The 57,671-nt window shown below is 66.3% G+C and carries 47 protein-coding genes and 1 tRNA gene; 15 read left to right on the top strand and 33 right to left on the bottom strand.

All coding sequences use genetic code 11. The features are described 5' to 3' along the window. Positions 1-140: 140 nt before the first annotated feature. Both AC07M7_RS03780 and AC07M7_RS03775 read right to left on the bottom strand, forming a co-directional pair. Entirely contained in the window at positions 141-824 is a 684-nt protein-coding gene (locus tag AC07M7_RS03780) for a hypothetical protein (RefSeq protein WP_495206769.1), read from the bottom strand. A gap of 355 nt (positions 825-1,179) precedes the next feature. Then, entirely contained in the window at positions 1,180-4,041 is a 2,862-nt protein-coding gene (locus AC07M7_RS03775) for a hypothetical protein (protein WP_495206768.1), read from the bottom strand. 26 nt (positions 4,042-4,067) lie between these two features. Here AC07M7_RS03775 and AC07M7_RS03770 point away from each other — a divergent pair, with 26 nt between their 5' ends. After that, the gene (locus AC07M7_RS03770; protein ID WP_495206767.1) at positions 4,068-5,081 is read left to right on the top strand and encodes a tyrosine-type recombinase/integrase; all 1,014 of its coding nucleotides are present in this window, start codon (positions 4,068-4,070) and stop codon (positions 5,079-5,081) included. Positions 5,082-5,154: 73 nt separating this feature from the next. On the opposite strand, the gene AC07M7_RS03765 is transcribed toward AC07M7_RS03770, so the two are convergent. Beyond that, positions 5,155-5,230, bottom strand: a tRNA-Lys gene (locus tag AC07M7_RS03765). A gap of 178 nt (positions 5,231-5,408) precedes the next feature. On the opposite strand from AC07M7_RS03765, the gene AC07M7_RS03760 reads away from it, so the two are divergent. After that, positions 5,409-6,365, top strand: a complete 957-nt coding sequence (locus AC07M7_RS03760) for a DUF2268 domain-containing putative Zn-dependent protease (protein WP_495206766.1) — start codon at positions 5,409-5,411, stop codon at positions 6,363-6,365. A gap of 290 nt (positions 6,366-6,655) precedes the next feature. On the opposite strand, the gene queC is transcribed toward AC07M7_RS03760, so the two are convergent. The 18 genes from queC to aspS form a co-directional block, all read right to left on the bottom strand. Further along, positions 6,656-7,321, bottom strand: coding sequence for a 7-cyano-7-deazaguanine synthase QueC (queC, locus tag AC07M7_RS03755; RefSeq protein ID WP_253078807.1), 666 nt, complete (start codon positions 7,319-7,321; stop codon positions 6,656-6,658). 77 nt (positions 7,322-7,398) lie between these two features. Continuing rightward, on the bottom strand, positions 7,399-8,100 hold the full coding sequence (gene queE, locus AC07M7_RS03750; RefSeq protein ID WP_046983218.1) for a 7-carboxy-7-deazaguanine synthase QueE: 702 nt from the start codon (positions 8,098-8,100) through the stop codon (positions 7,399-7,401). Between the two features lie 205 nt (positions 8,101-8,305). Continuing rightward, on the bottom strand, positions 8,306-9,124 hold the full coding sequence (gene ybgF / locus AC07M7_RS03745; RefSeq protein ID WP_046983217.1) for a tol-pal system protein YbgF: 819 nt from the start codon (positions 9,122-9,124) through the stop codon (positions 8,306-8,308). Between the two features lie 3 nt (positions 9,125-9,127). Then, on the bottom strand, positions 9,128-9,646 hold the full coding sequence (pal, locus tag AC07M7_RS03740) for a peptidoglycan-associated lipoprotein Pal (protein WP_006386160.1): 519 nt from the start codon (positions 9,644-9,646) through the stop codon (positions 9,128-9,130). Positions 9,647-9,710: 64 nt separating this feature from the next. After that, positions 9,711-11,030 carry a Tol-Pal system beta propeller repeat protein TolB gene (tolB, locus tag AC07M7_RS03735; protein ID WP_006386162.1) on the bottom strand — a complete coding sequence of 440 codons (1,320 nt, stop codon included), beginning with the start codon at positions 11,028-11,030 and terminating at the stop codon, positions 9,711-9,713. A gap of 294 nt (positions 11,031-11,324) precedes the next feature. Continuing rightward, entirely contained in the window at positions 11,325-12,380 is a 1,056-nt protein-coding gene (gene tolA / locus AC07M7_RS03730; RefSeq protein ID WP_006386164.1) for a cell envelope integrity protein TolA, read from the bottom strand. Continuing rightward, positions 12,370-12,798, bottom strand: coding sequence for a protein TolR (gene tolR / locus AC07M7_RS03725; protein WP_006386166.1), 429 nt, complete (start codon positions 12,796-12,798; stop codon positions 12,370-12,372). The genes tolA and tolR overlap by 11 nt, the downstream gene beginning before the upstream one ends. A 24-nt stretch (positions 12,799-12,822) precedes the next feature. Beyond that, entirely contained in the window at positions 12,823-13,602 is a 780-nt protein-coding gene (gene tolQ, locus AC07M7_RS03720) for a protein TolQ (RefSeq protein WP_046983215.1), read from the bottom strand. A gap of 10 nt (positions 13,603-13,612) precedes the next feature. After that, the gene (gene ybgC / locus AC07M7_RS03715) at positions 13,613-14,044 is read right to left on the bottom strand and encodes a tol-pal system-associated acyl-CoA thioesterase (protein WP_006386170.1); all 432 of its coding nucleotides are present in this window, start codon (positions 14,042-14,044) and stop codon (positions 13,613-13,615) included. Next, on the bottom strand, positions 14,034-15,074 hold the full coding sequence (gene ruvB / locus AC07M7_RS03710) for a Holliday junction branch migration DNA helicase RuvB (protein ID WP_046983214.1): 1,041 nt from the start codon (positions 15,072-15,074) through the stop codon (positions 14,034-14,036). Before ruvB ends, ybgC begins: the two co-directional genes overlap by 11 nt. Positions 15,075-15,537: 463 nt before the next feature. Next, the gene (locus AC07M7_RS03705) at positions 15,538-17,457 is read right to left on the bottom strand and encodes a potassium transporter Kup (RefSeq protein WP_495206765.1); all 1,920 of its coding nucleotides are present in this window, start codon (positions 17,455-17,457) and stop codon (positions 15,538-15,540) included. Positions 17,458-17,506: 49 nt separating this feature from the next. Then, complete coding sequence (ruvA, locus tag AC07M7_RS03700; protein ID WP_005410756.1) at positions 17,507-18,100, bottom strand: Holliday junction branch migration protein RuvA; 594 nt, start codon at positions 18,098-18,100, stop codon at positions 17,507-17,509. Positions 18,101-18,113: 13 nt separating this feature from the next. After that, positions 18,114-18,635 carry a crossover junction endodeoxyribonuclease RuvC gene (gene ruvC / locus AC07M7_RS03695; RefSeq protein WP_006386268.1) on the bottom strand — a complete coding sequence of 174 codons (522 nt, stop codon included), beginning with the start codon at positions 18,633-18,635 and terminating at the stop codon, positions 18,114-18,116. Between the two features lie 128 nt (positions 18,636-18,763). Next, complete coding sequence (locus AC07M7_RS03690; protein ID WP_006386270.1) at positions 18,764-19,495, bottom strand: YebC/PmpR family DNA-binding transcriptional regulator; 732 nt, start codon at positions 19,493-19,495, stop codon at positions 18,764-18,766. Positions 19,496-19,656: 161 nt separating this feature from the next. Next, positions 19,657-20,289 carry an esterase/lipase family protein gene (locus AC07M7_RS03685; protein WP_012511900.1) on the bottom strand — a complete coding sequence of 211 codons (633 nt, stop codon included), beginning with the start codon at positions 20,287-20,289 and terminating at the stop codon, positions 19,657-19,659. A gap of 75 nt (positions 20,290-20,364) precedes the next feature. Continuing rightward, positions 20,365-20,886, bottom strand: a complete 522-nt coding sequence (locus tag AC07M7_RS03680; protein ID WP_495206764.1) for a GNAT family N-acetyltransferase — start codon at positions 20,884-20,886, stop codon at positions 20,365-20,367. Between the two features lie 32 nt (positions 20,887-20,918). Then, positions 20,919-21,251 (bottom strand): DNA primase, encoded by a 333-nt coding sequence (locus tag AC07M7_RS03675; RefSeq protein ID WP_253078802.1) that lies wholly within the window; start codon positions 21,249-21,251, stop codon positions 20,919-20,921. 16 nt (positions 21,252-21,267) lie between these two features. Next, positions 21,268-23,019: an aspartate--tRNA ligase gene (gene aspS / locus AC07M7_RS03670; RefSeq protein WP_495206763.1), complete on the bottom strand. Its 1,752-nt coding sequence runs from the start codon at positions 23,017-23,019 to the stop codon at positions 21,268-21,270. Positions 23,020-23,176: 157 nt separating this feature from the next. Between aspS and AC07M7_RS03665 the strand changes: the two genes are divergently transcribed. Beyond that, positions 23,177-23,923 carry a DUF3011 domain-containing protein gene (locus tag AC07M7_RS03665; protein ID WP_253078800.1) on the top strand — a complete coding sequence of 249 codons (747 nt, stop codon included), beginning with the start codon at positions 23,177-23,179 and terminating at the stop codon, positions 23,921-23,923. A gap of 95 nt (positions 23,924-24,018) precedes the next feature. Here the strand turns inward: AC07M7_RS03665 and AC07M7_RS03660 are convergent, their stop codons facing one another. The 3 genes from AC07M7_RS03660 to blaL2 all read right to left on the bottom strand — a co-directional run bounded on the left by AC07M7_RS03660 (position 24,019) and on the right by blaL2 (position 26,925). Further along, positions 24,019-24,660 (bottom strand): hypothetical protein, encoded by a 642-nt coding sequence (locus AC07M7_RS03660; RefSeq protein ID WP_253078799.1) that lies wholly within the window; start codon positions 24,658-24,660, stop codon positions 24,019-24,021. A gap of 53 nt (positions 24,661-24,713) precedes the next feature. Beyond that, positions 24,714-25,928: a cation:proton antiporter gene (locus tag AC07M7_RS03655; protein WP_495206762.1), complete on the bottom strand. Its 1,215-nt coding sequence runs from the start codon at positions 25,926-25,928 to the stop codon at positions 24,714-24,716. 85 nt (positions 25,929-26,013) lie between these two features. Then, positions 26,014-26,925: a L2 family extended-spectrum class A beta-lactamase gene (gene blaL2 / locus AC07M7_RS03650; RefSeq protein ID WP_495206761.1), complete on the bottom strand. Its 912-nt coding sequence runs from the start codon at positions 26,923-26,925 to the stop codon at positions 26,014-26,016. 178 nt (positions 26,926-27,103) lie between these two features. Between blaL2 and ampR the strand changes: the two genes are divergently transcribed. Beyond that, a complete protein-coding gene (gene ampR, locus AC07M7_RS03645) occupies positions 27,104-27,970 on the top strand; it encodes a LysR family transcriptional regulator AmpR (protein ID WP_495206760.1) in 867 nt (288 codons plus the stop codon). 75 nt (positions 27,971-28,045) lie between these two features. Here the strand turns inward: ampR and AC07M7_RS03640 are convergent, their stop codons facing one another. Further along, on the bottom strand, positions 28,046-29,911 hold the full coding sequence (locus tag AC07M7_RS03640) for an ABC-F family ATP-binding cassette domain-containing protein (RefSeq protein WP_495206759.1): 1,866 nt from the start codon (positions 29,909-29,911) through the stop codon (positions 28,046-28,048). Positions 29,912-30,247: 336 nt separating this feature from the next. On the opposite strand from AC07M7_RS03640, the gene AC07M7_RS03635 reads away from it, so the two are divergent. Both AC07M7_RS03635 and ybaL read left to right on the top strand, forming a co-directional pair. Beyond that, on the top strand, positions 30,248-32,635 hold the full coding sequence (locus AC07M7_RS03635) for a TonB-dependent receptor plug domain-containing protein (protein ID WP_495206758.1): 2,388 nt from the start codon (positions 30,248-30,250) through the stop codon (positions 32,633-32,635). A gap of 170 nt (positions 32,636-32,805) precedes the next feature. Then, complete coding sequence (gene ybaL / locus AC07M7_RS03630; protein WP_006386675.1) at positions 32,806-34,506, top strand: YbaL family putative K(+) efflux transporter; 1,701 nt, start codon at positions 32,806-32,808, stop codon at positions 34,504-34,506. Positions 34,507-34,813: 307 nt separating this feature from the next. On the opposite strand, the gene AC07M7_RS03625 is transcribed toward ybaL, so the two are convergent. Next, positions 34,814-36,100, bottom strand: coding sequence for an O-acetylhomoserine aminocarboxypropyltransferase/cysteine synthase family protein (locus AC07M7_RS03625; protein ID WP_046984073.1), 1,287 nt, complete (start codon positions 36,098-36,100; stop codon positions 34,814-34,816). 181 nt (positions 36,101-36,281) lie between these two features. On the opposite strand from AC07M7_RS03625, the gene AC07M7_RS03620 reads away from it, so the two are divergent. The 3 genes from AC07M7_RS03620 to AC07M7_RS03610 all read left to right on the top strand — a co-directional run bounded on the left by AC07M7_RS03620 (position 36,282) and on the right by AC07M7_RS03610 (position 39,246). After that, on the top strand, positions 36,282-37,019 hold the full coding sequence (locus tag AC07M7_RS03620) for a winged helix-turn-helix domain-containing protein (RefSeq protein ID WP_482998731.1): 738 nt from the start codon (positions 36,282-36,284) through the stop codon (positions 37,017-37,019). Next, a complete protein-coding gene (locus AC07M7_RS03615; protein WP_482998732.1) occupies positions 37,016-38,305 on the top strand; it encodes an ATP-binding protein in 1,290 nt (429 codons plus the stop codon). The genes AC07M7_RS03620 and AC07M7_RS03615 overlap by 4 nt, the downstream gene beginning before the upstream one ends. A 140-nt stretch (positions 38,306-38,445) precedes the next feature. Further along, positions 38,446-39,246 (top strand): MipA/OmpV family protein, encoded by an 801-nt coding sequence (locus tag AC07M7_RS03610; protein ID WP_495206757.1) that lies wholly within the window; start codon positions 38,446-38,448, stop codon positions 39,244-39,246. A gap of 72 nt (positions 39,247-39,318) precedes the next feature. On the opposite strand, the gene clpB is transcribed toward AC07M7_RS03610, so the two are convergent. Both clpB and AC07M7_RS03600 read right to left on the bottom strand, forming a co-directional pair. Next, positions 39,319-41,904 (bottom strand): ATP-dependent chaperone ClpB, encoded by a 2,586-nt coding sequence (clpB, locus tag AC07M7_RS03605; RefSeq protein WP_495206756.1) that lies wholly within the window; start codon positions 41,902-41,904, stop codon positions 39,319-39,321. Between the two features lie 106 nt (positions 41,905-42,010). Continuing rightward, a complete protein-coding gene (locus AC07M7_RS03600) occupies positions 42,011-42,145 on the bottom strand; it encodes a hypothetical protein (protein WP_495206755.1) in 135 nt (44 codons plus the stop codon). A gap of 12 nt (positions 42,146-42,157) precedes the next feature. Between AC07M7_RS03600 and AC07M7_RS03595 the strand changes: the two genes are divergently transcribed. The 4 genes from AC07M7_RS03595 (at position 42,158) to AC07M7_RS03580 (ending at position 47,644) form a co-directional block, all read left to right on the top strand. Further along, positions 42,158-42,652, top strand: coding sequence for a sigma-70 family RNA polymerase sigma factor (locus tag AC07M7_RS03595; RefSeq protein ID WP_495206754.1), 495 nt, complete (start codon positions 42,158-42,160; stop codon positions 42,650-42,652). Further along, on the top strand, positions 42,642-43,622 hold the full coding sequence (locus AC07M7_RS03590) for a FecR domain-containing protein (protein ID WP_495206753.1): 981 nt from the start codon (positions 42,642-42,644) through the stop codon (positions 43,620-43,622). The genes AC07M7_RS03595 and AC07M7_RS03590 overlap by 11 nt, the downstream gene beginning before the upstream one ends. A gap of 88 nt (positions 43,623-43,710) precedes the next feature. Further along, a complete protein-coding gene (locus tag AC07M7_RS03585) occupies positions 43,711-46,479 on the top strand; it encodes a TonB-dependent receptor (RefSeq protein ID WP_495206752.1) in 2,769 nt (922 codons plus the stop codon). A 37-nt stretch (positions 46,480-46,516) separates the two neighbouring features. Beyond that, positions 46,517-47,644: a cytochrome-c peroxidase gene (locus tag AC07M7_RS03580; protein WP_495206751.1), complete on the top strand. Its 1,128-nt coding sequence runs from the start codon at positions 46,517-46,519 to the stop codon at positions 47,642-47,644. An 11-nt stretch (positions 47,645-47,655) separates the two neighbouring features. Here AC07M7_RS03580 and AC07M7_RS03575 read toward each other — a convergent pair whose 3' ends face one another. After that, positions 47,656-48,480, bottom strand: a complete 825-nt coding sequence (locus AC07M7_RS03575) for a DUF3014 domain-containing protein (RefSeq protein WP_337302830.1) — start codon at positions 48,478-48,480, stop codon at positions 47,656-47,658. A 170-nt stretch (positions 48,481-48,650) separates the two neighbouring features. On the opposite strand from AC07M7_RS03575, the gene AC07M7_RS03570 reads away from it, so the two are divergent. Further along, the gene (locus tag AC07M7_RS03570) at positions 48,651-49,361 is read left to right on the top strand and encodes a glutathione S-transferase (RefSeq protein WP_495206750.1); all 711 of its coding nucleotides are present in this window, start codon (positions 48,651-48,653) and stop codon (positions 49,359-49,361) included. Between the two features lie 79 nt (positions 49,362-49,440). Here the strand turns inward: AC07M7_RS03570 and AC07M7_RS03565 are convergent, their stop codons facing one another. The 4 genes from AC07M7_RS03565 to AC07M7_RS03550 form a co-directional block, all read right to left on the bottom strand. Then, entirely contained in the window at positions 49,441-51,045 is a 1,605-nt protein-coding gene (locus tag AC07M7_RS03565; RefSeq protein ID WP_495206749.1) for a SulP family inorganic anion transporter, read from the bottom strand. Positions 51,046-51,751: 706 nt separating this feature from the next. After that, positions 51,752-53,470 carry a thiamine pyrophosphate-dependent enzyme gene (locus AC07M7_RS03560; RefSeq protein ID WP_495206748.1) on the bottom strand — a complete coding sequence of 573 codons (1,719 nt, stop codon included), beginning with the start codon at positions 53,468-53,470 and terminating at the stop codon, positions 51,752-51,754. A 109-nt stretch (positions 53,471-53,579) separates the two neighbouring features. Continuing rightward, positions 53,580-54,437 carry an SH3 domain-containing protein gene (locus tag AC07M7_RS03555; RefSeq protein ID WP_482998738.1) on the bottom strand — a complete coding sequence of 286 codons (858 nt, stop codon included), beginning with the start codon at positions 54,435-54,437 and terminating at the stop codon, positions 53,580-53,582. Between the two features lie 36 nt (positions 54,438-54,473). Then, complete coding sequence (locus tag AC07M7_RS03550; RefSeq protein WP_253078786.1) at positions 54,474-54,956, bottom strand: DUF3574 domain-containing protein; 483 nt, start codon at positions 54,954-54,956, stop codon at positions 54,474-54,476. A gap of 215 nt (positions 54,957-55,171) precedes the next feature. Here AC07M7_RS03550 and AC07M7_RS03545 point away from each other — a divergent pair, with 215 nt between their 5' ends. After that, on the top strand, positions 55,172-57,604 hold the full coding sequence (locus AC07M7_RS03545) for a TonB-dependent receptor plug domain-containing protein (protein ID WP_495206747.1): 2,433 nt from the start codon (positions 55,172-55,174) through the stop codon (positions 57,602-57,604). Positions 57,605-57,671: the final 67 nt, after the last annotated feature.

Genomic DNA, 57,671 nt, shown 5'->3' with positions numbered 1-57,671 from the left:
CCTATGCCCCTCATCACGAGGGGCATTTTTCTTAAGCTCTACTGAGAGCTGCCGATGAAGCCGATGATCAGCGAGGAATAGCACATGACCGCCATCTGGCCGCACCAGCCGTCTCCGCGACGTGATGGCGAGCTGTGCTGTCAGTGCCCCGTTACGTCGGCCACCGCGGTCATGCCGAGCTGGTTGAAGACCGCGGCGTTGTCGCTCGAGGGGATCAGCGCGGTACTGCCCGCCGTGTAGAACTGCTGCGGTCCGATCCCATTTCGGTTCGGGCCGCTGATCCGATAGCCGACTGGCACCTGGGTCTGCACCCACGCCCGGCAGGTGATCGCGGCGTACTGCTTCCCTGCTGGTACAACCACCATCTGAGATCCGGCGGACGAGCCATTCACGATGGGGAAGACACGAATGATCTTGAGCGGCTTGCCTGCCGTAGAGAACGACAAGCTGCCATCGTCTCGGAACAGCTCAAACCCGTAGTTCGCCCGCAGGTAGACGCCCAGGTCATAGATCCAGATCGTGCCGGCCACCCTCGTCGGCTGTGACCCAGCGTAGATCCGCAGGAGCCAGTTGCCGCCGCCCTCGTTAACCAGCACAGGCACGATCGGCTTGTCGACGTCACCTGCGATCGCCGCGATGATCGGTGTGCTCGCTTGGAACCTCCTCTCAATCATCCGGGTGAACGCGGGTTGCCCGGGAATCTGATACACCACAGTGCCCGGCTCAGCGAAGTCCAGCCGATGCCGTAGGTGGAAGTTCGGGTAGTCCGGCGAGATTTGCACGTGGGCACCATCGTCGGTCCACGCCTCCATTCCTGCTGGCATATCAGCTCCATCCTATGAATGCGGTGCACGGCACCAGCTGGTAGGCCGGCGCACCGCCGCCGGTCACATCCGCATACCAGTAGACGCGACCATCCCGGTACACCAGCGACGGCTGCCGGCCCTCCCAACCCGGAGGCGGCACGATGCAGTAGAGAAAGTCTCCGGTAGGGACATAGGGAATCGCCACCGACCCGCCGTGATTAGAGTCCGTTCCAATGGACGTCACGAACCCAGCAAGTCGCGTGGTGATATCGATGTCGATGCTTCCGTCATCGTTGAACGTTTGAAAGCCGGCCGGCATAACTCGCCTCACATCAAGTATGAGGGGCAGCCAATGCCGGCTGCCCCACTCCAATCAATCCCAGTTGCCCCAGCGGGCCTTGAGCCGCCCCCAGTCGTCATACGACAGCCAATGGCCGTCTCGGTACTCCGTTCGCCTGCCCTGAGACGGCGAGGAGACACGGAACACGTCTGCGACCACGTCGAACGATGAGACCAAGCCATTCGCCGCCAGCTGGATGCCGCCGATCTTTCCGTCAGCACGAACGTTCACGCCCCACTGAGCGCTGGACTCTGTGCCGCCAGCGCTCCACTGCGGCGGCTGGGTAGTGCCTGCGTCCACCATGCTGAACATCGGGCGGTACATCCAGAAGTACGGGTTGGCTTCGTTGGAGCCACGGATCAGGAACCGGAACCGTGCCGCAAACGCGTTCGGCGGGGCCTTGGCGATGACGAATGGGCGGGGCATCGCGGTCAGAGAAGCCCCAGGGCCGATGCCAGATGGTCCGACCCACGGCGACTGGACGAGACCAACAGAACCGCCGTCCTGGCCTACCCACGTGATTTCCACGAGGAATTGGCAGCGGTGGGTGTTAGCCCACGTAGAGGCGCAGTACGTCTTGCCTGCCTCCACCGGGATGTCGTACTCGGTGCCCCCCCAATGCACATCATCCGGCCCCCACGCCCACTGGAACCCCGCCACCGCCCCTATGCCGTACATGCCGCGAGGGGCCCAGTTCTGACCTGCGCCCCCTGTCGGATTTCCTAACTCGCTGAAATGCACGTTTCGGCCCCACCCCCAACCCGAACGCTGCCAGAACGGGAACGTGCTGTTCGCCAGTAGGTTCCCTGACTGCCCTAGGTTCTTCACCTGCGTCTGCATGTCCACAACAACCGCGGCATCCGCCTTGCCACCAAGCGAGGTCTGGATACCCGTGATCTGTTGCGCCTGCGCCGCCTGCGTCTGCCCCTGCTGCGTGACCTGGGTCTTCAGCTGGTTGAAGCCGCTGGCCGACACATCGCCCACCTGCGTCTTCAGGCTCACCAGGTCCTGCGCAGTCGCGTCCAGCTTGCTGCCCTGCTGGTTCACCGCCGTGGTGAGCCCGGCCGTTGCCGATGCGTTGGCACTGATCAGTAGCTCGTTGGTCACGTCGTAGAACTCGATGCGATCCACCAGCACCACAGCGGTTCCGGTTCCCCGGTTCGTTGCCCACACGTGGGACATTACTTCGGTGCGGTCATCACCAATGGGGTGTTCCAAGGCGAACCGCTGCCAGGCCGTAGTCAGAACGGGGGTCGTCTGGTCGTTGTTGCCCTCGCCCGCCACGCCACCCGTGCGGACCCGGCATCGCGCCGTCAAGGAAATGGAACCCGACGTGGCGCGTGCCACGATGACGGTACGCATGCGCCGTCCAGTGCCCGCCCGGAGTGGAGACCAGGCGCCACGGTTAGCTCGCACCGCTGGGTTCGTCGCTCCCTCAACGTGGGTCATCTGGATCGCGGACCCTACCTGCCCCCCACCGCTTACCCATTCCACCGCTCCGTCAAGCGCGAACGGCTGTGCCGACCCGTCAAAAGCGGAGTTGGTGTTGATGCTATCGCCACGGTTGAAGCTGGCGTTCACCGACGCCGTGAGGTTCGTCAGCTGATCCGCCTGCGCGGTCGCCTTGTTCTCGGCGTTGACCATGCGGGTGGTCAGGCCGGAAACAGCGGACACGTTCTGCGTCGTGACGTTGATCGCCTCCTGACCGCTCGGGCGATACTCCGTGGCCACCAACCCACGCTGGAACTGCACGTTGTCGATTTCGAGCCAGTACGACCCAGCCTGGTCTGCGAACTGCCGGCCCACGTAGACGCGAGCAAGCACCGCGTCACCACGAGAGCGGGCGGGCAGAATCAGCCGCTGCCACTGCCCGGTCATGGCTACTTCCGGCAAGGTCACCGTCCCGAGGACCGTTCCACCCGATGCGTTCATCCACTGAACGTAAAGCTGCGCCTTGGTTCCGACTGAGCCCCTTACCCAGCTGGACAGGGTGTAGTCAGTGGTCGGGTCGACCTTGACGTAGTTGGTGCCAGGACCGGCTCGGTTAAGGCCCACCCAGTCTTTCGTGTTGACGGCCGTCCAGTCGAGGCGCACAGCCTTGCCACCACCGGATAGCGGCGAATCGACGTAGGAGAAGGTCCCACCTACGTCGCTGCGGATGCGTTCCAGGTTCCAACCCGCCGGCGCCGCGGTAGCTACCGTCGCGTCTTCCATGCTGCTGTTCCACAGCAGATTGTCGCCGCCGATGCTGACGATCTGCCCCTCCAGCTTCGTGACGCTTGAGCCGGTGGCCTCGATCTTCCCCTCTGCCGTGGTGACACGTCCGCCGAGCTGCTGAAGCGCCGTTGTGTTCGCGGTGGTCTTGCCAGACACATCGGTCAGATCATTACGCAGCGACGTGATCATTGAGGACTGGGACTCAACCGTCGTGCCCAACTGGCCAACCGTCGCAGTCAGACCAGACACCGCCGACGCCGTGGCACTGAGCGTGCCCTGCAGCTCGTTGGTGCTCGCGGACCATTGCGTAGCCACCTCGCCCTGCTGGAACTGCACGTTGTCCCAATCCATCTGGACCGTGATCGCTGCGCCGTTGTTGGGCAGCGTCGTCCGATAGTAGACACGGGCGAACGCGGCGTTCGCCGGAGCTGCTCGCGGTGTGCTGACGATCCGCCGCCAGGTGTTCTCGTTGTGGGTGAAAACGTCCTGTGCAGCGCTTGCGATTGTTGCCCCGTTCGCATCAAGGAACCAGATGATCAGAGCGGGATTTGCCGGTCCACCTCCATTGCGAACGAACGCGCTGGCCACGTACTTCTGCCCAGGGGTGACCTTGATGGCCTTGTCTGGCGTCCGCGTTTCGATGTACTGCCCTGCAGCCGCTGTGGACACTGCAGCCACCCGCAGCGCCTTGACCGATCCCGCACATGCGGAAGCGGGTACGCGGAAAGACCACGTATTACTTCTTCGACCACGGCGGCAAGCCGCGGCGAGAAACTCCGCTGGGTAAAAGCTACCCGGAGGCCGTTCGCAAGTGGGCGGAGCTTATGGCGACCGAAGCGGCTGTTCCGGAGATCGTGACCTTCCGAGATGCAGCGGCTCGCTACAAGCAATTGGTTATCCCAAAGAAGCGCGCATCAACGGCCAAGGTCAACCTGGCAGAACTGGCGAAGTTGGAGGAGTTCTTCTGCAATCCACCAGCGCCGCTGGCGAAGATCCGGCCGCTTCACGTTCGACAGTACCTGGACTGGAGAACGAAGAACGGGGCGGTGGCCATGGTCAGCGCCAACCGCGAGAAAGCGCTGCTGAGCCATCTGTGGAACAAGTGTAGGGAATGGGGCTTCACCGACGCGGAAAACCCTTGCAAGGGCGTGCGTGGTTACGGCGAAGCGGGCCGCGATGTGTACGTCGAGGACGACGTATACCGGGCAGTGTGGGATGCAGCAGATCAGCCGTTGCGCGATGCGCTGGATCTGGCCTACCTGACTGGCCAGCGTCCGTCCGATGCTCTCAGCATGGATCGGCGAGACGTGCGCGATGGCTTCCTGCATATCAGCCAGAGCAAGACCAAGCACAAGCTACGCATTGCCATCGAGGGCGAGCTGGCCGAGCTGCTGGTGCGCTTCGGCGCTAGGACATTCAAGCGCCGCGGCAAGCAGAAAGGTGCGGTGATCGTGCACACGTCGCTGCTGCTGGATGAGTACGGCCAGCCGCTGAGCAAGGGCCAATTGCGGAGCCGATTCGATGCAGCGCGCGCACGTGCAGGCGTTGCCAAGGGGGCGTTCCAGTTCCGGGACCTGCGGGCTAAGGCAGGAACCGACAAGGCAGACGCGGCGGCAGACATTCGCCAGGCGCAGCGACAGTTGGGCCACTCGTCCGTGGTGATGACCGAGACCTACACGCGAAAGCGCAAGGGCGACCGCGTAACCCCGACGAAGTGATTTTGCGGAAAAGATCGGCGTTTGCGGAAAAACAAAAAGGGCTCCGGATCGCTCCGAAACCCTTCTGTCGCAATGGTGGGCCGTGAAGGATTCGAACCTTCGACCAAAAGATTAAAAGTCTTCTGCTCTACCGACTGAGCTAACGGCCCATTGCACTTCCCCGGCCTTTCGGCGGGGTGGGCATTCTACCCTACTTTGCCGGGCCGGGTGAAACCCCGATGTGTTGCGGGTGCCGGCCAGCGGCCGGCACTACCCGACCAGGCGAGCCCGCTTAAACCTTCCGGGCCTCCTGCGCATCCCAGGTGTGATCCCCGCTCGGAGCCACGGATGCATCTGCCCTTCTGCCTGATTGCTGCCCTGCTGCTGCCCTGTGCGGCACTGGCCGCCCCGTCCCAGGTCGTCACCGATGATATCGGCCGCTTCTGGGCCACCTATGACGCGGTGCGCGCCGAGCCTGATACCGAGCACCAGGTGGCGCTGGTCCAGCAGCGATACATCGATCCAGGCAGTCCCGGTCTGCATGCGCTGATGCAGGTCCGCCACTACACCGCCCGCGAGTACGCCGAAGCGATGCGCTCCTGGCCGCGCTTCTGGAACTCGGTACGACCGCTTACCGCCAACGCGCAGCAGGCCAGCGCCACACTGGAACGGGATCTTTCCGACTTCCGCGCGCTCTACCCGGCTTTGCGCCCGGCCACCATCACCTATGCAGTAGGCGTGCTGCACACGGGCGGCACCACGCTGGGCGACAAGGTGCTGATCGGCGCAGAGATGGCATTGGGCGATAAACGCGTGGACGTGAGCGAGCTGCCGGAGCCGATGCGCAGCCGCCTGCGGATCTTCTACGACAGCCACCCGGGTGCGAACAACGCGCAGAACAACCTGCACGAGTACGTGCATACCCAGCAGCGCGAGACCACGGGTAGTCTGGCCCAGTATGCGGTGCGCGAGGGCGTGGCCGAGTATGTGGCGGAGCGCATCAGCGGGCGCCGGCCGGCACTACCCTTCTACGACTACGGCGCAACACACGAAGCGGACATCCGCACGCGCTTCATTGCTGAGATGGATGGGGAAAATCTCGACAACTGGCTGTACAACAGCGCCCGCAATCCGTTCGGGGTGAGTGATGTGGGCTACTACGCCGGCTACCGCATTGCGCAGGAGTACATGCGGCAGCAGGCCGATGAAAAGGCGGGCATCGCGCGGATGATCGAGCTGGACTATGCCGATCCGAAGGCGGTGCGGGCCTTCATCGAGGCGTCGGGGTGGTTGCGGCAGGGATAGCCCGGGCCATGCCTGGCGAGTCAGGGAGTGCGAACCAACGGTTCGCACCCACCGGAGTCAGGCCTCGCCTCACCGGTAGCGCCGGGCCATACCCGGCGGACAGTGCGAACCAACGGTTCGCACCCACCAGAGCCAGACCTCCCCGGTAGCGCCGGGCCATGCCCGGCGCCCAGTGCCAACCAAGGTTGGCACCCACCAGAGTCAGACCTGCCCGGTAGCGCCGGGCCGTGCCCGCCGCTCAGTGCCAACCAGGGTTGGCACCCACCATTGGGGCATCAGCCCCCATTACCTCAGGCGTACAGCGTGGGGTCCGGCACGCCGGCTTCGGTGAAGCCCTGCGCGCGCAGGCGGCAGGCGTCGCAGTGGCCGCAGGCGGCGCCGTTGGCGTCGGCGTTGTAGCAGGACACGGTGAGGCCGAAGTCCACGCCCAGGCGTACGCCTTCGCTGACGATCTGGCCCTTGCTGAGGAACTGCAGCGGTGCGTGCACTTTGATGCCCGCGCCTTCCACGCCGGACTTGGTGGCCAGGTTGGCCAGCGCCTGGAACGCGGCCACGAACTCGGGGCGGCAGTCCGGGTAGCCGGAGTAGTCCACGGCGTTGACGCCACAGAAGATGTCGTTGGCGCCGAGCACTTCGGCCCAGCCCAGGGCCAGCGACAGCATGATGGTGTTGCGCGCCGGCACGTAGGTGACGGGGATGCCGGCACCGCCGGCCTCGGGCACGTCGATATCGTCGGTCAGCGCCGAGCCACCAATGCTGCGCAGGTCCACGTCCACGGTCTTGTGCGCGATTACGCCCTGGGCCTTGGCCACGCGGGCGGCGGCGTCCAGTTCAGAGGTGTGGCGCTGGCCGTAACGCACGCTCAGGGCATGCACGGCAAAGCCCTGTTCCTGGGCCATGGCAATGACGGCGGCTGAATCCATGCCGCCGGAGAGAAGCACGACTGCCTTCTTCATAGGTCAATCTTCCGGTTTGGGGGAAAAGCCAGCACGCTGTCCCGCGCCGGAGCTACATCAGGGAACGCTGCGTGGGCTCATCGGCCCGGTTCGTCGTTCCACAGGATTTTATGCAACTGCATCTGGAACCGCACCGGCAGCCGGTCTTCCACGATCCAGTCGGCCAGCTGGCGCGCGGTGATCTCGCCTTTGCTCGGCGAGAAGAACACGGTGCAACGCTTCACCAGGTCGTGCTCGGCCAGCATGGTCTTGGCCCAGTCGTAGTCCTCGCGGCTGCAGATGACGAACTTGATCTGGTCGCGCGCGGTCAGCAGCGGCAGGTTTTCCAGACGGTTGCGGGCAGCTTCGGCCGAACCGGGCGTCTTGATGTCGACCACGCGCGACACGCGCGGGTCCACCGCGCTGACGTCCAGCGCGCCGGAGGTTTCCAGCGAGACGTCCATGCCGGCATCGCACAGCTTCTGCAGCAGCACCAGGCAGCGCTTCTGCGCCAGCGGCTCGCCACCGGTCACGCAGACATGGCGCACGCCCTGGGCGAGCACCTCGGCCACGATGTCGTCGATGTCCCACCAGGTGCCACCATGGAAGGCGTAGGCGGTGTCGCAGTACTGGCAGCGCAGCGGGCAGCCGGTCAGGCGCACGAACACGGTCGGCCATCCGGCGGTATCGGCTTCGCCCTGCAGCGAGGTGAAGATCTCGGTGATCTTCAGGCGTGGCAGCGGCGACTGCACGATCTCGCTGGGTGTGGCGGCGGCGCTGGACGGGGTAACGGCGGTCATGGCGGGACTTCTTGGTGGGACACGTGGCGGATGGGCTACCGTGGCCGGTAACGAAAGCAGCCGAGCATGGCTCGGCTCTACAACAGCGGCCGGTCGGGCATGGCCCGGCGCTACCGGATCCGGACGGGTTTGCCGGTCCGGAAACGAAAGCAGCCGAGCATGGGCTCGGCTCTACAGGACACGTATTGTACGCCCGGTCAGCGGATCAGCGGATCTGCTTGCCGAGGCGGATCGACTGCAGGCGGTCCTGCGCGGTGCGCGCGGCGTCCGAGCCGGGGTACTGCGCCACGACGGTCTCCAGCGTCTGCTGGGCCTGGTCGACCTTGCCCTCGCCGTACTGCGAGAGGCCGACCTTGAGCAGGCCGCCAGCGGCCTTGTCGTGGGTCGGATAGCGCGAGAGCAGTTCACGGAACTGGGTCTCGGCCATCGGGAAATTGCGGGTGGCGTAATAGCTCTCGCCCAGCCAGTACAGCGCGTTCGGCGCATAGACGCCGTTCGGGTACAGCTGCAGGAAGCTCAGGAACAGCTGCGCCGAATCATCGTACTTGCCGGCCTTCAACGAATCGAAGGCGACGTTGTAGGTAGTGCGCTCGTCGCCGGTGGCGGCAAGGCTGCCGGCATCACCATGGACGGAAGGCGGCCGCTCGGAAGTGGCCGCCGCTGCGGGTTTTGCCGGGGCCGGGGCGGCCTTCGGCGCGCTCGCCGGAACGGGCGGCAGGGCCGGGGCGGCATTGCCCCCTTCCAACCGGTTCAGGCGGCTGTCCAGATCCAGGTACTGGTCCTGGGCGGACTGCTTGAGCTGGGCGTTGTCGTGCTGCAACTGCTCGATCGAGGCCTGGAGGCTGGTCACCTGCTGCCGCAGCTGGTTGATCTGGTTCAACAGGTCCTGGTTGGCACTGTTGTTGTACATCTGCTGCTCGATCGCGCCGACACGGTCGGCCAGACTCTGTCGCTGTGCATGCGCCGGTGCGGCAGCCACGAGGGCTGCCGCAACGACCAGCATCAATTTGATGCCAATGCGCATGGATTACTGCGCGGTGTAGACGATTTCGACGCGACGGTTCTGCGACCAGCAGGACTCGTTCGACTCGGTGCAGACCGGACGCTCTTCACCGTAGGACACGACGGTCAGCTGCGAAGCCGAGCCACCGTTGGCCTGCAGCGCCGAGTTGACGCCGTTGCCACGACGCTCGCCCAGGGCCTGGTTGTACGCGCGCGAACCGCGCTCGTCGGTGTGGCCCTGCAGGGTGATGCGCGAGGACGGACGGTCACGCAGGTACTTGGCGTGGCAAGCCATGATGGCCTGGAATTCCGGCTTCACGTCTTCCTTGTCCAGGTCGAAGTAGACAACGCGCTGACGCAGGCAGGCATCGGTGTCCAAGTCGCCCGGGCCGTACAGGCCGGAGGTGGACGGACCGGTCGGGGTGGTGGTCGAGGTGCCGGTGTCAACCGGAGCCTGCGGCTCTTCCTTGACCTTCTTCGAGCAACCGGCCAGGACGGCCACAGACAGCAGGGAAACAAGCAGAACGCGGGTGGACTTGTTCATGGCGATACCTTTGTGGCTCCTAGGCCGATGAGGGGATCAAGACAGCGAAAATATTAACACTCTTTTAGCGCTGGGTACGGTATGGGGACCATGCCGGTTCGCGCACATCTCCGTCAGCCAGAACCAACCGCTGGCGCACGCGCGCATCGGCCGAAACGGCGTACAGCACACCACGGCCACCCTCGCGGGCGGCGTACAACACCATGCTTGCGTTGGGCGCAAAGCTCGGAGACTCATCCAGCGAACCGGGGGACAGCGTGCTCCAGCGGGGCGAACCCAGCGAGCTGTCCATCATCGCGATCTTGTAGCTGTTGCCCGAGCCCTGGGCGACGGCGATCTTCTTTCCATCGTAGGACACCGAAGGCTTGGCGTTGTAGTTGCCCTGGAAGGTCACGCGCTCGGCGCTGCCGCCGCCCGCACCCACCTTGTAGACCTGCGGACGGCCACCGCGGTCGGAAGTGAAGTACACCGCGCTGCCGTCCGGCGCCCAGGTCGGCTCGGTGTCGATGGCGAAGTGGTTGGTCAGCTGGGCCAGCTGCTTGCTGCCCAGGTCCATCACGTAGATTTCCGGGTTGCCCGAACGCGACAGGGTCAGGGCCAGCTTGCGGCCATCCGGCGAGAACGCCGGGGCGCTGTTGATGCCACGGAAGCTGGTGACCAGCTCACGCGCGCCGGTGCCGATGTTCTGGATGTAGATGGCCGAGTTGCCACGTTCGAAGCTGACATAGGCCAGCTTGCTGCCATCCGGGCTCCACGACGGCGACAGCAGCGGCTCGGCCGAACGCACGATGGTCTGCGGATTGAAGCCGTCGGAGTCGGCCACCATCAACGCATAGCGCATGGCATCGCCCTTGCCGCTGGCGGTCACATAGGCGATGCGGGTCCAGAAGGCGCCGCGCACACCGGTGATCTTCTCGTAGATGGCATCGGCCATCTGGTGGGCGACGTCACGCATGGCATTGCCACGGGCGGTCATCGCCAGGCCCAGCAGGCGCTCGCCCTTGGGCACGTCGAACAGCTCGTACTCGACGCGGTAGGCGCCGGCACCGGCGTCGAGCACGCGGCCGACCACGATGTAGTTCTGCTTCAGCGCGCGCCAGGTGGCGAACTGGATGTCGCCGCCGCGCACCGGCTTCTCGACGATCTGCGCTTCCGGCAGCGTGCGGAACTGGCCCGAACGCTCAAGGTCGGCACGGACCACGCCGGCGACGTCGGTCTGCGGTGCGGCCGAAGACCCCTGGTAGGGCATCGGCACAACGGTGATCGGCAGCGCGGAGGCATTGCCGCCGATGATGTCGATATCCAGCCCCTTCTGCTGCGCAACGGCAGCAAAGGGCAGCAACAGGGCCGCAAACACGGCAAGCCAGCGAGGCATCTTTTTCATGGAGCGCTCAATAGGGGGAAACCGGAACGAGGGATAGCAAAGCGGAAGTGAACCGCTTCGCAATCATGAACCAAGGGTACGTGAATTCCGGGTCAGTTCCAGCCCGTTCTCTCACGCACCGTTAACGTCGTGGCTAACATCGCACCCACCGGCCTCGTCGGCCCGATCACGGCCCCCTCGAAAGGCGGCGTTCCCGGGCGACACCCAGCCTGCCCGGCTGAAACCGGGCCCGCCAGAGGCAAGCGCGACATCCGTGGGCGCAGGTGGCCCGATGGCCACCCTGCCCTGCCCGCCTCAGCGATCCTGGGCGGTAAAGGTGAAGTTGAGCGTGCGCGCGAACACAGACTCGAACCCGCGGTACGGCAGCGGCTGGGCGTTGAGCACCGCGGCCTCGATCGAACGCCTGCCAGCCTCGTCGTATGGGCAGTTCGGGCTGACCTTGGCCTGCATCACCGTGCCACCCGGAATCTGGGTGATGGTAATGGTGCAGCGCTGGCCCAGTGGCACCGTATCCGGACGTACCCACTGCGACAGCACCTTGGCCTGGATCGCGGCGGCGTACTTGGCAGAAAGGTCATCGCTGGTGCCACCACCACCGCCAGCCGGCTGTGCCGCACCACTGGCACCGGCGGCGGCGCTGCCGGCGGCGTTGCGCGCGGCGGCGACCTGGCGCAGCTTCTGCTCGGCCAGCTTGGCTTCCTTCTCGGCCTGCTCGCGGCGGGCGCGGATCTCGGCGATCTTCTTCTGCTTTTCGGCCTCGGCCTTGTCAGCCGCCACGCGTTCCTGCTCGGCCTGCTTCTTCTTCTCGTCCGCTTCCTGCTGCTTGGCCAGGCGCAGCTTCTGCTCCGCTTCTTCCTGGCGCTTGCGTTCGGTCAGGTCGATCTGCTCCTGGCGGCGCTTGGCTTCCTGTTCCTGCTTGGCCTTCTCCTGCGAGATGGCCAGTGCGCTCACGGCGTCCTGATCCTTGGTATCGGGCTGCGCGACACGCTCCTGCGCCTGTTGCTGCTGCGGCGTCGGCGCGTCCTGCGGGCGCGGCTCGGGAATTGGCTGCGGCGGCGGGATGGTGTCTTCCGGCACCGGGATCGGCTCGGCGACCGGCGGTGGCAGGTCTTCCAGCTTCTCCGACTGGCGCAGGGCCTGGCGCGCGGCAGCGGCCTCGGACGAAGACAGCGCCAGGCTGGCCTCGACCGACGGATCGCCGGCGGCGGCATCGGTGTTGCGCTGGGGCGACCACAGCCAGGCGCCGATGAAGATCAGCGCGACCAGCAGGTGCACCAGCACGGCCAGGGCCAGGGGCAGGCCCCAGCCGGGTTCGCGCTGATGCGGGGGTGGCAGGGCGTCAGCGTGCATCGGTGGCCAGGCCTACCTTGTCTACCTTGGCGCGCTTGATCACATCCATCGCGGCAATGACTTTTTCATAGGCCACGGCACGGTCGGCGGCGACGATCACGCGCACGCCCTTGTCCTGGGCAGCGATGCCGGCCAGGCGGCCTTCCAGTTCCTCGGCCGACACGGCGGTCGGCTCCTTGGCGTCAGGCAGCTTCAGGCTGAGCTGGCCGTCCTGGCGCACCGAGACGATCACCGGGTCCTGCTTGCTCTCCAGCGCCTTGGCGTTGGAGTTGGGCAGGTCGACATCAAAACTCAGGGTGAGCAGCGGCGCGGTGACCATGAAGATGATCAGCAGCACCAGCATGACGTCGATGTAGGGAACGACGTTGATTTCCGATTTCAGCTTGCGGCGCTTGCGGCGACCGATGGCAGCGGACATGGCATGGACTCCCGGGTCAGGCGCTTACTCGTCGCCAGCGCTCTGGCGCTGCAGGATCGAGCTGAACTCGTCGGCGAAGGTCTCGAAACGCACCGACATGCGCTCCACGCGGGTGGTGAAGCGGTTGTAGGCCCACACCGCCGGAATCGCCACGAACAGGCCGATGGCGGTGGCGAACAGTGCTTCGGAGATGCCCGGCGCGACGGCGGCAATACCGGCCTGCGCACCGCTGCTGATCATGTCGTGCATGGTCACCATGATGCCGAACACGGTGCCGACCAGGCCCACGTAGGGGGCGGTCGAGCCGATGTTGGCCAGCAGTTCCAGGTTGCGTTCGAGCTGGTCGACTTCGCGCGTGTAGGTGGTGCGCATGGCACGCTGCGCGCCTTCCAGCTGCGCACGGCCGTCCAGCCGGCGCTTGTCGCGCAGGCGGCTGTATTCGCGGAAACCGGCTTCGAAAATCGCCTCCAGGCCTCCGACATTGCGGCTGCGGTCGGTGGCCGAGCTGTACAGCTTGCCTAGGTCGGCGCCGGACCAGAAGCGGTTCTCGAACTCGTCGGCTTCGCGCGTGGCCTGCTTGAAGATGCGGGCCTTGCGGAAAATGATCACCCAGCTGACGAACGAGCCGACCAGCAGCGCCAGCACGATGATCTTCACCGGCAGGCTGGCCTTGGCCATCAGTTCGAGGTAGTTGATGCCGCCGCCGGTGGTGGCCTGGGCAAGGGTCTGTGTCGCGGCGTTGCTGACGTCGGCCGGCAATGCCTCGGTGACCGTGGCCTGCAGGGCCAGGAGCGTTGCGATCATCCGTTGTTCCTCAATGTTCGGATTCGGGGTGGAGGTGGGGTTTCAGCACGGCAAGGACGGCTTCGTCCATGCCACGCGGGCGAAAACTGGCCGCTTCCAGTGCGGCGATGCGGACCTGGGCCGACAGCAGCAGCTCGCCGTCGCGCAGGATCTGCTGGTCGAAGGCCATGCTGGCCTTCTTCAGCTGGACCAGCGTTGCGCTCACCTGCAGGGTGTCATCCAGCCGTGCCGGCTTGATGAAATCCATCTGCATCGAACGCACCGCGAAGACCATCCCGTGCTCGGCACGCATGCGCTCCTGGCCATAGCCCAGCGCACGCATCCATTCGGTCCGGGCCCGTTCCATGAAGGCCACGTAGCGGGCGTGGTAGACCACGCCACCTGCGTCGGTATCTTCCCAGTAAATGCGTGTCGGCCAACTGAATCGGGGCTCAACCGACATCGGGAACCTCGGCGAACAGGTCCTGCGGCGGGTTCTTCGGCTTCAGGCCCATGTGCCGGTAGGCCTTGTGGGTGGCCATGCGGCCACGCGCGGTGCGCACCAGGAAACCCTGCTGGATCAGGTACGGCTCGACCACGTCTTCCAGCGTGCCGCGCTCTTCAGACAGCGCCGCAGCAAGCGATTCGATGCCGACCGGGCCGCCGTCGAAGTAATCAACCATGGTCTTGAGCAGTCGCCGATCGAGCTCGTCGAAGCCTTCCGGGTCGACCTTGAGCATCTTCATCGCAGCCTGAGCCACGGCTTCGTCGATGTGGCCGCCGGCCTTCACCTGCGCATAGTCGCGCACGCGGCGCAGGAGGCGGTTGGCGATACGCGGGGTGCCGCGCGCGCGGCGCGCGATCTCGCCAGCGCCATCGGCGGTGCAGTCGATGGCCAGGATCGCCGCCGAGCGGCGCACGATGCGGGTCAGCTCTTCAACGCTGTAGAACTCCAGGCGCTGGACGATGCCGAAGCGGTCGCGCAGCGGCGCGGTCAGCAGACCGGCACGGGTGGTGGCACCGATCAGGGTGAACGGCGGCAGGTCGATCTTGATCGAGCGGGCGGCGGGGCCCTCGCCGATCATGATGTCGATCTGGAAGTCTTCCATCGCCGGGTACAGCACTTCCTCGACCACTGGCGACAGGCGATGGATTTCGTCGATGAACAGCACATCGTGCGGCTGCAGGTTGGTCAGCAGTGCGGCCAGATCGCCGGCCTTTTCGATCACCGGGCCAGAGGTGACCCGCAGGGCCACGCCCAGTTCGTTGGCGATGACATGGCTGAGCGTGGTCTTGCCCAGGCCAGGCGGCCCGAAGATCAGCACGTGGTCCAGCGCGTCGCCACGCCCCTTGGCCGCCTGGATGTAGATCTCCATCTGCTCGCGCACCGGCACCTGGCCGAGGTAGTCGGCAAGGCGCTTGGGGCGGATGCTGGCGTCGGCGGCGTCATCCTCGCGGGTGGCGCCGGCGGCGATGATGCGGTCGTCGGTCATGTGCTGATTATGCGGTAAAAGCGGGGAGATTCGGCCGGGCTGCGCCCGGCACCCGCTACATGCAACGTCAACGTCAATGTCAAAAGCGGGTTTGCTGCGGGATGGCGGGGTGGGTCCGGTTGCGGGGGACGCCGTAAACCCATCCATGGGGGCTTGGCCGCGGCATCCATGCCGCGGACACCCCCGCAACCGGACCCACCCCGCCTTCGACAGATCTCCGCCATCTGACGGAATGGCATGGCCTGCTCCTGGTAGGTGTCGACCTTGGTCGACACGGTAGATCCACGCCATGGGTGGATGGAACTGAGGAGCAGAGTGGGCTCGGCTTCTGGCGCGCGGCGCCTCCGCAGGTGGAGCCCCCTTGTTGTTCAAGGGGGCGCGCCGACAGGCGGGGGGATAAGGTGGAATGCGGGCGGGGCCCACGATTTGCGCAGCAAATCGTGGGACGTAGCACAGGTGGAGATTAGATCTCCACCTGCGCGCCCAGCTCGACGAGGCGGTTGCCCGGAATCCGGAAGAAACCCGTCGCCGGGGCGGCGTTGCGGTGCATCAGCGCGAACAGCTTGTCGCGCCAGATCGGCATGCCGCGGTTGGCGGTGGCGACGATGGTTTCGCGGCTGGCGAAGAAGGTGGTGTCCATCGGGTCGAAGTAGATGCCACCGTGGTCGCAAGAGCGCATCAGTGCCAGCGGTACGTCCGGGGTCTCCATGAAGCCGAAGCGCACGTAGACACGGTAGAACTCGTCGCCGACCGATTCGATCTTCAGCCGCTGCCCCTCTGCCGCGTACGGTACCGGCAGGGTCACCACGTGCAGGAACACGTTGCGCTCGTGCAGCACCTTGTTGTGCTTGAGGTTGTGCATCAACGCATGCGGGGCCACGGTCGGATCGGCGGTCAGGAACACCGCGGTGCCCGGCACGCGTACCGGCGGTGCCAGCATCAGGCCCGGCAGGAAGGTATCGATGCGGATGCCGTCCTTGCGGATTTCATCGCGCAGCAGTTCGCGGCCACGACGCCAGGTACGCATCATGGTGAACAGGAAGATACCCAGCACAACCGGGAACCAGGCGCCCTGCAGCAGCTTGGCGCCGTTGGCGATGACAAAGCCCAGGTCGATGACGAAGAACACCACGCACAGCGGCAGGATCCAGTTGCGCGCCTTGGGCCACAGCGAGCGCGCGACCAGGGCCAGCAGCAGGGTATCGATCAGCATGGTGGCCGACACCGAGATGCCGTAGGCCACGGCCAGGTTGGACGAGCTGCGGAAGGCCAGCACCAGGCCGATCACCATCACCGCGATACCCCAGTTGATGCCCGGGATGTAGATCTGGCCGATGGTGTCGTGCGAGGTGTGCTTGATGCGCATGCGCGGGATGTAGCCCAGCTGCATGGCCTGGCGCGAGACCGAGAACGCGCCGGTGATGACCGACTGCGAGGCGATCACCGCTGCCATCGTGGCCAGGATGATCATCGGGTACAGCGCCCACGACGGCACCGCTTCGAAGAACGGGTTCTTCACTGCCTCGGGATGGTTGAGCACCAGCGCGCCCTGCCCCAGGTAGTTCAGCACCAGGCAGGGCAGCACGAAGAAGTACCAGGCGTGGCGGATCGGCTTGGCACCGAAGTGGCCCATGTCGGCGTACAGCGCCTCGCCACCGGTCACTGCCAGCACCACCGCGCCCAGGATGAAGATGCTGTGCCAGCCATGTTCCATGAAGAAACGGATTGCCCACCACGGGTTGAACGCCTTCAGCACTTCCGGCGCGTCGACGATGTTGTAGATGCCGATCGCGGCCAGCGAAATGAACCAGATCGAGGTGATCGGCCCGAACAGCTTGCCGATCTTCGCCGTACCGAAGCGCTGTACCGCGAACACGGCCAGCAACACCACCACGGTGATCGGCACGATGAAGGCATGCAGCCCCGGCGCAGCGACCTCCAGGCCTTCGACCGCACCCAGCACCGATATCGCCGGCGTGATCACGCCATCGCCGAAGAACAGCGAGGCACCGAAGATGCCGAGGATGCCGACCACATAGGCCGAACGCGACCCGTTGCGCAGCGTGCGCTGGGTCAGCGCCATCAGCGCCATGATGCCGCCCTCGCCGTCATTGTCGGCGCGCATGATGATGGTCACGTACTTCAGGGTGACCACGATGTTCAGCGCCCAGAACGCCAGCGACAGCACGCCCAGCACGGTGTCATGGTCGCTGTTGAGCCCGTAGTGCGGCGAGAACGCCTCCTTCAGGGTGTACAGCGGGCTGGTGCCGATATCGCCGAAGACCACGCCGATCGCACCGATGATCAGCGCCAGGCCTCCGGCTGGAGGGGCGTGACCGTGGCCGCCGGGGGCGGCTGCGTGCGGGGTTTGACTGCTGGACATGGGACTCCTGGCGAAGCTCAGGCGGTTCGTTGAGGGAAAGGAAAGCGGGTCAGCGCAACGCCGACTGCAGCGCCTTGCGGATCACGGTGGCCACTTCGTCACCTTCATTGAAGGCATCGCGGGCCATCCGCGCCGCTTCAGCCGGCTTGTAGCCCAGCTGCTGCAGGGCCACGGTGGCATCGGACAGCGGATCGGCCGGGGCCGGACCACTGCCGGTCGGCAGCGCGCCACCGGCACCGAACTGCGCCGCGCGGTCGCGCAGTTCCAGCACCATGCGCTCGGCGGTCTTCTTGCCGATGCCGGGGATGCGGGTCAGCGCCGTGATGTCGCCGGCCTGGACCATGCGGGCGAATTCTTCGACGGTGACGCCGGACAGTACGGCCAGCGCGATCTTCGCGCCGATGCCGCTGACCTTCTGCACGTCGCGGAACAGCCTGCGCTCGCCCTCGCGCAGGAAGCCGTACAGCGAGACGCTGTCTTCCTTCTGCGAGTAATGGGTGTACAGGGTGACCTCGCGGCCGAGTTCGGGCAGGTCGTAGAAGGTGCTCATCGGCGCCTCCAGCTCGTAGCCCACTCCGTTCACGTCCACCACCAGCCACGGCGGCGCCTTGTAGGCGACGATGCCGCGCAGTCGACCGATCATTGCGTGCAGCTCCTCATTTGCGGCCCCACGCCTGGCGGGCACTGAGCCCCAGGCGGTTGGCCGTTGCCCTTACGTGGGCATGGGTGATGGCCACCGCCAACGCGTCGGCCGCGTCGGCCTGCAGCTTGGTTTTCAGGTTGAGCATGAGCCCGACCATGTGTTGAACCTGTTGCTTTTCGGCGCCGCCACGGCCAACCACTGCCAGCTTGATCTCGCTGGCGGCATATTCGTGCACCGGCAGGTCGCGCAGCACCACGGCCGAAATCGCCGCGCCACGGGCCTGGCCCAGCTTCAGCGCCGAATCGGGGTTGCGTGCCATGAACACGCGTTCGATGGCCACTTCCTGCGGTTCGTACTCACGGCAGAGGTCGGCCAGGCCCAGTACCAGCAGCTTCATCCGCTGCGGGAAGTCATCGGCGCCCAGCAGCACCAGCGGTTGGTGATGCACATGGCTCACCCGGCCGGTGGCATCGACATCGATGATGCCGACCCCGGTCCGCTGCGAACCCGGGTCGATGCCAAGAATGCGGGTCATGCGGCACACACGCGGCTGCCGAAGGTCCGGGACGGACGCTGGCAGCGGCAATGGCAGGAAACGGCTGGGGTCATCATGGTGCGCATTGTCCGCTCACCGGCCGCCAAAGGCGACCGGTGATGCGTCCGTCAGGCGTACGCGTCCGCGCCGAGATCGGCGTTGGAGTACACATCCTGCACGTCGTCGAGGTCTTCCAGCATGTCCAGCAGCTTCTTGACCTGCAGGACGGTGTCGCCTTCGACCTTGATGTCGTTGTCGGCACGGAAGGTCAGTTCCGCATGATCCGGCGTGCGCCCGGCCGCTTCCATCGCTTCCTTGACCGCGTGGTAGCTGTCTGCGGCGGTGAGCACGTCGATCGCGCCATCTTCGGGATAGACCACGATATCGTCCGCACCGGCCTCGATGGCCGCTTCGGAAATGGCGTCCTCATCGGCACCTGCGGCAAAATGCAGCACGCCCACGCGCTTGAACATGAAGCTCACCGAGCCTTCGGTGCCCATGTTGCCGCCGCACTTGCTGAACGCATGGCGGACATCGGCCACGGTGCGCACGCGGTTGTCGGTCAGGCAGTCGACGATGACCGCCACGCCACCCGGGGCATAGCCCTCGTAGCGGATTTCCTCGTACTCGACGCCTTCCAGCTCGCCGGTGGCCTTCTTGATGGCCCGCTCGATCACATCCTTGGACATGTTCGCGGTCAGGCCCTTGTCCATCGCCACGCGCAGCCGCGGGTTGTTGTTGGGGTCGCCTCCACCGCCGCGCGCGGCAACGCCGATCTCACGGATGATCTTGGTGAAAATCTTGCCGCGCTTCGCGTCAGACGCGTTTTTGCGGTTTTCGATGGAGGGGCCTCTACCCATGGGTCTTTCCGTACGTGCGTTGATGGATAAGGCCGCGGATTCTACCTGATCGGGCCCGTTGACCGTGTCGAGGCCGGCCAGATGCCGCCGGGTATGACCAGGCGAAGAGCATGCGAACCAACGGTTCGCCCCCACCAATGGAGGTCGATCGCACCACCGACTTACGCGGCGGCGGCGTCGCGACCGTGCTGGAACTGGCCGTGACGGAGGAAATGCGCGGTCTGCCGGGCTGCATCCGGAGACACCACCAGGCCGCTGTGGCTGGTACGCACCACGCAATGGTCGGCCAGCCCCGGCAGCCGGGTCTCGGCCAGCGCCACGGTACCGTCGGAGGCATCGTCAATGGCGCCGAGCAGGCTGCCCAGCCCGTGCGGGACCGAACCAGCGATCAGGCCGACCTCGGCTTTGCCCTGCCAGTCCGGCAGGCCGTCCAGCAGCAGATCGCTGCTGCGGCCCAGGGCCAGGCCCCAGCCGTGTTCGGACAACGAGCGCGCCGTGCCGCTGCCGCGCAGCGGTGACCCCAGGCAGACCACGCGTTGCACCGGCAGCTGCGGATTGCGACGCAATGCCTCCAGCGCCAGCAGTCCGCCCAGGCTATGGCCCACCAGCGACAGCGGGCCGGCATCGGCCAGCCGCTCAAGCAGCTGCGGCACGGCCACATCCGGGCCGCCGAACACCGAGGAGTAACCAAACGCATGCACCTGGAAGCCACGCGCACGCAGGCGCCAGGCCAGCGGCCCGACCCAGGCGCGGGCATTCCAGATGCCATGCAGCAGTAATACGGGGGGAGTCATGCAAACAGCCTGGCGGTCAGCGGGGCAGGAACGTACGGTGATTGGACACGCGCGCGCAGCAAGCGGCGGTGAACGTCAGGCCTCGCGCGGTGCGCGGCGCAGGATGAATTCAAGATCGTTCGTGTCGCCGACCGGGAACAGGTACTCGCCGACCTTCTCGAAACCATAACGGGCGTAGAAGCGCTGCGCACCGAAGTTTTCCGACCACACGCCCAGCCACAACGTACGCTGGCCCTCCTGTTCCAGCCAGGCCAGCGCGGTTTCCAGCAGCCGGCTGCCCCAGCCGCAGCTCTGCTGCGTCTTGATCAGGTACAGGCGCTTGAGTTCGCCGTCACCGGGCTTCACGTCCGGATGCGGCAGGCCACAGGGGCCGGCGGCGGCATGGCCGACCGCCTCCCCATCCAGTTCCAGCAGCCACACCGCGTAATCGGGGTGGGCCAGGATGGTGCGCTGGCGCTCGACCGTATAGGACTCATCCAGGAACGCCTGCAGGTCCTGCGGCGGATAAAGATGTCCGAAGGTTTCGGTGAACGTGCGGGCGGCCAGCGCCGACAGGGTCGGCGCGTCGTCCACAGTAGCGCGGCGGATCGAATACATGGGTCGAGTTGACGTCAGGACAACGGTTCGGGTCAAGCCCGTTCCGCCGGTGCCTTCTCGTCTTCTTCCTCTTCCTCTTCGTATTCCTCGTCGTCCTCTTCTTCCTCGCCGTCTTCCTCTTCTTCGCCTTCCTCGTCCTCGTCGTACTCTTCCTCTTCGTCGTCCTCGTAATCCTCGACGCCGAAGTCCTCACCATCCCAACGGCCTTCGCCGTCGGCGACGAAGGTCAGGGCCATCGCCGCCGGGTTGGTACCGACACGGACCAGCCAACCACCGAACACACGTGCACGCTCGGTGACCAGGGTGGCCTCGGAGCCTTCATTGCCCAGCTTTTCCCACTCCAGCGAAAACGCAAACTCGGTCATTGCCTGGATCTCCTGATCAGTTGGTCTTGGGGCGAACCTGGATGTGTACTTCGGCCAGCTGCACGTCGACGATCGGCGACGGCGCGTCGGTCATCAGATCCTGTGCACCGGTGGTCTTCGGGAACGGGATGACGTCGCGGATCGACTCGGTGCCAGCCATCAGCGCAGCAATGCGATCGATGCCGAAGGCGATGCCACCGTGTGGCGGCGCGCCAAAGTTCAGCGCGTCGAGCAGGAAGCCGAACTTGGCGCGGGCCTCTTCGGCTCCGATGCCCAGCAGTTCAAACACCGCGCTCTGCATGTCCGGACGGTGGATACGGATCGAGCCGCCGCCGATTTCATTGCCGTTGAGCACCATATCGTAGCCGCGCGAAACGGCGGTACGGGCATCGGCACGCAGGTCGGCGATGTCGTCCACCGCCGGTGCGGTGAAGGGGTGATGCAGGGCGACGTAGCGCTGCGCTTCGTCGTCCCATTCGAACATCGGGAAGTCGGTGACCCACAGCGGGGCCCAGCCATCGGCGACCAGGCCGAAGTCCTTGCCGGCCTTCAGGCGCAGCGCGCCCATGAAGTCGGAGACCTTGTTGTAGCCGCCTGCACCGAAGAACACGATGTCGCCGTTGCCGGCACCGACGTGCGCGACCAGGGCGGCGAAGGATTCCTCGCTGAAGAACTTCTGGATCGGCGAGCTGACTTCGCCGTTGTCGGCGATCTTGATGTAGGCCAGGCCCTTGGCGCCGTACTTGGCGGCATGCGCGGCATACTCGTCGATCTGCTTGCGGCTGAGCGACGCACCGCCCGGAATGCGCAGCGCGGCCACGCGGCCGTCGGCATCGTTGGCCGGGCCGGTGAACACTGGGAACTCGCTGTCCTTGACCAGCTCCGCCACGTCGACCAGTTCCAGCGCGATGCGCAGGTCCGGCTTGTCCGAACCGTAGCGACGCATCGCCTCGGCCCAGGTCATGCGCGGGAAGCTTGCATCCAGTTCGACGTTGACCACTTCCTTGAAGATGTCGCGGATCATGTCCTCGACGAAATCCTGCACGTCACGCTCGCGGACGAAGGCGAACTCCATGTCCAGCTGGGTGAACTCCAGCTGGCGGTCGGCACGCAGCGCTTCGTCGCGGAAGCAGCGCGCGATCTGGTAGTAGCGGTCGAAGCCGGCCACCATCAGGATCTGCTTGAACAGCTGCGGGCTCTGCGGCAGGGCATAGAACTCGCCCGGGTGCATGCGCGCCGGCACCAGGAAGTCACGCGCGCCTTCCGGGGTGGCCTTGGTCAGGATCGGGGTCTCGATGTCCTGGAAGCCCTTTTCGTCCAGGTGGCGGCGCAGGGCCTGCACCAGCTTGATGCGGGTGCGCTGCATGCGCTGCATTTCCGGACGGCGCAGGTCCAGGTAACGGTACTTCAGGCGGGTTTCTTCGCCCGGGTTCTCGTGGGCGTGGAACGGCAGCGGCGCGGCCTTGTTCAGCACGGTGATGGCAGTGGCGATCACTTCCACCTTGCCGGTACGCATCTTGTCGTTGACCGCGTGGCGGGCGCGCACGACGCCTTCCACCTGCAGCACGTCCTCGTAGCCCAGCGACGCGGCCACGGCGAACACTTCGGCGTTGTCGACCTCCACCGTCACCTGCACGATGCCTTCATGATCTCGAAGATCGATGAAGCAGACGCCGCCCTGGTTACGGGCCACGTCGGTCCAGCCGGCGAGGGTGACAGTCTGGCCAATCAGGGTCTCATCGACCAGGCCGCAGAAGTGGGTACGCATGGGGGAAGCTCCGCTGGAGAACGCCGGCGCCCGATGGAGGCCGGAAAGCCTCGTATTCTGCGGCCGAGGCCCCGGCCGGGGCAAATCCTGCCAGTCACACCGGCTTGATCGCCCCTCTCCCTATAGTCGGGCACCTGCCACCGTATGGGATGCCGCCATGAAACCGCTGTCCCTGGCCAGCCTGGCCGTGAGCCTCACCCTGGGTGCACTGGGCACCCTTGCCCTGCCCGCCCCTTCCGCGCATGCGCAGAGCGGCGTGGTCCGCTGCGAAAGCCAAAACAACCGCGAACGGGTCTGCAACACCGGTTGGCGCGGAGCGCAGCTGGTCCGCCAGCTGTCCGGCTCGGACTGTGATGAAGGACGAACCTGGGGCAGCCGTAACGGCAGCATCTGGGTCACCAACGGCTGCCGCGCCGAATTCGTCGAGGCCCGCGGCGGCTGGGGCGGCGGCAACGGCGGTGGCTGGGGGGGCGGCAACGGCCGCCCGGGCGAAACGATCCGCTGCGAAAGTCAGAACAACCGCGAGCGCAGCTGCCAGGTCGGCTGGCGCAATGCCCGCATGGTCCGCCAACTGTCCGGCAGCCCCTGCGATGAAGGCCGCACCTGGGGCGTGCGCAATGGCGCGATCTGGGTCAGCGGCGGCTGCCGTGCGGAGTTCGCCGAGGCCCGCGGCTGGGGCGGCGGTGGCGGCGGCTGGGGTGGCGGTGGTGATCGCAACTACTCGGTCACCTGCAGCAGCAACAACAACCGCTCGCAGACCTGCGACTGGGATGAGCGCCAGGGCCGGCCGGTGCTGCAGCAGCAACTGTCCGGCAGCGCCTGCCAGGAAGGCCGCAGCTGGGGTTACTCGCGTGGCCAGGTGTGGGTAAGCAACGGTTGCCGGGCCCGATTCGGCACGCGTTGAGTGCAGGGTCGGATCCCTGGCCGACGGCCAGGGCGCTGACCCTTGGATTCAGCATCGGGGTCGGTGCCCTCCGCAGGAGGGATCCGCCCCCTGGGTCACGGCGCGGCTGCCTTCTCGTCGCCCCACGGCGCTGGCGGCAGGTCCACCGGCTTGCTCAGATCGAACTGAACGCGGAAGCGACGGCCATCGGGTCGGGTCAGTTCGTAGACGAAGGTCTGGTCGGGATCGATCTCCATCGCCCAGGTGTTGTGGGTCGACGCCAGCATGTCGGCGCGGCGGAACATCGCCACCGAATCCGTATCAGCCGGGAACTGCTGGCGCTCGGCGGTCCCCGGCGGCGTGCTGTCGCCGCCATACAGCGTGATCGCATCGGGGCTGCCGTCTGCATGGCGATGATCGTGCTTCAGGCGCAGGCCGGTCGCGGTACGGGTCAGCACCCAGGTACGCGAGTGGTCATCGCCGACATGGAACGGGATACGCAGCTCATGCGCCGGGTCGGCACAACCACGAACGTGCATGACCAGGCGCTGGCCAGCGAACGGGTCCTTGCCAGTGGGTGCCGGGGTGTCCTCCACCACCTTGCCCGCGTAGGCCTGGCCGCAATGTGCGGCCACGGCGGCCATGAAGGCGTCGGCCGGTGCGGTCGCCAGATCATGGGCGACCGTGTCGGAGCGCTGCGTACACGCAGCGAGGCTGAGCAGGAGGGCGGAGGCGGTGACGGCGGCGGGCAGTTTCATGCCCCAACCCTAACGGCCATGGCCGGTGGGCGCAAACCGCGCACGCTCCCCGATCAACGTTCAGCCGTCTGCGCCACCGGCAGCGTTTCGGTGGCGGCCACCGGTGCCGCCTCGCCCTCGCCCGCCGGCTCCTGTTCAACCGGATCGACATCGAACGGGGTGCGGAACACCAGCGACGGCAGCAGCGTGGTCAGTGCCGCATACAGCAGCAGCGCACCGAACAACACCGCCGGAATCTGGAAACGCTCGCGCATGATCGCCGCCAGCACCAGGGTGAAGATCAACGTCGGGGCCAGCGCCAGCGAAACCCGCAGGCTGCTGCGGAAGCTTTCGCCGAACATCACCCGGCGCTGCAGCCAGACCACGCCGATGCGCAACGGCAGCACCACCAGGGTCATCACGATACCCAGCCCCAGTGCCTCGAAGCTCAGCGCTTCGCTGGGCACCTTGGTGCCGGCATTGAAGAAGTAGAACGGCACGAAGAACGAGGCGAACAGGCGCAGCGCGTGCAGGTTCTCGTGCGAGGCCAGCAGCGGCATGCGCTGGTGCAGCAGGCGCGCGACCAGGCCGGCGATGAACGCGCCGACCAGGTAATACACGCCCAGCAGGTAGGTGATGTAGGCCGCGACCATGCCGACCATCACCAGCAGCGAGAACTCCGAGCCCGGCGCGTGCGGTGCCACCCAGCGCCCCAACGCAATGAACAGCAGCGGCAGGCCGATCATCATCGCCAGCAGGGCCAGGCTGGACAGCGCCATATGCCCCGGATCGCCGGCCTGCAGCACGATGAACAACGCCGCCAGTGCCAGCAGTTCACCGGCAATGGCCTTGCTGGTGACCCAGAACCGCTCGTCCTCGCTCAGGCCCAGCCGCGAAAGCGAATCCATGATGAAACCGGTGGAGGGGGTCAGCAGCGCCAGCGCCAGCAGGCCGGCGGCCTGCCACGGCAGCCCCGCGTAGCGCCAGGCCAGCCAGCCCACCCCGAACAGGGTCGCGCTGCGGATCACCAGATGCGCCAGCAACGGCCACATGCCGCGGCGCAGTGCCTGCAGGTCCACTTCCAGGCCAGCGAACAGGAACAACGAGGAAATGCCCAGCGTGGCCAGCAGGCCGATCACTGCGTCGTGCGCCTGGTCGCCCAGCCAGAGCATGCCGACGATGCCGAACAGCAGGCAGGTCAGCGGCGCCGGAAGGCTGAAACGCTGCAGCGCGCGCGGGATCACCAGCAACGCGAAGATCAGCAGCAGGTAGATCAGCTCATGGCTCATGGGGGACATCCATGTGGTTCGAAGGCGCGCAGGATGCGCGCGCCCGACCGATCCGGCAAGTCACTTTCGAATGACCCCGGTTACCTCAACCGATCAGGCGATCGGCGATCCGCCCCACCTGCGCCAGCACCGTGGCACGTTGTTCATAGCTGATCGCCCCCGCCTGCAGATAGGCGGTCAGTACCCACGGTGCGCCGCCGGCCACTGGCCACAGCACGGCGATATCGTTGCGCGCGTCTTCGCCATTGCTGCCGGTCTTGTCGCCGACCCGCCAGCGCTTGCCCAGGCCCGCGCGCAGGCAGGCATCACCGGTTTCGTTGTCGATCAGCCAGTCGGCCAACTGCTGCCGCGAGGCCGGTTGCAGCACTTCGCCCAGCACCACCCGTTGCAGGGTCGCGGCCATCGCCGCGGGCGTGGTGGTATCGCGTGGGTCACCCTTGGCAAAGCTGTTCAGCTCAGGCTCGAGCCGGTCGCTGCGGCTGAGCGCATCGCCACTGGCGCGCAGAAAGGCGGTCACCGCGGGCGGGCCACCGACCACGCCGAACAGCAGATTGGCGGCGGTGTTGTCGCTGGTGATCAGCGTCGCCCGGCACAGGTCACGCACGGTCATGTCCTTGCCGGCGTGGCGACGGGTGACCGGCGCATGCGAGAGCAGGTCGGCATCGCGCACCGGGACGCGCGTGTCCAGCAGCGTGGGAGTGCGCTCAGCCTGGCTGAGCACGGTGGCGGCCAGCACGCTCTTGAACGTGCTGCACATCGGGAAACGCTCGTCCTGGCGATGGCCGATGCGGCGGCCGCTGGCGGTATCTAGCAGGGTTACGCCAAGGCGGCCCGCACAGGCCTTTTCCAGCGTCGCGAAGTCGGTGGCGGCGGTGATCGCTGCTTCGGCGGGCGCGTTGGCGGTGGTCTTGCCCGTCGCGCGTGCCAGCAACGGAAGAGCAAGCGAGGAAGCCACGGCAGCACCACTGAACTGGAGGATTCGGCGACGGGCGAGCATGCGGGGTTCTCCTGGGGGGACCGTTCGATTATTGAAGCCTCGCACGCAGGCGACCAGCGCGAAAAATCAGCGGAAGACATTAGCTTAATTCATGCCTGTCGCAATCAACCCATTAATTCTCCTGGAATTTGCATTGAGCAGGTAGGATCAGCCATCACCCTGACTCACGACTCCCCGGATGCTGCACCCAACCCTGCCGCTGAACGCCCTGCGTGCCTTCGAGGCGGCCGCACGCCACCAGAACTTCACCCGCGCCGCGCTGGAGCTGTGTGTCAGCCAGGCCGCACTCAGCCACCAGATCCGCGGCTTGGAAGATCGTCTCGGCATCCGCTTGTTCCATCGCCTGCCGCGCGGCGTGGCACTCACCGACGAGGGCGCGGCGCTGTATCCGGTGCTCAATGAATCATTCGAGCGTATCTCGGCCAGCATCGCGCGCTACACAGGCGGCCCGGCGCGCGAGGTGCTGACCCTGGGCGTGGTCGGTACCTTCGCCACCGGCTGGCTGCTGCCACGGTTGGCCGCATTCGAGGCCGCGCATCCGGATATCGAGCTGCGCCTGCAGACCCACAACAACCGCATCGACCTGGCCGGCGAAGGCCTGGATCTGGCGATCCGTTTCGGCGACGGCGACTGGCAGGGCCAGGCCTGCACGGCGATCCTCGATGCGCCGTTCGCACCCCTGTGCGCGCCGGCATTGGTGCGGCGGCTGAAGCAGCCACGCGACCTGGGCACGCTGCCGCTGCTGCGCTCCTACCGCAGCGACGAATGGCCGCGTTGGCTGCAGGCCGCCGGGATCAGTGGCCTGGAAGCACGCGGGCCGGTATTCGATTCGTCGTTGACCGTTGCCATGGCCGCGATCGGTGGCGCCGGCGTGGCACTGCTGCCGTTGCGCATGTTCGAGCAGGAACTGGCTGAAGGCCGGTTGCTGAAGCCATTCGGCACCACGCTGGATCTTGGCCGCTACTGGCTGACCCGGCTGCGCTCACGTACCGAACGCGAGCCAGCGAAGCGGTTCCGCGAATGGCTGCAGGCGCAGGGCACATAACAAAAAGGGGACGGAGGGGATTAAGTCGTTTGTGACACAAACGACTTAATCCCCTCCGTCCCCTTTTCTGCGTGATCAGGACTCCAGCAGCTCCATCCACGCCGCTTCGGCCTTCTCCAGCTGCGCGGCGGTGGTTTCGCGGTCGCGGCCGATCACCGCCATGCGGGTGGCATCGGCGTAGTTGGCCGGGTCAGCCAGCTGGCGGTCCAGCTCGGCCAGGGCGCCTTCCAGCTCGGCCACCTTGGCTTCGGCCGCGGCCAGCTTGTGCGGATTCACCGGCTTCTTCTGCACCACCTGCGCCACCGGCGCGGTCTTGACCACCACCGGCTCTTCCACCTGCTCCATGCGCGCCTTGGTGCCCTGCGCCTGCGGACGGGTGCGCAGCCATGCGGCGTAGGCGTCGAGGTCGCCGTCGAACGGCTCGACCACGCCATCGGCCACGCGCCAGTAGGTATCGCAGACCAGGCCGATCAGATGGCGGTCATGCGAGACCATCACGATCGCGCCTTCGAAGGTGGCCAGTGCCTCAGCCAGCGCCTCGCGCATTTCCAGGTCAAGGTGGTTGGTCGGTTCGTCCAGCAGCAGCACGTTCGGCTGCTGCCAGGCGATCAGCGCCAGCGCCAGGCGCGCGCGCTCGCCGCCGGAGAAACCATCGACCGGCTCGAACGCACGGTCGCCCGGGAAGTTCCACTTGCCGAGGAAATCGCGGAACGACTGGTTCGGTGCGTCCGGGGCGATCTCGCGGAAATGCTCCATCGGCGACTGGCCTTCGTGCAGCGACTCCACCGTGTGCTGGGCGAAGTAGCCGATTTTCAGGTCAGGGTGCGCCATGCGCTCGCCGACGATTGGTGCCAGCTCGCCCACCAGGGTCTTCACCAGGGTGGTCTTACCGGCGCCGTTCGGGCCGAGCAGGCCGATGCGCTGGCCCGCTTCCAGGCCGAAGCCGACGTTGTGCAGGATCACCGCGTCCTTGCCGTAGCCGGCCTCGACGTGGTTCAGGCGGATCAGCGAGAACGGCAGCTTGGCCGGCGGCGCGAACTCGATGCGGAACTCGCGTTCGGCGCGTACCGCCTCGGTGCCAGCCAGCTTGGCCAGGCGCTTCATGCGGCTCTGCGCCTGCGCGGCCTTGCTGGCCTGCGCCTTGAAGCGGTCAATGAAGCTCTGCAGATGGGCGCGCTCGGCCTGTTCCTTGTCGTGCGCGATCTGCTGCTGGCGCAGCTGTTCGGCGCGCTGGCGCTCGAAGTCGGTGTAGCCGCCCGGGTAGAGCTTGGCGCCACCACCGTGCAGGTGCAGGGTGTGGGTGGCCACGTTGTCGAGGAACTCGCGGTCATGCGAGATCAGCAGCAGCGTGCCCGGGTACTTCAGCAGCCACTGTTCCAGCCAGTACACCGCGTCCAGATCCAGGTGGTTGGTCGGCTCGTCCAGCAGCAGCAGGTCGCTGGGCATCATCAGCGCGCGGGCCAGGTTCAGGCGCACGCGCCAGCCGCCGGAGAACGAGGACACCGCGCGGTGATGGGTCTCGGCCGGGAAACCGAGGCCGTGCAGCAGCTTGCCGGCGCGCGCTTCGGCGTCGTAGGCATTGAGCTCGGCCATTCTGGTGTGTGCCTCGGCCACGGCCTCCCAGTCCTCGCGGGCGGTGGCATCGGCCTCGGCGGCCAGCACGGCAGCCACTTCGGTATCACCGCCCAGCACGAAGCTCAGCGCCGGGTCCGGCAGCGATGGGGTTTCCTGGGCAACGCTGGCGATGCGCACCTTGCCGGGCAGATCGACGTCGCCCTTGTCCGCCTCCAGCTCACCCTTCACTGCCGCGAACAGGCTGGACTTGCCGGCACCGTTGCGGCCGACCACACCCACCCGGTAACCGGCATGCAGGGTCAGGTCGACATTGGACAACAGCAGCCGCTCGCCGCGGCGCAAGGCGAAATTACGAAGGGAGATCATCGGGGGAGGGGTCCATATAACCGAATGGAATGTGCTGGTGAGCACTGTTCCTGCGACGCAATTCTAACGTTAACGAATACTTGACGGGCCCCGGGATGCGCAGCGGCCGACGTTCCTCTCTCCCACGTTCTCGCCGCGCGCCTCCCGGGTCCCCTCCCCCGTCAGTGCCGATCCGGGCTAAATGGTTGCTGCTGCAACGTTTTTTCTGATGACCGGCATTTGACAGGCGCTGAATATCCCGTTAATTCCTGTATTGCGCACCGCAACAACCGCCGTCCGCCTCACCCCCGTGATGTCGATTCCGGTGCCGCCCCCGCCAACCGGAGCCCCATCCCGATGACCCGCAAGACCAGCCTGATCGCCGCCGCCGTCGCTGTCGCACTCGGTGGTTCTCCGTTCGTTGCCGCTGCCCAGCAGGCCGGCACCGCCGCCAACACCCTGGACACGGTGATCGTCACCGGTACCCGCGTGGCCGACCGCACGGTGGCCGAGTCACAGTCGCCGATCGATATCATCACCCCCGAAGCCCTGCAGTCCACCGGCACCAGCGAGCTGGCCACCGCACTGTCGCGCGCCCTGCCCTCGCTGAACTTCCCCCGCCCTGCCCTGACCGATGGCACCAGCGGCGTGCGCCCGGCGCAGCTGCGCGGCCTGTCGCCTGACCAGGTACTGGTGCTGGTCGACGGCAAGCGCCGCCACACCTCGGCGATGATCAACGTCAACGGCAGCATCGGCCGTGGCTCGTCGGCCGTGGACATCAATGCGATCCCGATCGCTGCGATCGAGCGAGTGGAAGTGCTGCGCGACGGTGCGTCGGCGCAGTACGGCTCTGACGCCATCGCCGGCGTCATCAACATCGTGCTCAAGGGCAGCGGCAGTGGTGGCAGCCTGGCGGTGGACTACGGCCAGTACTCGGCCGGCGACGGCAACAAGTACCAGCTCTCCGGCGATACCGGCGTCGAGTTCGGCGACGGCCGTGGCCGCGTGCACGTCGCCGGCCAGATCAGCCAGCAGGACGAGAGCAACCGCGCCGGCCCGTACCGTGGCACAACGCCGAACACCGGCAACTTCCCCAGCATCGGCCAGACCACCTTCATCGTCGGCGACCCGCGCGTGGACGCCACCGCCGCCTCGGTCAACGCCAGCTTCGATTTCAGCGACCACGTGACCGGCTACGCCAGCGCGCTGCTCAGCAACCGCGACATCACCTCGTTCGCGTTCTACCGCTCGCGCAACCACAACAGCCAGGGCGCACTGCTGGCGCAGACCTACCCGGACGGCTTCGTGCCGGAGATCAACCAGTATTCCAAGGACCGCTCGCTGGTGGCCGGGGTCAAGGGCAACACCGACAGCGGCTGGACCTGGGACCTGAGCCTGAACCATGGCGAGAACACCCTCGACTTCCACACCCGCAACAGCATCAACTACAGCCTGGGTGCGACCAGCCCGCGCTCGTTCTACGACGGCACGCTGAAGTACCAGCAGGACATCTTCAATGCCGACCTGACCAAGTCGCTGGACTGGGGCCTGGCCTACCCGGTCACGCTGTCCTTCGGCGGTGAGTACCGCAAGGAAAAGTGGGACCAGAAGCCGGGCGAGCTGAACTCGTACACCGGCAGCGGCGCGCAGGGCTTCGGCGGCTTCACCCCGACCAATGAAGTGCATGCCGACCGCCACAACTACGCGGTCTATGCGGGTCTGGAAGCGGACCTGACCGAGAAATTCTCGGCCGGCGTCACCGGCCGCTACGAGGACTACTCGGACTTCGGCGACCGCTTCTCCGGCAAGCTGTCGGCGCGTTATGCGTTCACCGACAAGGTCGCGCTGCGTGCCACCGCCTCCAGTGGCTTCCGTGCACCGTCGCTGGCCCAGCAGGGCTACCAGGCGGTGACCAGCCAGTTCACCAACGGCGTGTTCGTCGAACGCGGCACCTTCCCCACCACCAGCCAGGCCGCGCAGGCGCTGGGCGCTTCGCCGCTGAAGGCCGAGACCTCCACCTCCTACAGCGTGGGCCTGGTGCTGCAGCCGGTCGACCGCCTGTACATCACCGTCGATGCCTACCAGATCGACATCGATGACCGTATCGCACTGTCCTCCAGCGTCACCACCAATGCGGCAACCAGCGCGCTGCTGGGCACCCTGGGCCTACCGCAGGTGACCGCGTTCTCGTACTTCACCAATGGCCTGGATACGCGTACCCGTGGCGTCGACTTCGTCTCCAGCTACACCGTGCCGTTCAGCGCCAGCAGCCTGGAACTGACCGCCGCCTACAGCTACAACGACACCGAAGTGCGCCGCGTTGGAGGCACCCCGGCGGTGTTCGGCACGCTGGGCCTGAACCAGTCACTGATCGGCCGCGATGAAATCGGCCGCATCGAGGACAGCTTCCCGCGCGACAAGGCGATCCTGAGCGGCACCTGGCGTTCGGATCACTGGGAACTGGGCCTGGCGGCGACCCGTTACGGCAAGTTCACCGTGCGCAACTCGGCCACCGCGCTGCGCGACCAGACCTACGGCGACGTCTGGGTGGTGGATGCCTCGGCCAGCTACAAGCCGAGCAGCAACTGGACCCTGACCGTGGGCGCCGACAACCTGCTGGACAAGTACCCGGACCGCACCGAAGACCTGCAGAACTCGACCTTCGGCATGCTGCCGTACAGCAACTACTCGCCGTTCGGCTTCAACGGCGCGTACGTGTACGGCCGGGTCAAGTACACCTGGTAAGCGCTGGTGGGCGGCTCTCTGGAAGTGCCGGCCCCTGGCCGGCAACTCCGTGGCGGGGTCAGATCCCTTTTCCTGCGGGAAAAGGGATCTGACCCCATTCGCATTTAAGGTTTGCCGTATCTGGCGTCATCGGTGAAAATCGGGATACCCCCGTTTTTCTGCGAGAGCCGATGCACCATGACACCGACCTGATCAACATCGTTGCCGTTGGCCTGGGGCTCGCCTTCATCTTTGGCGCGCTGGCCAACAAGCTGCGTTTGTCTCCGCTGGTCGGTTACCTGGTTGCTGGCATCTGTGTAGGTCCGTTCACCCCCGGCTTCGTCGCCGACCAGGCGCTGGCCAACCAGCTGGCCGAACTGGGGGTGATGCTGCTGATGTTCGGCGTCGGCCTGCACTTCTCGCTGAAGGACCTGATGGCGGTCAAGGCCATCGCCATTCCCGGTGCGATCGGCCAGATCCTGGTCGCCACCCTGCTCGGCTGGGGCTTGGCAGCCTTGATGGGTTGGCCGGTCATCCACGGCATCGTGTTCGGTTTCGCGCTGGCCACCGCCAGTACCGTGGTGCTGCTGCGGGCGATGGAAGAGCGGCGCCTGCTGGAAACCCAGCGCGGCAAGATCGCGGTCGGCTGGCTGATCGTGGAAGACCTGGCCTGTGTGCTGGCGCTGGTGATGATGCCGGTGATGGCCGGCGTGTTCGGTCCCGATGCGGCCAACGAGCAGCACACCCTCGGCAGCGTGCTCGCAAGCATCGGCTGGACCTTCGTGCAGCTGGGCCTGTTCGTGGCGGTGATGCTGGTGGTCGGCCGCCGGGTCATTCCGTGGATCCTCGAACGCATTGCCGGTACCGGTTCGCGCGAGCTGTTCACACTTTCGGTGCTGGCGATCGCGCTGGGCGTGGCGTTCGGGTCGGCGATGCTGTTCGGCGTGTCCTTTGCGCTGGGCGCATTCTTTGCCGGCATGCTGCTCAACGAATCCGAACTGAGCCACAAGGCGGCCAGCGATTCGCTGCCGCTGCGCGATGCGTTCGCGGTGCTGTTCTTCGTCTCGGTGGGCATGCTGTTCAATCCCAGCATCCTGATCGAGCACCCGTGGCAGGTGCTGGCCACCGCCGCGATCATCATGTTCGGCAAGTCCGCCGCCGCGTTCTTCATCGTGCGAGCGTTCGGCCATCCCACCGGTACCGCACTGACCATCTCCGCCAGCCTCGCGCAGATCGGTGAGTTCGCCTTCATCATCGCCGGGCTCGGCGTGACCCTGAAGATCCTGCCGCCCACCGGGCAGGCTCTGGTGCTGGCCGGCGCGCTGATCTCGATCATGCTCAACCCGCTGGTGTTCGGCCTGCTCGACCGCTGGCTGCTGAAGCACCAGGAAACCACGCCGGCCGCGGTGGAAACCGAGTTGCCACCTGGGCCGTCGCTGGACCTGCACGACCACGCCATCGTCATCGGCTACGGTCGGGTCGGCAGTGCGCTGGCGCAGGTTCTGCGCGACCGTGGCGTGCCGGTGATGATCATCGACGACAACAAGGAGCATGTCGCCGAAGCGCATGCGGCGGGACTGCCCGGCATCCGCGGCAGTGCGGCCTCGGACAAGGTGCTGGCCGAAGCCCATCCCGAGCGCGCCAAGATCGCCGTGCTGGCAATCCCACAGCCGTTGGAAGCCGGCGAGACCCTGGCCAAACTGCGTGCACTGAACCCGAATCTGACCCTGCTGGCGCGAGCACACAGCGATGCCGAGGTGAAGCATCTGCTGGAGCATGGTGCCGACGGGACGGTGATGGCCGAGCGCGAGCTGGCCTATTCGCTGGCCGAGATGGTGATGGCCACGCCGCCGTATCGCAACCTGGGCCAGCACAGCATTCCGGTGGTGTGAGGGTTCTGCGGCAGGGCGGCGCCCTGCACCCGCAAAGGCGACAGCAAAAGCCAGAGCAACAACAAAAGCGGGCTTCCTGCGGCTGTTGGTAGGTGTCGACCTTGGTCGACACGGCGTCGCATGGGGTCAGATCCGTTTTCCGCAGGAAAGCGGATCTGACCCCGGAAACAAAAAATCCCCGGTCGACCCGCATCGACCGGGGATCTGGATCGCCACGTTTCCATTGCCTTGGAGAGGCAGTTCCACCGTAGCGCATTGCACGGCCGATGGTGATCGCCTGTGGCGATGACGACCAAGCGCGTGGCTATCAGGCGCCAGCCAAAGCCTGCTCCAGGTCGGCACGCAGGTCGCCGATGTGCTCGATGCCGATCGACAGCCGCACGGTGTCTTCGCTGACACCGGCCTTGGCCAGCTCGACGGCGTCCAGCTGGCGGTGGGTGGTCGAGGCCGGGTGGGTAGCCAGCGACTTCGCATCACCCAGATTGACCAGCCGGGTGAACAGTTTCAGGGCATCGAGGAAACGTGCACCTGCCTCGCGCCCGCCAGGCAGGCCGAAGGTCAGTACGCCCGAGCCGTGCCCACCCAGATAGCGCTGTGCGGCGGCATGCTCGGGGTCGTCGGCCAGCCCGGCGTAGCGCACCCAGGCCACCTTTGCGTGCGCCTGCAGGAACTGTGCGACCGCCAGCGCGTTGGCGTTGATGCGCTCCATGCGCAGGGCCAGGGTTTCGATGCCCTGCAGGATCAGGAACGCATTGAACGGCGACAGCGCCGCGCCGGTATTGCGCAGCGGCACCACCCGCGCGCGGCCGATGTAGGCGGCCGGTCCGAGTGCTTCGGTATAGACCACGCCGTGGTAACTCGGGTCGGGCTGGTTGAGGCGGGCGAAGCGCTTGGGCTGAGCGGCCCAGTCAAAACGCCCCGAGTCGATGATCGCACCGCCCAGGCTGGTGCCGTGGCCGCCCAGGTACTTGGTCAGCGAATGCACCACGATGTCGGCGCCATGCTCGAACGGGCGCAGCAGGAATGGCGTGGCCACGGTGTTGTCGACGATCAGCGGCACGCCGGCGGCATGGGCGACCTCGGCGATGGCGGCGATGTCGGTGACGTTGCCGCGAGGATTGCCGATCGACTCGACGAACACCGCCTTGGTGCGTTCATCGATCAGCGCGGCGAACGCGGATGGATCGGCCGGATCGGCGAAGCGGGTCTGGATGCCGTACTGCGGCAACGTATGCGCCAGCAGATTAAGGCTACCGCCATACAGCGCGCTGGAGGCGACGATGTTGTCGCCGGCCTCGGCGATGGTCTGGATGGCGTAGGTGATCGCGGCCTGCCCCGAAGCCAGCGCCAGCGCACCGATGCCGCCTTCCAGCGCCGCCACGCGCTGCTCCAGCACATCGGTGGTGGGATTCATGATGCGCGTGTAGATGTTGCCGGCCACTTTCAGGTCGAACAGGTCGGCACCATGCTGGGTGTCATCGAAGGCGTATGCCACGGTCTGGTAGATCGGCACCGCCACCGCGCGGGTGGTCGGATCGGGACGATAGCCGCCATGCACGGCCAGGGTTTCCAGTTGCCACTGCGGGTCGCTCATTGCGCCAGGCTCCATCCGGGGAAACGGCCACGATAGGCCAGCCGGCAGAGACCGCTGAGAGCCACTGGCGATAACGCCCGTACCGGTGGTTATCAGGTTGGCCGCGATTCAGGCAGCCGTCATGGGCCGTTGTTAGGCTTCGCCGCCGGGCGCTCCTGCCCGGGCACGGAGGCCCAAGCGCATGCAGTCATCCCCCTGGACACCCGCCGCCAGCGGCACACCGACCCCGGTGCTGCTGGTGGAGGACGACCGCCGCTTGGCCGAACTGGTCAGCGACTACCTGCACGAACATGGCTTCGCCGTGCAGCACATCGCCCGCGGCGACCTGGCCGGCGCCGCCTGCCGCCAGCACGCACCGGAACTGGTGGTGCTGGACCTGATGCTGCCCGGCCTCGGCGGCATCGACGTGTGCCGGCAGATCCGCAGCTTCTCCGACGTGCCGATCCTGATGCTGACTGCCTGCGAGGACGACATCGAGCAGGTGCTCGGCCTGGAGTCCGGCGCCGACGACTACGTGCACAAGCCGGTCGAACCGCGCCTGCTGCTGGCCCGCCTGCGCGCCCTGCTGCGCCGCCGCCACGGCAGCGGCAGCACCGGCTCGCCCTGCCGGCTGATGCACGGCGGACTGCTGATCGATCGCATGCAGCGCGACGTTCACCTGCACGGCCTGGCAGTGGAGCTGGGTACCACCGAATTCGAGATCCTGTGGCTGCTGGCCAGCCAGCCGGGTCAGATCCTCTCGCGCGACCAGATCCTGCAGGCGGTGCGCGGCATCGGCTTCGATGGGCTGGACCGCAGCGTCGACGTCAGCATCGGCAAGCTGCGCCGCAAGCTGGGCGATGACGCGCGCGAACCGCGCCGGATCAAGACCGTGTGGGGCCGGGGCTACCAGTTCAACCCCTCGGCCTGGTCGGCGTGAAGCGCCTGTTCCTGTGGCTGTGGTTCGTCACCGGTGCCTGTTTCCTGGTCTCGGTGTTCTTCCTCAACCACATCCTGGATGGCATCTACACGCCCGTCCAGGACCGCGTGTTCGTTCAGCAGGTGCGCGGGCAGGTGTACGCTCTGCGCAGTGGCCTGGCCGGCCTGGATGCAGAACAGCAGCGTGAGCGCCTGCAGCAGTGGCAGCCGCACTACGGCATCGCCCTGACCCTGCTCGACAGGCCTCCCGCGCTCAACCCGCAGGAACTGGCGGCGGTGCGGGCCGATGGCTTCATCGTGCGCGACCTCTACCAGCAGGTACTGCTGCCCATCGACAGCGTGGACGGCCGCTGGCTGCACCTGCGCCTGCCCGGTGCGGTGTCGATGACAACGTATATGACCATCGCTGCCTACCTCGGCATCCTGCTGCTGGTCGGCGCCAGCCTGTATGCCTGGGTACGCCTGCTCTGGCGCGACCTGGAGGCACTGCGCATGCATGCCGATCGCATCGGTGCCGGCGACCTGCAGGCGCGCGCGCAGGTGTCGCCACGCTCGCAGATCCGGGTCATTGTCGATCATTCCAACCGCATGGCCGCGCGCGTGGCTGAGCTTGTGCAGCGCCAGCGTGACCTCACGCATGCCATCTCGCATGAACTGCGCACGCCGATCGCACGCGTGGCCTTCGGCCTGGACCTGATGCGGGACAGCGACGATCCGGCACGACGCGCGCGCTTGGCGCAGGGGCTTCACGGTGACCTGGCCGAGCTCAACGGACTGGTCAGCGAACTGCTGGCCTACGAGCGCCTGGAACATCCCAACGAAGCCGAGCCCCTGCAGCGCATCGAAGCCAATGACTGGTTGCAGGCCTGCCTGGCCGATGCGCGCCGCGATGCCGAACGCGCCGGCCTGGTACTGCGCGTGCAACCCAGCGCACTGCCGCGGGTGGACGCAGAACCACGCCTGCTGCAGCTGGCACTGAGCAACCTGGTCGGCAACGCGCTGCGCCATGCGCGCTCGCAGGTGGAGGTCTCTCTTGTCGGCGTCGGCGGTCGCGCCTGCCTGCGCGTGGATGACGACGGCCCAGGCATCGCCGAAGCCGACCGCGAGAAAGCAATCCGCCCGTTCACCCGCCTGGACGACAGCCGCAGTCGCGATACCGGTGGCTTCGGACTGGGCCTGGCCATCGTCAGCCGCATCGCGGCACGCCATGACGGGGAACTGCACATCAGCCGCGCCACGCTGGGCGGCGCACGCTTCGAAATGCACTGGCCGCTGGCTGCCAGCTGAACGCCCACGGGCGCGATTACAGTTGATTACAACTCCCGCACAACTGCGGAGGGAACGGCCGCTGGCGTATCGCCACGCTAGCGACCCTGCAGCACTCGCCGGATGCGCGTGCTGCATTCCTCCCTTCGTCGAGAGTGCCCATGTCCCTGCGTCACCGTACCCCCACCCTGCTCTGCCTCGCCCTGCTGCCGTTGTTCGCCGCGCCGATCGCCCACGCCAAGGATGACCACTGGACCTTCGAAGTCGCCGCCGGTGCCGGTGCGACACCGCGCTACAGCGGCAGCAAGGAGTACCAGGCGTCGCCCATGCTGTCCTTCGATGCCATGTCACCCGGTGGCTGGTTTCTGGGCACCAGTGGCCTCGGCTGGGGTACGGCCATCGGCGAACACACCCACCTGCGTGCCTACATCGGTGCCAGCGGCAGCCGCCGCGACAAGGACTCCGCGCTCGGCGGTTCGGACTTCCTGCGCGGCATGGGTGATATCCGTACCCGTCCCCTGGTCGGCCTCTCGGCTGGTTATACGCTGGGCGAAGCCGTGCTGAGCGGCAGCTGGCAGTTCACCCGCAAGGATGAAGACAAGGGTGACAACGGCCTGGCCACCCAGCAGATGCAGCTGAGCCTGTCGATGCCGCTGTTCGATTTTGCCGGTGGTGTGGTCAGTGGCAGTGTCGCCACCGAGTACGGCAATCGCGGCTACATGCAGACCTGGTACGGCGTGAGTCCAGAACAGGCAGCGCGCACAGGATTTGCCCAGCACAAGCCGAAAGCAGGCCTGGTCAGTGCCCGGCTTGGCCTGAAGTGGAGCCACCGCGTGGGCCGCAATGGCAACTGGTACATCTCGGCGGAAGGCACGCGCCTGCTCGGCGATGCGGCCGACAGCCCGATCGTGCAGAAGCCGAATCAGTTCGGCTTGATGAGCGGATACACGCACCGCTTCTGAGGGGACGCCGGGTGTGACCCGGTGCTACACGCAGGAAACGGGGCGCTGCGACCAGGCAGCGCCCCGTGTGAATCACGCCTTGGCGAACACCAGGTGGCCGCCGTCGTTGCCGACTTCGATGGTATCGCCGTTGACGAAGGCGCCGGACAGGATCTTCTGCGCCAGCGGGTTCTCCAGCTGCGCCTGGATCGCACGCTTCAACGGACGTGCGCCGTACACCGGATCGAAGCCGACGTTGCCGAGCAGATCGAACGCCGCATCGGACACCACCAGCTTCAGCCCACGCTCGGCCAGCCGCTTCTCCAGGCCACGCATCTGGATGCGCGCGATCTGCTTGATCTGCTGCTTGTCCAGCGAGTGGAACACCACGATGTCGTCCAGGCGGTTGATGAACTCCGGACGGAAGTGCGCCTGCACCACGCCCATCACCGCCGCCTTCATCTGCGTGTAGGCCTCCGGGCTGTCATCACTGCTCATGTCCTGGATCTGGTGCGAGCCCAGATTCGAAGTCATCACGATGACGGTGTTGCGGAAATCCACGGTACGGCCCTGGCCATCGGTCAGGCGGCCATCGTCCAGCACCTGCAGCAGGATGTTGAACACATCCGGATGGGCCTTCTCCACTTCGTCGAGCAGGATCAGCGAGTACGGACGACGACGCACCGCCTCGGTCAGGTAACCACCCTCTTCGTAACCGACGTAGCCCGGGGGCGCACCGATCAGGCGGGCGACGCTGTGCTTCTCCATGAACTCGCTCATGTCGATGCGGATCATCGCGTCGGCACTGTCGAACAGGAACTCGGCCAGCGACTTGCACAGCTCGGTCTTGCCAACGCCGGTCGGGCCGAGGAACAGGAACGAACCGGCCGGACGATTCGGATCGGACAGGCCCGCGCGCGAGCGGCGCACGGCGTCGGAGACGACCTTGATCGCTTCCTCCTGGCCGACCACGCGGTTGTGCAGCACCTCTTCCATGCGCAGCAGCTTGTCGCGCTCACCTTCGAGCATCTTGTTGACCGGAATGCCGGTCCAGCGCGAGACAACCTCGGCGATCTCCTCATCGGTGACCCGGTCCTGCACCAGCTTGAAGTCCTTGTGCTCGGCTTCCTGCGCGGCGGCCAACTGCTTTTCCAGCTGCGGCAGCAGGCCGTACTGGATCTCGCTCATGCGTGCGAAATCCTGGCGGCGCTGCGCGGATTCCAGCTCCAGCTTGGCCTGCTCGACCTGCTCCTTGATCTTGGTTGCACCCTGCAGCGCGGCCTTCTCCGATTTCCAGATTTCATTGAGGTCGGAGAACTCGCGCTCCAATCCATCGATGTCGTTTTCCAGATCGGCCAGGCGCTGCCGCGAGGCCTCGTCCTTTTCCTTCTTCAGCATCTCGCGCTGGATCTTCAGCTGGATCACCCGGCGTTCCAGGCGGTCCAGTTCCTCCGGCTTGGAGTCGATCTCCATGCGCAGGCGCGAAGCAGCCTCGTCCATCAGGTCGATGGCCTTGTCCGGCAGCTGGCGATCGGTGATGTAGCGGTTGGACAGGGTCGCCGCCGCCACGATGGCCGGATCGGTGATCTCCACGCCATGGTGCACCGCGTACTTTTCCTTCAGCCCGCGCAGGATCGCGATGGTGTCCTCCACCGACGGCTCGCCCACGAACACCTTCTGGAAACGACGCTCCAGCGCGGCATCCTTTTCGATGTACTTGCGATACTCGTCCAGCGTGGTGGCACCTACGCAGTGCAGCTCGCCGCGTGCGAGCGCAGGCTTCAGCATGTTGCCGGCATCCATCGCACCGTCGGCCTTGCCGGCGCCGACCATGGTGTGCAGCTCGTCAATGAACAGGATGATCTGCCCTTCGCTCTTGGCCAGATCGTTGAGCACGCCCTTCAGGCGTTCCTCGAACTCACCGCGGAACTTGGCACCGGCAATCAGCGCGCCCATGTCCAGCGACAGCACGCGCTTGCCGCGCAGGCCTTCGGGCACTTCGTCGTTGATGATGCGCTGGGCCAGGCCTTCGACGATCGCGGTCTTGCCCACGCCCGGCTCGCCGATCAGCACCGGGTTGTTCTTGGTCCGGCGCTGCAGCACCTGGATGGTGCGACGGATTTCTTCATCGCGGCCGATCACCGGATCGAGCTTGCCGCTCTCGGCACGTGCGGTCAGGTCAATGGTGTACTTCTCCAGCGCCTGCCGCTGTTCTTCAGCATTTTCCGACTGCACGTTCTCGCCGCCGCGCAGCTTGTCGATGGCGGCCTGCAGGCGGGTCTTGTCGGCACCGGCGGCGCGCAGCGCCATGCCCAGCGTGCCGCTGTCGTCCAGCGCGGCCAGCACGAACCACTCGCTGGCAATGAAGGCATCGCCGTTCTGCTGGGCCAGCTTGTCGGTCTGGTTGAGCAGGCGACCCAGGTCATTGCCCATCGAAACGTTGCCGGCTTGGCCGGACACCTTGGGCAGCGCATCCAGCGCCTCGGTCAGGCGCTCGCGCAGTACCGGCACGTTCACCCCGGCCTGGGCCAGCAGCGGGCGCGTGCTGCCGCCCTGCTGGTCCAGCAGCGCGCTGAACAGGTGAACCGGTTCGATGATGCTGTTGTCGCGGCCCACGGCCAGCGACTGTGCGTCTGCCAGCGCCTGCTGGAAACGCGAGGTGAGCTTGTCCATCCGCATTGCGAATCCTCATCGGTCATCAGGGCCGGCCTACGCCGGCGATGCTGGAAAGATGCGGTTGCCCCACCCCGTTTCAAGGGTGGCTGCGACTGCACCCCGAGGCCAGTCAGCCTGCCGCCAGCATGCCGGAGCGGGTGTGGTCGGCGCGTTGATCCAGCGCAAGCCACTGCGCGCCAAGCACTGGAATCCGGGCATCGCGGATGCGATACTTGCGAATCATTCTCATTTCGATCAAAGCCACGCATCCCCTTTCATGGGCCCCCGACACGAACAACTGGGCATGCTGTACCGCGACCATCGCCTCTGGCTGCACGGCTGGCTGAGCGGGCGCGTGGGCAATCGCGATGTGGCTGACGATCTCACCCAGGACACCTTCGCGCGGCTGCTGCAGGGGCGCGATCTCGCTGCCCTGCGTGAGCCCCGTGCCTTCCTGACCACGGTAGCGCGCGGGCTGGCCGCCAACTGGTTCCGCCGCCAGGCGCTGGAGCGCGCCTACCTGCAATACCTGGCCCAGTTTCCAGAGCCGGTGTTGCCCTCGCTGGAAGAACAGGCCCTCGTACGTGAGGCCCTGCAGCAGATCGATGCGATGCTGGACGGGTTGCCGGCGATGGCGCGCCGGGTGTTCCTGCTGGCGCAGTTCGATGGGCTTCGCTATGAGGCCATCAGCGAACAGCTGGGGTTGTCGTTGTCCACGGTGAAGCGGCACATGAAGCGGGCGCTGCTTGGCTGCCTTGCGCATGCCGGCTGAGACCGCCACCGCACCGGCCCTACCGCCACGTGTGCTGGAGCAGGCCGCCGACTGGCTGATGCGCCTACACGAAGACGGCAGCGCGGCGCAGCGCGCGCGGTGGCAGCGCTGGCACGATGCCGATCCCGACCATGCACGTGCGTGGCAGCGCGCGGAGCGTCTGCTGGCGCTGAGCGGGCAGGTGCCACCGCCATTGGCCCACAGCGCACTGCAACGCGCGCCCTCGCCGGGCCGGCGCGCGCTGCTGCGCAGTGTGGCCGCACTGCTGGTCGCCCCGCTGGGTGGCTGGCTGGCCTGGCGAATGTACGACGAGGCCGCATGGGATGCCAGCGCACGCACGGCCGTGGGCGAGCGCCTGCGCCATGTACTGGACGACGGCAGCGTGCTGCTCCTGGACACCGATACCGCCATGGACATCGCCTTTGATGACCAGCAGCGCCTGCTGCGGCTGCGGCACGGACAGGTGCTGGTGGAAACCGCCGCAGATTCCCGGCGACCGGCGCGTCCCTTCGTGCTCGCCAGTCCGGCAGGGCGCATGCAGGCCCTGGGCACGCGCTTCAATGTGCAGCATGCCGATGCGACCACCGTAGTGGCCGTGCTCGAAGGAACGGTACGGGTCATGTTGGCCGCAACAGGGCAACAGCGTGTCGTCGATGCCGGAAGGCAGCTGAGCTTCCGCGCAGATGCCTTCGCGTCGGTGCAGGCCATCGCACCGGCCGTCGACGCCTGGCGCCACGGCATGCTGGTGGTCGATGCGCAGCCCCTGCGCCGCGTGCTGGAACAGCTGGGCCGCTATCAATCCGGCTGGCTGGGCTGCGACGATGCGATCGCATCCCAGCGGGTGTCAGGTGCATTCCCCGTGGATGACCTGGACCGCGCCGTAGCCATGCTGGCAGCCGTCCACGGACTGGAGATCCAGCGCGGACCAGCGGGACTGTGGACGCGGCTGCGCGCAGGAACGCCACGGTGAGCGGGCCGCATCGCCAGCAGTGACACTTTTTCCGCGTCCGGGTGGCAGAGGGAGTGAATCCCTTCCTTACGTGCCCTCCATGCCCTCCATGATCCGACCCTTCCGGCTGAGCCTGCTGGCCATTGCTCTGGCGACCACGCCGGTGTTTGCCCAGGTGGCATCGCTGCAGGCCGTAGCCGCTACCGAACAGGCCGCCAGCCCGCTCGGCCTGGCCCTGAGCACCTTCGCTGCCCAGCGTGGTATCGCCCTGTCCTTCGACCCCGCGCTGGCCGCCGGACGCATGGCACCGGCACTGTCGGGTACCTTCAGCACCGAACAGGGCTTTGCACGCCTGCTGACCGGTACCGGCCTGCGCATCCAGCCTGGCGCAGACGGCAGCTACACGCTGCAGGCGGCGGGCAACGTTGTACCGGTGTCAGCAGCGCGAAAGACCCTGCCACTGCGCGTGAGCGGTGAAGTGCAGCCGTTCCGCTATGCCGAAGGCCTGCGCCTGGACGAGGACTACATGCATGCCCAGGCCACCGGCAACGGTGACATCGGGCGCCTGTTGAGGATCAACCCCGCCGTCCAGTTCGACAACGCCCAGTTGAGCAGCTTCACCCCCGGCGACATCTCGCCGGCCAATGTAAGCATCAATGGTGCGCCGTTCTACCAGAATGCCTTCGTGGTCGATGGCATGAACTTCAACAACGACATCGATCCCGGTGGCGATCCATCGCCCTACCGCCTGGCGACCGCCCCCGGCAACAGCCAGGCCTTCGCCCTGGACACCGACCTGCTGGCCGACCTGACCGTGCTGGACAGCAACGTGCCGGCGGCCTACGGCGGATTCAGCGGTGGCGTCATCGAGGCCAACGTGCGCAAGCCGAAGGACGCCATTTCCGGCAGCGTGTCCTACCAGACCACGCGCTCGTCCTGGACCCGCTACCTGCTGGATGAAAGCATGCGCGAGGACTATGCCAATGCTTCTTCGTGGGGCGATGGTCAACCCGAGTTCACCAAGGAAACATGGCGCGCCACGCTGGAAGGCAAGGTGACCGATACGCTGGGCGTACTGGCCAACTTCACCCGCAAGCGCTCCTCGATTCCCACCTACTTCTATTCCGCACACCTGGTGGACAGCTACGGCTCGGAACGCGAAGTACAGCGCCAACGCTCGGACCAGGCGATGCTGAAGGCGGTCTGGGAGGCCAGCGACCGGCTGACCGTCGATGCGTCCGTCACGCATGCGCCATCGGAGAACCAGCTGTTCCGGTCCAACATCCGCGGCGCCGGCGTGCGCATCGACAGCGGCGGCACGATGATCAACCTGGGAGCCACCTGGCAGGCGGACTGGGGCACGATCACCCAGCGCCTAAGCTGGAGCGGCACCGAGCAGTCGCGTGATGCGCAGAGCGATGACTATTTCACCTGGCTGCGCTCGGCCAGCAAGGACTGGGGCACCAACGCGTCCACGCTGGAAGGCGAGTTCGGTGACATCGAACAACGGCAACGACGTCTTACCTACAGCGCGCAGGCACAGACCCACGCCTTCGACCTTGGCGGTGGGGTCCACCAGCTGACCACGGGCGTGGAGCTGACCCGGCAGAGGTTCGACTATCGTCGCCTGACCGAGAACAGCACCTATGTCACACCGGCCCGCACCACGACGTGCACCCTCAACTCCGGCGAGATCGATACCGCCTGTGACATGGGCCTGACCGCGGCAGCAGGCTGGCCAGGCCAGTACTTCACCCGCCGTACCCGCTACGCCACCGGCCACATCGGCTTCGACGTGGAGAGCTTCGCCGCACACATCGACGACGACATGCGCTACGGCGCGGTCTCGATCCGTCCGGGTCTGCGCATCGAGCGCGACAGCTACATCGGGCAGACCACCATCGCACCCCGCTTCGCGCTGAGCTGGGAGCCGCGCGATGGCACCCTGCTCACCGCAGGCGCCAACCGCTACTACGGCCGCAACATGGCCACCTGGAAGCTGCGCGATGGTGTCAACCGGCTGCGCTACAACAACGAACGCCGTACCAGCCTGAACGGGGCGTGGACCACCGGCACCCAGGCCGGAAATGACACCTACTTCAACATCGACAAGGTGGGCTATGCCGATGAGCTGATGCTCGCGTGGCGTCAGGATTGGGCGGGTTGGCGCTTCAACCTGAAGGCCGTCAACCGCCGGCTGCGCGATCAGGTCATCAACGTGAGCGGGCGCATCACCGGCATCACACCCGACGACCCCACATTGGCCGGCAATTACAGCACCTGGTCCAGCACCGGCAGTGGCCTGAGCAACATCTATTCCCTGACCGCGCAGCCGCTGCGCGGCTGGACAGCCGGGGCGACGCATACCCAGGCGCTGCTCTCTCTGGACTGGACCGACGTGCGCAAGGCGGTGCCGTTCTACGACGACAGCGCCGACCAGTTCTACCTGAACCCATGGATCCGCTACGACGGCCGCTACATGCGCTACCAGCAGAAGCCCGCCGACAACTACACACGCCCGTGGTCGGCGCGCGTGAACACGATCACCCGCATTGCACCGCTGGACCTGACCGTGACCAACATGCTGACCTACTCGGCCGGCTACCGCCGGATCGCCAGGACTTCGCTGACCGAGATGTACCAGGGCGAGCGCATCGACGTATGGGAGGAGCGGCAGTTCTCCCCGTCGCTGACCTGGAACGTCCGCCTGGGTTGGGAACGCGAGCTGTCCGCCCAGGCCGGAACGGTCTACGCGAATGTGGACATCACCAATGTACTGAACCGGCGCAATGTCTACGGCGCATCCTCCGCCGTTGGCAACGCACCGCTGTATGACATCGGACGGCAGTTCTGGCTGGAAGTGGGCTACCGCTACTGACTGCATCGTGCCGTTGAACGCCGTACCGGCGTCATGCATGCGCGCCTATCCAAGCCTGCGTCTGCTGCTGCCCGTCGCCGCCCTGTTGCTGGGCGGCGCGGGCATGCCTGCACCTGCGCGTCATACCCCGTGCCCCGACGTGCTTCCCGCGCGTCCGGACAGCGCCTGCCTGCGCGCGCTCTACAGCAACCCCAGCATGCAGTGGCCAGCGCCAGAGGTGGAACCCGGCGTCGCCTGGCAGGAGCTGGCTCCGTTACCTGCCCCGGCCGATCCACCCGGCCATCCATCAACGCCCGCAAAACTCGCCTTGGGCCGTCGGCTGTTTTTCGATCCGGTTCTTTCGAAGTCGCGGCAATTGGCCTGTGCCAGTTGCCATGACCCGGACCTGGGCTGGGCCGATGGCCGCCGCGTATCGTTCGGCCACGACCGCCAGCCCGGTCGCCGCAATGCACCCAGCGTGGTGGCCAGTGCGCACGTGGCGCCGCTATTCTGGGATGGGCGCGCCGCCACGCTGGAGGCGCAGGCGCTGCATCCGATCGCCGATCCCGTCGAAATGGGCTTCACCACGCAGGGCGCCGTGCGTCGCTTGCGCCGGGATGCGTCCTACCGTCGTGCGTTCAACGAGGTGTTCGCGCAGCCGCGCATCGATGCCGCGCAGCTCGGCCAGGCCATCGCCGCGTTCGAACGCAGCCTGTCGCCACGCAACAGTCGCTTTGATCGCTTCCTGCTTGGCAATGCGCGTGCGCTGGACGATGCCCAGCTGCGTGGCCTGCACCTGTTCCGCACGCAGGCCGGCTGCATGAACTGCCACAGCGGGGCGGCGCTGACCGACAACGGCTTCCACAATCTGGGCCTGCATTTCCACGGGCGTTCGCGGCAGGATCTGGGGCGTTATGAGGTCACCGGTGATCCCGCCGACAGCGGCCGTTTCCGTACACCGTCGCTGCGTGGCGTTGCCGCCACAGCGCCCTACATGCACAACGGCATGATCCCGAAATTGTCTGGCGTGCTGGCGTTCTACAACGTGGGCGGTGCCCGACCGCGGGCTCCGGCGGGTCTCCCGCCAGACGCAGCCCCCTTCCCGGCACCCGATCCGTTGCTGCGTCCGCGCGGGCTCAGCAGGCGGGACCTGCAGGACATCGAAGCCTTCCTGCAGGCCCTCTGACGCCTGCAGGCTCAGCCGCGGGTGATGGCAGTACGGATCGCCCGCAGCTGCTGCTTGATGGCCCTTGCCTGCGCCACATCCATGCGCAGCAGGGCTTTCTGCCCGATCGAGCGCGACTGCAGGGTGGCGTCGACGAAGCGGTAGCGGCCACGCTCGTCGCGTTCCACCAACGGCGGCTGGGCCAGCTCCGGGGTGTCCAGCAAGTGGTCGATCACCGCCACCAGACGGTCGTTGAAATAGCCGTCGGGCCGGCCAAGATCGACGTAGGCCTGCTGGATCAGCGGATAGAAGCGCTTGTAGGCCGTGGCCGTTGCCGCCGGGTCGAGCGCGGTAAATGCCTGCACGTAGGGCGCATAGCGCGTCGCGTTGCTGGCGGCGATGCGTTCGCCGCCCTCACCCGCCTCGACCTGCAGGTTGCCCGGCAGCGGCCGCGCGGCCAGTGCGGTCGGCGGCACGCTCGGCTTGTCCAGGTTGTCGACCTGGGTGACCAGGCGCTGGATCAGATGATCGCGCAACAGCAGGGTCAGCGGGCCCTCGCCCTGGAACAGCTGGCTCAGCGCGCCCCAGGCAGCGGCATCGCTGTCGGCCAGTTTCGGCAGTGCTGGATCAGCGGCCGCCTCTGTCTCCAGCGGGTGCCTGATCGGTGGAGGTGCCGGGGCCTGTTGCTCGGCCGTCATTGGCTGTGGAGGTGCAGCGCTGCTGGCGGGAGTGGATTGCACCGGCACCGAAACGCCGTCCGCCAGGCTCTTCAGCTGATCGCGGAACAACCACCCGCCCGCACCGCCGATCACCACCACGCCCAGCACCCAGGGCCATACCGCCTTTCCACTCTGCATGATGCAGCACCTCGTTTTCACACGCATGGAGATGGTGTGACCCCCCGTGTCGGCGAGGGTTCCCCCTTCGTTCGGCTGCGGTTTGGGTTGGGCAGGACCTGCAGCCACGCTCACGCCTGCTTTGCACGCCGCGCGCGAGGCTGTTGCTCTTGTCGTGTGGAGACGTTGCCATGCAATACGCGCTGTACTACTGGACCGGCATCCAGGGCCGCGGTGAATTCGTGCGGCTGGCGCTGGAAGATGCCGGCGCCGACTACATCGACATGGCACGGGTACACGGCGATGCAGTGATGCAACCTTTCCTTGATGGGAAAAGCGAGGGGACGCAGCCATTCGCGCCGCCATTCCTGAAGGCCGGCCGCCAGGTCATCGCACAGGTCGCGGCGATCCTGGATTTCCTTGGCCCGACGTTGGACCTGGTGCCACAGGCGGCCTCCCGGCGGATGCAGGCGCTGCAGTTGCAGCTGACCATCGCCGATCTGGTGGCCGAGGTGCATGACACCCACCATCCGATCGCCGTATCGAAGTACTACGAAGAGCAGAAGATCGAAGCCAAGGCACGCGCCGCCTCTCTGCGCAGCGAACGGCTGCCGAAGTTCCTCGGCTATTTCGAGCAGGTGCTGGCCGCCAATGGCGGCCGCCATACGCTGCGCGAGCATTCCTACGTGGATCTGTCGCTGTTCCAGCTGCTGAGCGGGCTGGATTACATGTTCCCACGCCGCATGCAGGCACTGGGCCCAACCCTGCCCCTGCTGCGTGCGCTGCAGGAGCGGGTGGCGAAGCGGCAGGCCATTGCCGCCTACCTGGCCTCGGAACGGCGCTTGCCGTTCAACACCAATGGCATCTTCCGCCACTACCCGGAGCTGGATGGGGAGCGGTAGTGCCGGCCGCTGGCCGGCAGCTGCACACTGCGTCCGAGGTCCATGAGGATGCCGGCCAGCGGCCGGCACTAACTTGGGGTCAGCTGTTTTCACCCAGCGGCTTCACCGCCTGCTTCTGCAGCGACAGCAGGCCCAGCAGCACTGCCAGTGCCACGTAGGCGCCGGCGAACTGCCAGCTGATGATGCGTGCCAGCCCTTCCAGCTCCCAAGGCAGATAGATGCCACCGCGCGGGTCCACCGAGTGGATCAGGCCGAACAGGGTCAGCACGGCGGCCACCAACAGGAAGCCGCAGGCACGGCGCAGACGGCCATCGACCATTGCCGCCACCGCCGAGATCCACAGCATCGAAGTGATGATGAAGCCATTGCCGAGGGTGAAGATCACCGCCAGCTCCGGCAGGCCGTGGCCGTCGAGCTTGGTCAGCAGCTGCGGCAACTGGTCCGGCGCGATCCAGCCCGGCGCCTTGATCGCCAGCAGGTAGGCCACCGACGGCAGGAAACCGAACACCATCGCACCGGTATGGTGACGCGGCGTGGCCTGGAAGGCCTGGGTGGTGATGTCGATGGCCACGTACACGATGATCGGCGCCAGCACCGCCAGCGGCAGCCACTGCACCAGCCCGGAGATGATGCCAAGCATGCCGCCGATGCCGACGAACAGGCCGGTCAGCAGCGTGTAGCCGCTGCGTGCGCCCATGTGCTTGTACGCCGGCTGGCCGATGTATGGCGTGGTCTGAGCGACGCCGCCACAGACACCAGCCACCAGCGTGGCCACCGCTTCCACCAGCAGGATGTCGCGGGTGCGGTAATCATCACCGGCCGCGCGTGCGCTTTCGGAGACGTTGATGCCACCGACCACCATCAGCAGGCCGAACGGCAGCAGCAGCGGCAGGTAGGTCATCGCGGTGGGCAGGCCGTCGAGGAAGCCCAGCGTCGGCAGCGGCAGCACCACCTGCGGCGGCACCCACTCCGGTACGTGGAAGCCCGGTGCGCCGAGCCCGGCCAGGCCAAGGCCGTAATACAGCACGGTGCCGAACACGAAGGCCAATAGCACGCCCGGGCCACGCACCGGCAGCTTGCCCTTGGCGATCAGCACATACAGCAGCAGGCCCAGCGTCGTGAAGCCGACCAGCGGCGAGCGCAGCGTTTCCAGCAGCGGCAGCAGGCCCATCAGCACCAGCGCGATGCCGGCGATGGAGCCCAGCAGCGCAGCACGCGGCAGCGCGCGGGTGACCGCTTCGCCGAAGAATGACAGCACGAACTTGAGCACGCCCATGATGACCAGCGCGGCCATGCCCAGCTGCCAGGTCGCGATACCCGCGGCATGCGGGTCCATGCCCTGCTGCTTGAACGCAATGAAAGCAGGACCGAGCACCAGCAGGGCCATGCCGATGCTGGTCGGTGCATCCAGGCCGAGCGGCATGGCGGTGACATCGTCGCGGCCGGTGCGCGTGGCCAGGCGGCGCGCCATCAGGGTGTACAGCAGGTTGCCAACCAGCACGCCGAAGGCAGTGCCGGGGAACATGCGGCCGAACACTACGTCGGCGGGGAACTGGAAGATCCCGACCAGGGCCATGGCGATGAAGCCGAGGATGGAGAGGTTGTCGACGACCAGGCCGAAGAAGCCGTTGAAGTCGCCGGCGACGAACCAGCGACGCGGTGCGGCGGAAGCGGGAGCGGACATGGAAGGGGGCGGTGGGGGTGGGGACCGCCGATGGTAGGCCCAGCGGGGCGCGGGCGCCAATTCCGCTGTGGAATGATGGGTTCCAGCCAACGGCGGAGCCCCTCGTGGCTGGGTTGGTCGCGGACAGCGGGTTTATCGGAATGGGCCGTGCGGGGTGGGCTGCGCAGGACACGCCGTGAACCCGTCCCTGGGGGCTCGATGGCGCCATCCATGGCGCCAACGGTCCTGCGCAGCCCACCCCGCACAGCCCCTGACAGTTTCCTGCGCGCGGCGGCCACGGAAGAGAATCAAGAGATCAAAAGCAAAGGCAGGCGCTCGTTGTAGAGCCGAGCCCATACTCGGCTGCTGTACGCGAAGCCTCAGAGCCGAGCATGGTTCGGGCCTACAGAAGATCATTTCGATCATTCTTCCGTTATCCACACATGGCGTGGATCCACCGTGTCGACCATAGTCGACACCCTCCAGTGCAATATGCCGTTCCGACAGATCGCAGGAAACTGTCGAAGGCGGGGTGGGTCCGGTTGTGGGGGTGTCCGCGGCATGGATGCCGCGGCCAAGCCCCCAGGGACGGGTTCACGGCGTCCCCCGCAACCGGGCCCACCCTGCCATTCCTCAGGAAACCCGCTTCTGCTGTTGCTGTTGCCGGCCAGCGGCCGGCACTACCGTTTCGGCGGGTGCAGGGCGCCGCCCTGCATCAACCAACCCCCTACTTCTTCAGGAAGTTTTCCACCAGCAGATGCTTCACGTCGTCGAAGCGGCCGTTCAACACCGCCTTGGCCGCGTACAACGCCGTGCCGGCCACCTGCTTGGCTTCGATCTGCGGCGGCATCACCAGCTCGGCGCGGCTGGTGTGCACGTCCAGCAGCGCCGGGCCACGCTGGGACAGGAAGTCCTGCACCGCTTCCTCCAGGTCCTCGCTGCGGGTCACGGTGCGGCCGTGGAAGCCGATCACTTCGGCCAGGCGGCCGAAGTCCGGGTTTTTCAGGTCGGTGTAGTTGTCCAACAGCCCCTCCACCTTCTGCTCCAGCTCGACGAAATTCAACGAGCCGTTGTTGAACACCACCACCTTGATCGGCAGGTTTTCCTGCACGGCCGTCAACAGATCGCCCAGCAGCATCGCCAGGCCACCATCGCCGGACAGCGAGATCACCTGCCGGCCCGGGAACGCCTTCTGCAGGCCCAGTGCCTGTGGCATCGCATTGGCCATCGTGCCGTGCAGCAGGCTGGTCAGCGTGCGGCGGCGGCCGTTGACGCGGATGTGGCGCAACACCCACACCATCGGCGAGCCACCGTCGGCGGTGAACAGTGCATCATCGGTGGCATATTTCGACAGCAGCGCGGTCAGGTGCTGCGGATGGATCAGCTCGCCCTCACCGGGCTGCTCTTCCTTCTCGCGCTTTTTCAGTGCCTTGTCACGGCGCTCGATGCACTCGTCCAGGAAACTGCTGTCCTCGCGCGGCGTCAGCATCGGCAGCAAGGCGTCCAGCGTCGGCGCGATATCACCGACCACGCCAAGGTTCACCGGATGGCGGCGGCCGAGGTGGCTGCCATCGCGGTCGACCTGGATGATCGTCGCCTTGTCCGGATAGAACTGGCCCCAAGCGAAATCAGCGCCGAGCAGCAGCAGCGTGTCGCACTCCATCAGTGTGTGGAAGCCGGATTCGATGCCGAAGATGCCGGTCATGCCCATGTTGTACGGGTTGTCCGGTTCGACGAAATCCTTGGCGCGCGAGGTGTGCGCCACCGGTGCCTGCAGGCGCCGCGCCAGTTCCAGCAGCTGCGCATGTGCCCCCTGGCAACCGGCGCCGGCATAGATGCCGATGCGCTTGCCCTGCCCCAGCAGCTCGGCGATGTGCTGCAGCTCGGTGTCGGATGGACGCAGCACCGGCTGGGTGTAGTGCACCGAGAACGGCACATCGTGCTTCACCTCGGCCTCGCTGATGTCAGCCGGCAGGATCACTACGGCGACGCCGCGACGGCTGATCGCGGCCTGGCAGGCCAGCGCCACCACGCGTCGCGCCTGTTCGGCGCTGTGCACCTGTTCGCAGAACACCGTGCAGCTGCCATACACCGCCTTGAAGTCCACTTCCTGCGGGAACTCCATGCCCAGCTCGCTGGTGACGATCTGGCTGGCGATCAGCACCATCGGCGCCCGGTTGCGGTTGCTCTCGAAGATGCCATTGATGAAATGCAGGCCACCGGGCCCGCAGGAGCCAGCACACGCCGTCAACTGGCCGCTGACCAGCGAATCGGCGCCGGCAGCGAACGCTGCCACTTCTTCATGGCGTACGTGCACCCAAGCGATCTCGCTGCCATGCATCGCATCGGTAACATGATTGAGCGTATCGCCCACGATGCCGTAGCAACGACGGACACCGGCCTGCTGCAGGGCGTCCACCACGATTTCGGCCACGCGCTTGCTCATCGGATACATCCTCGAACGGGGGAACCTCCGAGGCTAGACCCGGTGAAGTGATGCCCCCGTGGGCAAGGCGCGCATCGCCTCGATGCGCAAACTTCAGACGGATGTCTCGTCAATCGTTGACGTTGATCCAGCCCACCACCGTGCCCTGCTTCGGGTTGTGGTAGCGCAGCTTCATCCAGCCATCCTGTTCATCCAGCATTTCCACACGGTCGCCCTGCACCAGGTAACGCTTGGTGCTGGATGCACCGGGCCGGTCGAACAGGAACAGGCGCGCCGCCAGCACGGAGGCCTGCTGGCCACGCAGCGGTCCGTCGGGCGGTGCGCCCAGGCCATCGGCAATGGCCGTCTCAAGCACGTTTCCGGCGGCATCATAGGTGCGCCAGACTGCCAACGGCCCCTGCTCGTCGGTCTGCACCCAATGCAGCGCGGCGTTCAGCGTATCGCCCAGCATCAACACGCTCTCGGAGCGGTACAGATAGAGCTTCGTACCTGCAAACCGGTACTGATCGGTGTACCACATCGGACCGCTGCGGCAGCTGCTGGTCAGGGTGCGGCTCGAACGATCGACAGTCAGCCCCATCAAGTCGCCGCAACTGTCCTTGCCGTGGGTGTCGGCCTGCAGCGCGCGGAACCCGGCACTGGCCGGATCGAAGCGGTACACCGCCACCGCTTCGTTGACCATGCCCACCGATGCACGTGCAATCAATTCCGGGTAGCCATCGAAATCGACGTCCTCCAGACCCCATCGCGAATTGCCGTCCGCATCCGCCGCGCCCGCCAGATTCTGGCGCTTGCCCGACGGCGACAACTGCACCGCGATGCTGCCGTCCTGCTGGGGATCGGCGTGTGCCTGCACGTGAGCGGCGACCTGGAAGCGTAGCGTTTCGCCGTCGCCCTCATTCGCCTCCGCCGTCGGCAGCCACAGGCCTGCCAGCAGCAGGCCCAGCACGTAGTCCCTGTGTTTCATCGTCCATCCCTGTGGCGCCACGATGGCCCCTTCAGGTCAGAACGATACCTCGACCGGCTGCCGCGACCACAGCACCGACTGATGCTTGGTCTGCTGCTTCCACGCCAGGCGGATCGCTTCGATATCGGCGCGGCGCTGCGGGGTGTCCTCGTGCAGCACCACCAGCACCTTGGTACGCAAGCGGTTGGGGCTGGCATCGCCGCGGAACAGCCACTGGCCGTAGGCATCGAACACGGTCAGGCCATCCGGGAAGCGCGGGGTCACTTCCTTGTCCAGGAAAGTGCGCCACTGCGCATCGCTGATGGTGTCGGCCTGCGGGCGGTTGCCGGCGCCCTGCTCCTCGCCCACGCCGAAGTACAGCTCGCTGCGCACCCAGCCGTGGCCGGCGGACGGGCGGGCGGCATCGCCCTTCAGTTCGGCGGTGGTGGCCGTGGCATAGGCGCTGGGCGCCTGCGAGGACAGGCTGGCGCAGCCGCTGGTGGCCAGCAGCACGGCGAAGACGAGGCCAAGGTGTTTCATCAATACAGCTCCGGGGAAGGGGGACAGAGGCGAGCCGGCAGCGTACAGCGCCACCGGCCCGGCGTGCTGATGCCAGCAGGGCATCAGCTCATGCCGGGACGGCAGGGACTTGCATCGACACCGGCCATCACGCGAAGATAATATATCGCTTCATCCGGATGGATGTAAGTGAAACCATCTCCCCCTTCCCTGTCGTCGTTGTTGCTGGAGTCCCCATGTCCGTCCGCCTGCCTGCGTCGCCACTCGGCCTCGCCATCTCCCTCGCGCTTTCTGCCGCCGCCCCGGCCCTGGCCCAGGACGCCACCAACCTGGACACGGTGATCGTCACCGGCACCCGCGCCGCCGACCGCACCGTGCTCGAATCCACCTCGCCGGTGGATGTGCTCACCGCCGAGGACATCCGCAAGGCCGGCGTGGTCAACGGTGAACTGGGCAGTGCGCTGCAGGCGCTTCTGCCGTCGTTCAACTTCCCGCGCCAGTCCAACTCCGGCGGCGCCGACCACGTGCGCGCGGCACAGTTGCGTGGCCTGTCGCCGGACCAGGTGCTGGTGCTGATCAATGGCAAGCGCCGCCACCACACTGCGCTGGTCAACACCGACAGCAAGATCGGCAAGGGCACCACCCCGGTCGACTTCAATTCGATCCCCGTCAGCGCGATCAAGCGCATCGAAGTGCTTCGCGACGGCGCCGGTGCGCTGTACGGCTCCGATGCGGTGGCCGGCGTGATCAACGTGATCCTCGACAACGGCGGCGACGGTGGCGAGATCGAGGCCAGCTACGGTGCCAACCACACCGACCTCAAGCCGATCGGCCGTACCCTCACCGATGGCCAGACCGGCAACATCAGCGCCAAGGTCGGCACTTCGCTGGGCGAGGACGGCGGCTTCCTGCGCGTCGGCCTGGAGTACAAGCACCGCAACGGCACCAACCGTGCCGGCTTCGACCAGATTCCGCCGTGGGACCAGACGCCGGACAACCTGGCGCTGCAGGGCAAGCGCAACTACGTGCTGGGTGATGGCAAGAGCAAGGACATCAACCTGTGGCTGAACACCGAGATCCCGGTGGGCCAGACGTCGACGTTCTACGCGTTCGGTACCTTCAACCAGCGGGATACCGAAGGCGCGAACTACTTCCGCTATCCCGATGGCGATGCCAACTGGAAAGAGGTCTATCCGAACGGTTACCGACCGATCTCCGAAGGCGAGAACCGCGACGTGCAGGCCGTAGCCGGCGTGCGCGGCCAATGGGGTGAGTGGAGCTACGACGGCAGCCTGGATTACGGGCAGAACGATTTCACCTACCGCCTGCGTGATTCGCTCAACGCATCGCTGGGCCCGACCAGCCCGACCCGCTTCAAGACCGCCGACTACGAATACGCACAGACCGTGGGCAACCTCGACCTGAGCCGCGTGTTCACCCAGAGCGACAGCATCAGCCACACCCTGGGCCTGGGCGTGGAAGCGCGCCATGAGCGCTACCAGACCCGTCCCGGCGACCCGGCCAGCTATGCGGCCGGCCCGTACACCGACCGCCCGACCGGCTCGCAGGCCGGTGGCGGCCTGACCCCGCAGGACGCGGCGCGCCTGTCGCGCGACGTGGCCAGCGCCTACGCCAGCCTGTCCAGCCAGTTCGGCGAGAAGTTCTCCACCGACCTGGCCGCGCGCTACGAGCACAATGACGACTTCGGCGGCGAACTGACCGGCAAGCTCGGCCTGCGCTACGAATTCACCCCGGCGTTCGCGCTGCGCGGCGCCATCTCCAACAACTTCCGCGCACCGTCGCTGGCGCAGATCGGTTACGAATCCACCTCCACCGGCTACAACGCCGGCGGCCAGCTGGTGCAGGGTCGACTGCTGTCGGTCAACAATCCGATCGCACGTGGCCTGGGTGCGCAGAATCTGAAGCCGGAGAAGTCGATCAACACCTCGCTGGGCTTCACCAGCCGCATCGGCGAGCACTTCGACCTGTCGCTGGACTTCTTCCAGATCGACATCGACGACCGCATCGCGCTGTCGGAAAGCATCACCGGCGATGCACTGACTGACTACGTGGCGGCCAACTACGGCGTCACCGGCCTGCAGAGCGCCAGTTTCTTCGTCAACGCCGCCGATACCCGCACCCGCGGTGCCGAGCTGGTGAGCAACTGGCGGCAATCGCTGGGCAACGGTCAGCTGCTGCTGACCGGCACCTATGCGTACACCAAGACCACACTGAAGAACGTGCTGGCCACGCCGGCACAGCTCCGTGCACTGAACCCGGACTACGTGCTGTTCGGTATCGAAGAGACCAACACCCTCACCGATGCTACGCCGCGCACCCGTGGCAGCTTCTCGGCCGCCTGGAGCAACGACCACTGGTCGCTGAGCACCCGCGTGAACCGCTACGGCAGCGCCACCCGCGTGTTCAACTTCGGTGACGGCTACATCCCGCGCCAGACCTACCAGGCCGAATGGCAGCTGGATGCCGAAGTCGAGTACCGCATCACTCCGCAGTGGAGCGTGGCCATCGGCGGCCAGAACCTGACCGACAACTACCCGGATCGATCCAACAGCGATATCCACTATTTCGGCAACCTGCCGTATGACGTGCTGTCGCCGATCGGCAGCAACGGCGCGTACTACTACGGCCGCGTCCGCTATACGTTCTGATCGCATTGGGTGTGATTGCCTTCGGTGGGTGCGGACCGTTGGTCCGCACTACACGGTAGTGGGGGGG

The sequence above is a fragment of the Stenotrophomonas sp. GW821-FHT09E08 genome (genome assembly GCF_059416125.1).
Note: the sequence above shows the minus strand (reverse complement) of the source record. Positions and strands in the feature narration are given on the sequence as shown.

Coding starts and splice junctions, on each gene's coding strand:
- AC07M7_RS03780 (WP_495206769.1), bottom strand. CDS start 824: ATGCCAGCAGGAATGGAGGCGTGGACCGACGATGGTGCCCACGTGCAA.
- AC07M7_RS03770 (WP_495206767.1), top strand. CDS start 4,068: ATGCGGAAGCGGGTACGCGGAAAGACCACGTATTACTTCTTCGACCAC.
- AC07M7_RS03760 (WP_495206766.1), top strand. CDS start 5,409: ATGCATCTGCCCTTCTGCCTGATTGCTGCCCTGCTGCTGCCCTGTGCG.
- queC (WP_253078807.1), bottom strand. CDS start 7,321: ATGAAGAAGGCAGTCGTGCTTCTCTCCGGCGGCATGGATTCAGCCGCC.
- queE (WP_046983218.1), bottom strand. CDS start 8,100: ATGACCGCCGTTACCCCGTCCAGCGCCGCCGCCACACCCAGCGAGATC.
- ybgF (WP_046983217.1), bottom strand. CDS start 9,124: ATGCGCATTGGCATCAAATTGATGCTGGTCGTTGCGGCAGCCCTCGTG.
- pal (WP_006386160.1), bottom strand. CDS start 9,646: ATGAACAAGTCCACCCGCGTTCTGCTTGTTTCCCTGCTGTCTGTGGCC.
- tolB (WP_006386162.1), bottom strand. CDS start 11,030: ATGAAAAAGATGCCTCGCTGGCTTGCCGTGTTTGCGGCCCTGTTGCTG.
- tolA (WP_006386164.1), bottom strand. CDS start 12,380: ATGCACGCTGACGCCCTGCCACCCCCGCATCAGCGCGAACCCGGCTGG.
- tolR (WP_006386166.1), bottom strand. CDS start 12,798: ATGTCCGCTGCCATCGGTCGCCGCAAGCGCCGCAAGCTGAAATCGGAA.
- tolQ (WP_046983215.1), bottom strand. CDS start 13,602: ATGATCGCAACGCTCCTGGCCCTGCAGGCCACGGTCACCGAGGCATTG.
- ybgC (WP_006386170.1), bottom strand. CDS start 14,044: ATGTCGGTTGAGCCCCGATTCAGTTGGCCGACACGCATTTACTGGGAA.
- ruvB (WP_046983214.1), bottom strand. CDS start 15,074: ATGACCGACGACCGCATCATCGCCGCCGGCGCCACCCGCGAGGATGAC.
- AC07M7_RS03705 (WP_495206765.1), bottom strand. CDS start 17,457: ATGTCCAGCAGTCAAACCCCGCACGCAGCCGCCCCCGGCGGCCACGGT.
- ruvA (WP_005410756.1), bottom strand. CDS start 18,100: ATGATCGGTCGACTGCGCGGCATCGTCGCCTACAAGGCGCCGCCGTGG.
- ruvC (WP_006386268.1), bottom strand. CDS start 18,635: ATGACCCGCATTCTTGGCATCGACCCGGGTTCGCAGCGGACCGGGGTC.
- AC07M7_RS03690 (WP_006386270.1), bottom strand. CDS start 19,495: ATGGGTAGAGGCCCCTCCATCGAAAACCGCAAAAACGCGTCTGACGCG.
- AC07M7_RS03685 (WP_012511900.1), bottom strand. CDS start 20,289: ATGACTCCCCCCGTATTACTGCTGCATGGCATCTGGAATGCCCGCGCC.
- AC07M7_RS03680 (WP_495206764.1), bottom strand. CDS start 20,886: ATGTATTCGATCCGCCGCGCTACTGTGGACGACGCGCCGACCCTGTCG.
- AC07M7_RS03675 (WP_253078802.1), bottom strand. CDS start 21,251: ATGACCGAGTTTGCGTTTTCGCTGGAGTGGGAAAAGCTGGGCAATGAA.
- aspS (WP_495206763.1), bottom strand. CDS start 23,019: ATGCGTACCCACTTCTGCGGCCTGGTCGATGAGACCCTGATTGGCCAG.
- AC07M7_RS03665 (WP_253078800.1), top strand. CDS start 23,177: ATGAAACCGCTGTCCCTGGCCAGCCTGGCCGTGAGCCTCACCCTGGGT.
- AC07M7_RS03660 (WP_253078799.1), bottom strand. CDS start 24,660: ATGAAACTGCCCGCCGCCGTCACCGCCTCCGCCCTCCTGCTCAGCCTC.
- AC07M7_RS03655 (WP_495206762.1), bottom strand. CDS start 25,928: ATGAGCCATGAGCTGATCTACCTGCTGCTGATCTTCGCGTTGCTGGTG.
- blaL2 (WP_495206761.1), bottom strand. CDS start 26,925: ATGCTCGCCCGTCGCCGAATCCTCCAGTTCAGTGGTGCTGCCGTGGCT.
- ampR (WP_495206760.1), top strand. CDS start 27,104: ATGCTGCACCCAACCCTGCCGCTGAACGCCCTGCGTGCCTTCGAGGCG.
- AC07M7_RS03640 (WP_495206759.1), bottom strand. CDS start 29,911: ATGATCTCCCTTCGTAATTTCGCCTTGCGCCGCGGCGAGCGGCTGCTG.
- AC07M7_RS03635 (WP_495206758.1), top strand. CDS start 30,248: ATGACCCGCAAGACCAGCCTGATCGCCGCCGCCGTCGCTGTCGCACTC.
- ybaL (WP_006386675.1), top strand. CDS start 32,806: ATGCACCATGACACCGACCTGATCAACATCGTTGCCGTTGGCCTGGGG.
- AC07M7_RS03625 (WP_046984073.1), bottom strand. CDS start 36,100: ATGAGCGACCCGCAGTGGCAACTGGAAACCCTGGCCGTGCATGGCGGC.
- AC07M7_RS03620 (WP_482998731.1), top strand. CDS start 36,282: ATGCAGTCATCCCCCTGGACACCCGCCGCCAGCGGCACACCGACCCCG.
- AC07M7_RS03610 (WP_495206757.1), top strand. CDS start 38,446: ATGTCCCTGCGTCACCGTACCCCCACCCTGCTCTGCCTCGCCCTGCTG.
- clpB (WP_495206756.1), bottom strand. CDS start 41,904: ATGCGGATGGACAAGCTCACCTCGCGTTTCCAGCAGGCGCTGGCAGAC.
- AC07M7_RS03595 (WP_495206754.1), top strand. CDS start 42,158: ATGGGCCCCCGACACGAACAACTGGGCATGCTGTACCGCGACCATCGC.
- AC07M7_RS03590 (WP_495206753.1), top strand. CDS start 42,642: ATGCCGGCTGAGACCGCCACCGCACCGGCCCTACCGCCACGTGTGCTG.
- AC07M7_RS03585 (WP_495206752.1), top strand. CDS start 43,711: ATGATCCGACCCTTCCGGCTGAGCCTGCTGGCCATTGCTCTGGCGACC.
- AC07M7_RS03580 (WP_495206751.1), top strand. CDS start 46,517: ATGCGCGCCTATCCAAGCCTGCGTCTGCTGCTGCCCGTCGCCGCCCTG.
- AC07M7_RS03575 (WP_337302830.1), bottom strand. CDS start 48,480: ATGCAGAGTGGAAAGGCGGTATGGCCCTGGGTGCTGGGCGTGGTGGTG.
- AC07M7_RS03570 (WP_495206750.1), top strand. CDS start 48,651: ATGCAATACGCGCTGTACTACTGGACCGGCATCCAGGGCCGCGGTGAA.
- AC07M7_RS03565 (WP_495206749.1), bottom strand. CDS start 51,045: ATGTCCGCTCCCGCTTCCGCCGCACCGCGTCGCTGGTTCGTCGCCGGC.
- AC07M7_RS03560 (WP_495206748.1), bottom strand. CDS start 53,470: ATGAGCAAGCGCGTGGCCGAAATCGTGGTGGACGCCCTGCAGCAGGCC.
- AC07M7_RS03555 (WP_482998738.1), bottom strand. CDS start 54,437: ATGAAACACAGGGACTACGTGCTGGGCCTGCTGCTGGCAGGCCTGTGG.
- AC07M7_RS03550 (WP_253078786.1), bottom strand. CDS start 54,956: ATGAAACACCTTGGCCTCGTCTTCGCCGTGCTGCTGGCCACCAGCGGC.
- AC07M7_RS03545 (WP_495206747.1), top strand. CDS start 55,172: ATGTCCGTCCGCCTGCCTGCGTCGCCACTCGGCCTCGCCATCTCCCTC.